51 protein-coding genes (1 of these 51 running past the window's edge) are annotated in these 57671 nt (G+C 30.6%); 27 read left to right on the top strand and 24 right to left on the bottom strand.

Going from position 1 to position 57671, the window contains the following annotated elements:
- From JEY78_RS00255 to JEY78_RS00235, 5 genes are all read right to left on the bottom strand, one after another.
- Positions 1–890: the 5' portion of a GH3 auxin-responsive promoter family protein gene (locus tag JEY78_RS00255; RefSeq protein WP_291845892.1), read on the bottom strand. It extends 607 nt beyond the left edge of the window; only the first 890 of its 1497 coding nucleotides appear in the window; the start codon lies at positions 888–890; its stop codon lies off the left edge, out of view.
- Positions 891–893: 3 nt separating this feature from the next.
- The gene (locus JEY78_RS00250; protein WP_291845891.1) at positions 894–1763 is read right to left on the bottom strand and encodes a M23 family metallopeptidase; all 870 of its coding nucleotides are present in this window, start codon (positions 1761–1763) and stop codon (positions 894–896) included.
- Between the two features lie 84 nt (positions 1764–1847).
- The gene (nadD, locus tag JEY78_RS00245) at positions 1848–2429 is read right to left on the bottom strand and encodes a nicotinate (nicotinamide) nucleotide adenylyltransferase (RefSeq protein ID WP_291845889.1); all 582 of its coding nucleotides are present in this window, start codon (positions 2427–2429) and stop codon (positions 1848–1850) included.
- On the bottom strand, positions 2430–3002 hold the full coding sequence (gmk, locus tag JEY78_RS00240; RefSeq protein ID WP_291845887.1) for a guanylate kinase: 573 nt from the start codon (positions 3000–3002) through the stop codon (positions 2430–2432). It lies immediately after the preceding gene.
- A gap of 11 nt (positions 3003–3013) precedes the next feature.
- Entirely contained in the window at positions 3014–3871 is an 858-nt protein-coding gene (locus tag JEY78_RS00235) for a YicC/YloC family endoribonuclease (protein ID WP_291845885.1), read from the bottom strand.
- Positions 3872–4002: 131 nt separating this feature from the next.
- Between JEY78_RS00235 and JEY78_RS00230 the strand changes: the two genes are divergently transcribed.
- Together JEY78_RS00230 and upp are read left to right on the top strand one after the other, a co-directional pair.
- Positions 4003–5031, top strand: a complete 1029-nt coding sequence (locus JEY78_RS00230) for a glycosyltransferase family 9 protein (protein WP_291845884.1) — start codon at positions 4003–4005, stop codon at positions 5029–5031.
- A gap of 64 nt (positions 5032–5095) precedes the next feature.
- Entirely contained in the window at positions 5096–5746 is a 651-nt protein-coding gene (gene upp / locus JEY78_RS00225) for a uracil phosphoribosyltransferase (RefSeq protein WP_291845882.1), read from the top strand.
- On the opposite strand, the gene JEY78_RS00220 is transcribed toward upp, so the two are convergent.
- Positions 5741–6664, bottom strand: a complete 924-nt coding sequence (locus JEY78_RS00220) for a DUF6427 family protein (protein ID WP_291845881.1) — start codon at positions 6662–6664, stop codon at positions 5741–5743. The genes upp and JEY78_RS00220 overlap by 6 nt on opposite strands.
- 40 nt (positions 6665–6704) lie before the next feature.
- On the opposite strand from JEY78_RS00220, the gene JEY78_RS00215 reads away from it, so the two are divergent.
- The 13 genes from JEY78_RS00215 (at position 6705) to JEY78_RS00155 (ending at position 21081) form a co-directional block, all read left to right on the top strand.
- The gene (locus JEY78_RS00215) at positions 6705–6902 is read left to right on the top strand and encodes a uracil phosphoribosyltransferase (protein WP_291845880.1); all 198 of its coding nucleotides are present in this window, start codon (positions 6705–6707) and stop codon (positions 6900–6902) included.
- A gap of 49 nt (positions 6903–6951) precedes the next feature.
- The gene (trmB, locus tag JEY78_RS00210) at positions 6952–7623 is read left to right on the top strand and encodes a tRNA (guanosine(46)-N7)-methyltransferase TrmB (RefSeq protein WP_291845879.1); all 672 of its coding nucleotides are present in this window, start codon (positions 6952–6954) and stop codon (positions 7621–7623) included.
- A 3-nt stretch (positions 7624–7626) separates the two neighbouring features.
- Positions 7627–8241, top strand: coding sequence for a LysE family transporter (locus tag JEY78_RS00205; RefSeq protein ID WP_291845878.1), 615 nt, complete (start codon positions 7627–7629; stop codon positions 8239–8241).
- Positions 8238–8576, top strand: coding sequence for an MGMT family protein (locus JEY78_RS00200; protein ID WP_291845876.1), 339 nt, complete (start codon positions 8238–8240; stop codon positions 8574–8576). Before JEY78_RS00205 ends, JEY78_RS00200 begins: the two co-directional genes overlap by 4 nt.
- Before the next feature lie 106 nt (positions 8577–8682).
- On the top strand, positions 8683–9807 hold the full coding sequence (locus JEY78_RS00195; protein ID WP_291845875.1) for an Mrp/NBP35 family ATP-binding protein: 1125 nt from the start codon (positions 8683–8685) through the stop codon (positions 9805–9807).
- 7 nt (positions 9808–9814) lie between these two features.
- Complete coding sequence (locus JEY78_RS00190; RefSeq protein ID WP_291845874.1) at positions 9815–10063, top strand: NifU family protein; 249 nt, start codon at positions 9815–9817, stop codon at positions 10061–10063.
- Positions 10064–10356: 293 nt separating this feature from the next.
- Entirely contained in the window at positions 10357–11517 is a 1161-nt protein-coding gene (locus JEY78_RS00185; protein ID WP_291845873.1) for a homogentisate 1,2-dioxygenase, read from the top strand.
- 11 nt (positions 11518–11528) lie between these two features.
- Positions 11529–12686, top strand: coding sequence for a 4-hydroxyphenylpyruvate dioxygenase (gene hppD / locus JEY78_RS00180; RefSeq protein WP_291845871.1), 1158 nt, complete (start codon positions 11529–11531; stop codon positions 12684–12686).
- Positions 12687–12803: 117 nt separating this feature from the next.
- Entirely contained in the window at positions 12804–13601 is a 798-nt protein-coding gene (locus JEY78_RS00175; protein ID WP_291845870.1) for a DUF3108 domain-containing protein, read from the top strand.
- A gap of 59 nt (positions 13602–13660) precedes the next feature.
- The gene (locus JEY78_RS00170; protein ID WP_291845869.1) at positions 13661–14923 is read left to right on the top strand and encodes a peptidoglycan DD-metalloendopeptidase family protein; all 1263 of its coding nucleotides are present in this window, start codon (positions 13661–13663) and stop codon (positions 14921–14923) included.
- Between the two features lie 3 nt (positions 14924–14926).
- On the top strand, positions 14927–16504 hold the full coding sequence (gene pgi, locus JEY78_RS00165; protein ID WP_291845868.1) for a glucose-6-phosphate isomerase: 1578 nt from the start codon (positions 14927–14929) through the stop codon (positions 16502–16504).
- A 211-nt stretch (positions 16505–16715) separates the two neighbouring features.
- Positions 16716–19244, top strand: a complete 2529-nt coding sequence (locus JEY78_RS00160) for a TonB-dependent receptor (protein ID WP_291845867.1) — start codon at positions 16716–16718, stop codon at positions 19242–19244.
- A gap of 19 nt (positions 19245–19263) precedes the next feature.
- Complete coding sequence (locus JEY78_RS00155) at positions 19264–21081, top strand: hypothetical protein (protein ID WP_291845865.1); 1818 nt, start codon at positions 19264–19266, stop codon at positions 21079–21081.
- A 660-nt stretch (positions 21082–21741) separates the two neighbouring features.
- Here JEY78_RS00155 and JEY78_RS00150 read toward each other — a convergent pair.
- Positions 21742–24855: an endonuclease gene (locus tag JEY78_RS00150; protein ID WP_291845863.1), complete on the bottom strand. Its 3114-nt coding sequence runs from the start codon at positions 24853–24855 to the stop codon at positions 21742–21744.
- A 186-nt stretch (positions 24856–25041) separates the two neighbouring features.
- Here JEY78_RS00150 and JEY78_RS00145 point away from each other — a divergent pair, with 186 nt between their 5' ends.
- The 3 genes from JEY78_RS00145 to JEY78_RS00135 all read left to right on the top strand — a co-directional run bounded on the left by JEY78_RS00145 (position 25042) and on the right by JEY78_RS00135 (position 27390).
- A complete protein-coding gene (locus tag JEY78_RS00145; RefSeq protein WP_291845861.1) occupies positions 25042–25476 on the top strand; it encodes a hypothetical protein in 435 nt (144 codons plus the stop codon).
- Between the two features lie 160 nt (positions 25477–25636).
- A complete protein-coding gene (locus JEY78_RS00140; RefSeq protein WP_291845859.1) occupies positions 25637–26368 on the top strand; it encodes a 1-acyl-sn-glycerol-3-phosphate acyltransferase in 732 nt (243 codons plus the stop codon).
- A 26-nt stretch (positions 26369–26394) separates the two neighbouring features.
- Entirely contained in the window at positions 26395–27390 is a 996-nt protein-coding gene (locus JEY78_RS00135) for an acyl-ACP desaturase (protein ID WP_291845856.1), read from the top strand.
- A 135-nt stretch (positions 27391–27525) separates the two neighbouring features.
- Here JEY78_RS00135 and JEY78_RS00130 read toward each other — a convergent pair whose 3' ends face one another.
- The 8 genes from JEY78_RS00130 to JEY78_RS00095 form a co-directional block, all read right to left on the bottom strand.
- Positions 27526–28305, bottom strand: coding sequence for an amidohydrolase (locus tag JEY78_RS00130; protein ID WP_291845854.1), 780 nt, complete (start codon positions 28303–28305; stop codon positions 27526–27528).
- Positions 28306–28313: 8 nt separating this feature from the next.
- The gene (locus JEY78_RS00125) at positions 28314–28790 is read right to left on the bottom strand and encodes a hypothetical protein (RefSeq protein ID WP_291845851.1); all 477 of its coding nucleotides are present in this window, start codon (positions 28788–28790) and stop codon (positions 28314–28316) included.
- Positions 28791–28824: 34 nt separating this feature from the next.
- On the bottom strand, positions 28825–29982 hold the full coding sequence (locus JEY78_RS00120) for a methionine aminotransferase (protein WP_291845849.1): 1158 nt from the start codon (positions 29980–29982) through the stop codon (positions 28825–28827).
- Between the two features lie 26 nt (positions 29983–30008).
- On the bottom strand, positions 30009–30230 hold the full coding sequence (locus tag JEY78_RS00115; protein WP_291845847.1) for a helix-turn-helix transcriptional regulator: 222 nt from the start codon (positions 30228–30230) through the stop codon (positions 30009–30011).
- A gap of 2 nt (positions 30231–30232) precedes the next feature.
- Complete coding sequence (locus tag JEY78_RS00110; RefSeq protein ID WP_291845844.1) at positions 30233–30739, bottom strand: DUF2975 domain-containing protein; 507 nt, start codon at positions 30737–30739, stop codon at positions 30233–30235.
- A 132-nt stretch (positions 30740–30871) separates the two neighbouring features.
- Positions 30872–31615, bottom strand: coding sequence for a succinate dehydrogenase/fumarate reductase iron-sulfur subunit (locus JEY78_RS00105; protein WP_291845842.1), 744 nt, complete (start codon positions 31613–31615; stop codon positions 30872–30874).
- A gap of 9 nt (positions 31616–31624) precedes the next feature.
- Positions 31625–33628 carry a fumarate reductase/succinate dehydrogenase flavoprotein subunit gene (locus tag JEY78_RS00100; protein WP_291845840.1) on the bottom strand — a complete coding sequence of 668 codons (2004 nt, stop codon included), beginning with the start codon at positions 33626–33628 and terminating at the stop codon, positions 31625–31627.
- A 12-nt stretch (positions 33629–33640) separates the two neighbouring features.
- Positions 33641–34300, bottom strand: coding sequence for a succinate dehydrogenase cytochrome b subunit (locus tag JEY78_RS00095; RefSeq protein WP_291845837.1), 660 nt, complete (start codon positions 34298–34300; stop codon positions 33641–33643).
- A 167-nt stretch (positions 34301–34467) separates the two neighbouring features.
- On the opposite strand from JEY78_RS00095, the gene JEY78_RS00090 reads away from it, so the two are divergent.
- Positions 34468–37719 (top strand): hypothetical protein, encoded by a 3252-nt coding sequence (locus JEY78_RS00090; RefSeq protein ID WP_291845836.1) that lies wholly within the window; start codon positions 34468–34470, stop codon positions 37717–37719.
- A 72-nt stretch (positions 37720–37791) separates the two neighbouring features.
- Here JEY78_RS00090 and JEY78_RS00085 read toward each other — a convergent pair whose 3' ends face one another.
- From JEY78_RS00085 to JEY78_RS00065, 5 genes are all read right to left on the bottom strand, one after another.
- Positions 37792–40560 carry a sialidase family protein gene (locus tag JEY78_RS00085; RefSeq protein ID WP_291845834.1) on the bottom strand — a complete coding sequence of 923 codons (2769 nt, stop codon included), beginning with the start codon at positions 40558–40560 and terminating at the stop codon, positions 37792–37794.
- Positions 40561–40633: 73 nt separating this feature from the next.
- Complete coding sequence (locus tag JEY78_RS00080) at positions 40634–41521, bottom strand: universal stress protein (RefSeq protein WP_291845832.1); 888 nt, start codon at positions 41519–41521, stop codon at positions 40634–40636.
- A gap of 56 nt (positions 41522–41577) precedes the next feature.
- Positions 41578–42633 carry a response regulator gene (locus tag JEY78_RS00075; protein ID WP_291845830.1) on the bottom strand — a complete coding sequence of 352 codons (1056 nt, stop codon included), beginning with the start codon at positions 42631–42633 and terminating at the stop codon, positions 41578–41580.
- On the bottom strand, positions 42630–43856 hold the full coding sequence (locus JEY78_RS00070) for a PAS domain-containing sensor histidine kinase (protein WP_291846386.1): 1227 nt from the start codon (positions 43854–43856) through the stop codon (positions 42630–42632). The genes JEY78_RS00075 and JEY78_RS00070 overlap by 4 nt, the downstream gene beginning before the upstream one ends.
- A 94-nt stretch (positions 43857–43950) precedes the next feature.
- On the bottom strand, positions 43951–44805 hold the full coding sequence (locus tag JEY78_RS00065; protein ID WP_291845829.1) for a ChaN family lipoprotein: 855 nt from the start codon (positions 44803–44805) through the stop codon (positions 43951–43953).
- Positions 44806–44945: 140 nt separating this feature from the next.
- On the opposite strand from JEY78_RS00065, the gene JEY78_RS00060 reads away from it, so the two are divergent.
- Entirely contained in the window at positions 44946–46238 is a 1293-nt protein-coding gene (locus tag JEY78_RS00060) for an aminopeptidase P family protein (RefSeq protein WP_291845828.1), read from the top strand.
- A gap of 77 nt (positions 46239–46315) precedes the next feature.
- Here the strand turns inward: JEY78_RS00060 and JEY78_RS00055 are convergent, their stop codons facing one another.
- A complete protein-coding gene (locus JEY78_RS00055; protein WP_291845827.1) occupies positions 46316–47638 on the bottom strand; it encodes an aspartate kinase in 1323 nt (440 codons plus the stop codon).
- Between the two features lie 104 nt (positions 47639–47742).
- Between JEY78_RS00055 and JEY78_RS00050 the strand changes: the two genes are divergently transcribed.
- Both JEY78_RS00050 and JEY78_RS00045 read left to right on the top strand, forming a co-directional pair.
- Positions 47743–48399 carry a hypothetical protein gene (locus tag JEY78_RS00050; RefSeq protein ID WP_291845826.1) on the top strand — a complete coding sequence of 219 codons (657 nt, stop codon included), beginning with the start codon at positions 47743–47745 and terminating at the stop codon, positions 48397–48399.
- 21 nt (positions 48400–48420) lie between these two features.
- Positions 48421–49200 carry an alpha/beta fold hydrolase gene (locus JEY78_RS00045; RefSeq protein ID WP_291845825.1) on the top strand — a complete coding sequence of 260 codons (780 nt, stop codon included), beginning with the start codon at positions 48421–48423 and terminating at the stop codon, positions 49198–49200.
- A 1-nt stretch (position 49201) separates the two neighbouring features.
- Here the strand turns inward: JEY78_RS00045 and JEY78_RS00040 are convergent, their stop codons facing one another.
- The 3 genes from JEY78_RS00040 to JEY78_RS00030 form a co-directional block, all read right to left on the bottom strand.
- Positions 49202–49999 carry an outer membrane beta-barrel protein gene (locus JEY78_RS00040; protein ID WP_291845824.1) on the bottom strand — a complete coding sequence of 266 codons (798 nt, stop codon included), beginning with the start codon at positions 49997–49999 and terminating at the stop codon, positions 49202–49204.
- 70 nt (positions 50000–50069) lie between these two features.
- The gene (gene thiL / locus JEY78_RS00035; RefSeq protein WP_291845823.1) at positions 50070–51119 is read right to left on the bottom strand and encodes a thiamine-phosphate kinase; all 1050 of its coding nucleotides are present in this window, start codon (positions 51117–51119) and stop codon (positions 50070–50072) included.
- 41 nt (positions 51120–51160) lie between these two features.
- Complete coding sequence (locus JEY78_RS00030; RefSeq protein WP_291845822.1) at positions 51161–52783, bottom strand: M14 family metallopeptidase; 1623 nt, start codon at positions 52781–52783, stop codon at positions 51161–51163.
- 224 nt (positions 52784–53007) lie between these two features.
- On the opposite strand from JEY78_RS00030, the gene JEY78_RS00025 reads away from it, so the two are divergent.
- The 5 genes from JEY78_RS00025 (at position 53008) to sufD (ending at position 57483) form a co-directional block, all read left to right on the top strand.
- Positions 53008–53337 (top strand): iron-sulfur cluster assembly accessory protein, encoded by a 330-nt coding sequence (locus JEY78_RS00025; RefSeq protein WP_291846384.1) that lies wholly within the window; start codon positions 53008–53010, stop codon positions 53335–53337.
- Between the two features lie 138 nt (positions 53338–53475).
- Positions 53476–54924 carry a Fe-S cluster assembly protein SufB gene (sufB, locus tag JEY78_RS00020; RefSeq protein ID WP_291845821.1) on the top strand — a complete coding sequence of 483 codons (1449 nt, stop codon included), beginning with the start codon at positions 53476–53478 and terminating at the stop codon, positions 54922–54924.
- Between the two features lies 1 nt (position 54925).
- Positions 54926–55414, top strand: a complete 489-nt coding sequence (locus JEY78_RS00015; RefSeq protein WP_291845819.1) for a flavodoxin family protein — start codon at positions 54926–54928, stop codon at positions 55412–55414.
- A gap of 1 nt (position 55415) precedes the next feature.
- On the top strand, positions 55416–56153 hold the full coding sequence (gene sufC / locus JEY78_RS00010; protein WP_291845817.1) for a Fe-S cluster assembly ATPase SufC: 738 nt from the start codon (positions 55416–55418) through the stop codon (positions 56151–56153).
- Between the two features lie 7 nt (positions 56154–56160).
- Positions 56161–57483, top strand: a complete 1323-nt coding sequence (sufD, locus tag JEY78_RS00005) for a Fe-S cluster assembly protein SufD (protein ID WP_291845816.1) — start codon at positions 56161–56163, stop codon at positions 57481–57483.
- Positions 57484–57671 lie beyond the last annotated feature (188 nt).

Here is a 57671-nt window from a genome sequence, read left to right as displayed (position 1 = left end):
ATTCCGTTGTTAATTGCCAACAACATTCCTTCTTCTGTTTGAGAATCCTGGTAGGCAATAAATCCTTCAGAAGCTGGGTATAATTCAATAGCATCCACTTTTCTTCCAATTAAATTTTCAAATTTATTTCTGTATGGTTCATAGTTTACGCCTCCATACACAAACAAATTAAAGTTTGGAAAAACTTCACCAACTTTTTTACCTGTTCGGGCCACAATTCGTTCAAAATACATTTGTACCCAAGAAGGAATCCCTCCAATTAAGGTCATATTTTCATTAATAGTTTCATCAATTATTGCTTCAACTTTGGTTTCCCAATCTTCAATACAATTGGTTTTCCAACTTGGCAATCTATTTTTAGTTAAATAACTTGGAACATAATGTGCAGAAATTCCTGAAAGACGCCCAATATTAATTCCGTTCTTCTTTTTTAACTCAGGACTTCCTTGTAGGAAAATAACTTTTCCTTCTAAAAAATCGACCTTTTTGGTTTCATTAATATACATTAAAAGTGCATTTTTTGCAGATTCAATGTGTGTTGGCATAGATTCTTTAGTCAGCGGAATATATTTTGTTCCTGAAGTTGTTCCTGAAGTTTTTGCAAAATATAAAGGTTTTCCTTTCCACAAAATATCTTCTTTACCATCAATTACTTTTTCAATATATGGTTTCAGATCTTCATAATCTGCTATTGGAACGTGCTTTTTATAATCATCATATGTTTTAATTTCAGAAAAATGATGATCTTTTCCAAACTCGGTGTTTTTGGCTTGTTTAATTAATTTTTTAAAAACCTTCTGTTGCACTTCAATAGCATTTTTACTTTGCTTATAAACTTTTGATGAAACTTGTTTTGCAAAAGGCTTTGCTAAAATAGATTTAATATTCATTAGTTATTCAAAATCAATATAATAGGTTGGGTTTACTGGATAACCTTCACTCCATAATTCAAAATGTAAATGCGGACCTGTACTTAACTCTCCGGTGCTTCCTGCAGACGCAATTACTTCACCAGATTGCACAAAATCTCCTTGCTCTTTGGTCAGTGATGTGTTGTGTTTATACACGGAAATAAATCCGCTATTATGTTCAATAATTATAACGTGACCAGTAGTTGCAGTCCATTCGGCAAAAATAACAGTTCCATCTGCAATAGCTTTTACTGGCGTGTTGGTTTCAACAGCAATATCTACTGCAAAGTGTTTTGCTTTTGGACTATAGCCATCCGTTAAAGTACCAACAACTGGTGCAAAAAATACAACTTCGGTATCTTTTATGGCTTCATTAAAAAGGCTAAACCTATCTATTCTTTCAATTTCAGACCTAAATTCTAAATCTTGCTCACTTGGAGCTAAATTCATACTGTCCTTATTATATTGAATGGTTTGCATTACAGAATCTCTATCAAACATTACTTCAGAAACTTTACCTGTAAGCAATTCTTTCACTTTTAAAATGTATAAATTATTTACATCTAAAACTTGCTGTAACGAATCTACTTTATACACTAAATGTGTAGCTTCCTTTTTTAATTTAGTAGAAGAAAACCCAGGTATGTATTCCTTTAATCCTGTAAAAGCAATTAAATAAGACGTGCCAACAATTAACAAAATAGAAAACATACCACCAAAAACAAACACATTTAAGCGCGTTAATTTGAACGATAATTTTTCTTCAAAAGTTTCTTCATTTAAAATTACCAAACGGTATTTATTAAATAATTTTTTTCGAAAACGTCCTTTATTTTTAGATTTTTTTGCCATATTTTAATTAAAACAAATATACAACGAAATATCGTTAATTAAATTTCAACAGAAAGTTGAGCGACTGTTAAAACTTCGCTAAAGTTATGCTTTATAAAAGTTCATTTCATCAATATAACTCCACACCTTTTCAGGTAACATTGGTTGTATATTTTTATTGTTTTTAATGGATTTTCTAATAAATGTTGATGAAATTTCTACAATTGGAGCTGCTACTCTGTGCACTTTTGGGTGATTTAAAAATTCACTTTCTGCAGTTCCATCAGAAATTCTAGGATACACGTACAATTCATAATTTTGAAGAATTGTTTCGTAGTTTTTCCATTTATGAAATCCTTTTAAATTGTCTTCTCCCATTATCAAACAAAATTGATGATTGGGATATTTTTCTTCAATATGAATTAAAGTATTTACTGTATAATTAGGCTGCTCTAATTTAAATTCAATATCTGAAGTTTTTAATTTTTGATAGTCATCAACAGCAATATTAGCAATGGCTAACCTGTGATGATTGCTTAACATAGATTTTTTTTGTTTAAATGGACTTTGCGGTGTAATTACAAACCAAACTTCCTCTAAATCGGAAAATTCAGCCATATAATTTGCAATAATTAAATGCCCAATGTGAATGGGATTAAAAGTACCAAAAAACAATCCTACCTTCATTTATTTTATAAAATTTTCAACCAATTTAAACGCTTCTTTTTGGGCTTTTTCCAAATCGTCATTCACTAAAATAACATCAAAATCTTTTGCAAATTTTAGTTCTTTAGAGGCTTTTGCAACGCGTTCTTTTATTTTTTCTTCACTATCGGTTTTTCTTCCTCTTAACCTTTTTTCCATCTCCTCTATTGAAGGTGGTTGTACAAAAATTGCCAATGTTTGTTCAGGGAATTTATTTTTAATATTTAATCCGCCAACAACATCAATATCAAAAATTACGTGCTTCCCTAAATTCCAGATTCTTTCAACTTCCTTTTTTAAAGTTCCGTAATAATTGTTGGTATACACCTCTTCCCATTCAATAAAATCATCATTTTTTATATGCTTTTGAAATGCTGCTGCAGAAATAAAATAGTAATCTTCTCCATGAACTTCAGTTCCTCTACTATCTCTGGAAGTTGCAGAAATTGAAAAATCTAAATCAAGTTCCGGTTGTTGTAATAAATAACGAACAATAGTAGTTTTACCAGAACCCGAAGGTGCTGAAAAAACAATTAATTTTCCTGTTGTATTCAATCCTTTCACTTTTATAAAACGTTTAAACTTTGCTCTTTAATTTTCTCCAATTCATCTTTCATTTGCACCACTAATTTTTGCATATCTGCATAATTAGATTTAGAACCAATGGTATTTATTTCTCTTCCAATTTCTTGGGTTATAAATGCTAATTTTTTTCCGTTAGAATCATTTGTACTTAGTTCTTTTTTAAAGTAATCCAAATGATTTTTTAAACGAACTTTCTCTTCTGTAATATCTAATTTTTCAATATAATAAATCAGCTCTTGTTCAAATCTATTTTCGTCAATTTTAGCTTCTAATTCCGCAATTCCTTTTCTTAATTTTTCTTTCACTAAAACAATTCTTTCTGGATCAATTTCAATTACTTTTTCTAATATATTTTCAATATTTGAAATTCTTAAAATAAAGTCGTTACGCAACACTTCACCTTCATCAGATCGGTATTTATTTATTTTTACAACTGTTTCTGCAATAGCTTCAACAATTTGATGCCATTCAGCCTCATCAACTTCTTCCCGTTCTGTTTTTAAAGAATCTGGTAATCGAACCGCCATTTTCAACAATTCAATCTCATTAGAATCAACAATATTTCTAAGCTGATTCATATATTCTTTCACCACATTTTCATTTATTTTTGATGACCCCTCTCCTCCATTTCCTTCAATAAAAATAGAGAAATCAATTTTTCCTCTTTCTAAATCACTTGCTAAATTTTTTCTGATATCTAATTCCTTTTCTCTATAATATGATGGAATTCTAACATTTAAATCTAAATTTTTACTGTTTAACGATTTTAACTCTATCGTAATTTTTTTGGTAGGTAATTGTAACACGGTTTTACCGTATCCGGTCATTGATTGTATCATGTAAAATTGATTATTTGAGCAAATTTAAGCAATTTCTAAAAAGTGACGGTTTTTTAATTTACTTAACCTGTTTTTTAAAATTTTAGTTGCAAAAACATTTGCTTATTTTTGTTGAACTAAATTAACCTATTTTGACAAAAAAAACACATTTATTAGTAATTAGATTATCTGCAATGGGCGATGTTGCAATGACAGTTCCAGTGTTAAGAGCATTTACTAAACAACACCCAACGGTAAAAATTACAGTGCTATCAAAACCATTTTTAAAACCTTTATTTGACACACTAGATAATGTTACTTTTTTTGCTGCAGATGTCAATGGAAAACACAAAGGATTTTTTGGAATTTACCAACTTTTTAAGGATCTTAAATTATTAAATGTTGATGCCGTTGCAGATTTACACAACGTTTTACGTTCTAAAATTTTACGAACTTTTTTTAAACTATCATTTAAAAAGATTGCATTTATCAATAAAGGAAGAGCAGAAAAAAGAGCTTTAACTGCTACTAAAAATAAAGTTTTTAAACAACTTAAAACAACCCATGAACGTTATGCGGATGTTTTTAGAAATTTAGGATTTTCATTAGATATTTCTAACCCAACCTTTCCTGAAAAATTAGATTTAACTTCAGAAATAATTAAAATTACTGGAGAAAAAACTGCAACATGGATTGGCATTGCCCCATTTGCGCAATATGCTTCAAAAATGTATCCAATAGATTTAATGGAACAGGTAATTTCTGAAGTATCAAAGCAAGAAAATATTAAAATTCTATTGTTTGGTGGTGGACAAAAAGAAGTTGAAATTTTAGAAAATATAGCTTCAAAATATTCAAACACTATAAATGTAGCGGGTAAAATAAAGTTAGATCAAGAATTAATTTTAATTTCTAATCTAGATAAAATGCTGAGTATGGATTCTGGAAACGCACATTTTTCGGCAATGTTTGGTGTAAAAACGTATACTATTTGGGGAATTACACATCCGTTTACAGGTTTTGCACCCTTTAATCAACCTCTTGAAAATGCCATTTTACCAGATTTAAAAAAATACCCAAACATACCATGTTCAATTTATGGAAATAAAGTTTGTGAAGGGTATGAAGATGTGATGAGAAGTATTTTACCTCAAAAAATAGCAAAAAAAATCATTGAATAAAATAACCAATGTAACTACCTAATTTTATAATTATAATAGTTATTTTTGTGAAAATTTTATAAATATGCTTGTCAATATCCTTGATTCAAAAAAATCTATATTAAATAAATTCATTTCTGAAATTAGAAATATTAACATCCAAAAAGATTCCTTAAGATTTAGAAGAAATATTGAGCGTATTGGTGAAATTTTGGCGTATGAAATTAGCCAATCTTTAAGCTACGAAAAAAACACTGTTGCTACTCAACTAGGAACAAAAATAATGGAAACTCATAAAAAAGACATTGTTTTATGTTCTATTTTAAGAGCTGGATTACCATTACATACAGGCTTATTAAATTATTTTGATGATGCAGAAAATGCTTTTATTTCCGCATACAGAAATCATACTAGTGAAACCGAATTTGAAATTAAAGTTGAATATTTTGCTTCGCCAAGTTTAGATGGTAAAACTTTAATTTTGGCGGACCCTATGTTAGCTACAGGACGATCTTTAATCAGCGTTTTTGAAGGATTAAAAAACCATGGAACTCCAAAAGAAATTCATGTTGCTTGTGTTATTGGTTCAAATGAAGGTATTGAATATATTAAACAGCATCTTCCAAAAGAAACTAAATTATGGATTGCCACTGTTGATGAAAAATTAAACAGTCACGGTTACATTGTGCCTGGTTTAGGTGATGCAGGAGACTTAGCTTTTGGTGGAAAATTATAAAAAATAAACACTTATTGATATTGCAAAAAATAAATACAAAATCAGATTTTTAAAATTTGATGATTGACTTTTTTGTAGAAAGTTTGCAATTATTATAGCGCTTGGAAAAAGAAGAAAAAACAGTTCCGATCCATTTTTTAAAGGCGCTATAAAAACTACCAAAATAGCCACTAATAATTGGTTAATTAATATATTCCACGACATTCTTAAATTATTACTCACCAGTACAATTTTTGGGCTTACCACCACTAAAGACCACAAGGTTATTGTGATTAAAAATGTAATTGGCATTAAAAGTTTTAATTGATTATAGGACGTAAAATCTAGCCCAATATTCAAATTAAATAAGTCATAAAAGGCAGCCTCTTTATCAAAATAAAAGGCATACGTAAAATATAAAAACAAAGGCGTTATTAAACCTATTAAAGGAATTATAAAATTTTTGAAATATACTTTTTGATAAATAGTAATTGCAATGAACAATAAAAAAATAAACAAAATACTATGTGGGTAAATTATGGTTGCAATTCCAATCCAAAAGCCTGCGTCAAATAATTTTGCACCAATATTAATTCCCGATTTTATGCTGTATACTTTTCTATAGCTTAAAATCAATATTAAATTTGAAAAAATAATTTTATTAGTAAACATTGTTTCAGAAAACGCGCCTAACAAAAGCACAATTAACAATAATCCATATAAATTATCTAATGTTAAATTGTTCTTTTTTAATATAAAATTTATCACAATTAGCATGATAATAAAGCAACTAAAAAAGACCAACCTTTGAATAAAATAAAGTATTGAAAGCTGTTCTGGCGCTTTCATAATTGAAGCGACAGCATAATATAAAAACAACAATATTACTAAGTTAAAAATATTAACCGGCTTACTTTTACTAAAAAAATTTGCTATCATTACTATATTTTATACTTTTGCCTGTAAATATAATTAAGATATGATTGCAAACAATATTTTTAAGGCGATTGGTGATTTTTTTACAAACGTTTTATTTTCTCCATATAACTCGCTAAGATCTATGGATAATTGGTGGTTACAAAGTACCATAAGCTGGATATTTATTGTAATTGCTTTTGTCGCATTTCTATATTGGATGGGCGAAATAAGAAAATACAAAAAAGCAGGAAACGAATAAAAACCTTCGTTATAAACGCTCTTTCTTTTTAACAAAACCCAAAAAAACTGTGGGAAGCAAAAATAAATTGAAAAGATTTCGTGAAAACGAAACATTTCCAAATGTAATTCAACCAACTCGAGAAGAGGTTATTGATGGCTTTCCCCTAAAAGGAAATTGGCATACTCATTTTAATAATAACAATCCAATTATTTTAGAACTAGGTTGTGGAAAAGGAGAATATACCATTGCCTTAGCTAGAAAAAACCCAACTATTAACTATATTGGAATTGATATTAAAGGTGCGCGCTTTTGGCGAGGAGCAAAAACTGCACTTGAAGAAAATTTAACAAACGTAGCTTTTATTAGAACTCAAATTGAATTGATTGATTTGTTGTTCAACAAAAATGAAGTTACTGAAATTTGGATTACTTTTCCAGATCCACAAATAAAATTTACCAGAACCAAACATAGGTTAACAAACCAAGAGTTTTTAAAGAAGTATCATCATATCTTAAAATCAGATGGTATTGTAAATTTAAAAACTGATAGTGAATTTATGCACGGTTATACGTTAGGTTTATTGCACGGCGAAGGTCATGAAATACTATATGCTCATCATGATATTTACAAAAATTTTCATTCGCCTCAAGAAGTAATTTCAACACAAACTTTTTACGAAAGTCAATATTTAGAAAAAGAAAAACCCATTACATATATTCAATTTAGACTAAATTATTAATCCATGGTGCTACAATTTATTTTAGGTTTTCTTGCCTCGTTTGTAGCAGCAACACCTCCTGGATTACTAAATTTAACTTCGTTAAAAATAAGTTTAGAAAAAGGTAAGGAAAAAAGTTACAACTTTGCTTTTGGTGTTTCAATCATCATATTTTTTCAAACCTATTTTTCTTTAATTTTCACCAATTACATTCATAGTAAATCTAATATAGAATCTTCTTTGCAATCTATTGGTGTTGTATTATTTTCATTGCTATCTATTTACTTTCTTTATAAAGGTATTAAAGAGAAAAAAACTCAAAAAATTAAAAAATCTAAAATTAAAAATAGTTTTACGCTTGGTTTAATTTTAGCTTCTTTAAATCTTTTAGCAATTCCATATTATTGCAGCGTGGGAGCGGCTTTAAAATCATACGGATATTTAGATTTTTCACAAATTAGCATCTTAATATTTGTTGTAGGATCTAGTGTAGGCACGTTTGCGCTGTTAAGTATTTACAACAATTCAGCTAAAATTATTCAAAAGAAAATTGGACTACTTGCCAGAAATTTAAATATTTTTTTAGGTATTATTACAGGTATCATTGCTCTTATTGCATTAATTAAAAGAATCAATTGAAAGAATCATCCAATTTTTTCGAAAAAGTTTATGAAGTAGCTGTACAAATTCCCTTTGGAAGAGTTACTAGTTATGGGGCAATTGCAAAATACTTAGGCGCAGCTCGTTCTGCCAGAATGGTTGGTTGGGCAATGAACGCATCACACAATAATAATGATATTCCAGCACACAGAGTTGTCAACAGAAAAGGCTTACTAACAGGTAAACATCATTTTGACGGTACAAATTTAATGCAGCAATTACTTGAAAGCGAAGGAATTATAATTAAAGATTTTCAAATTCAAAATTTTGAGTCCGTTTTTTGGGACCCTTCAAAAGAGTTGCCAATACCTTAATTTAACTAAAACTGTAACAACTTCTATATTTCTTTTTATATAGCCTCTTTCAATATTCAATGGAACTCTGTATCTTTGTTGTTTAGAATGATTTTATATAAACAACATGGCATATAGCAAAAAAGATATAACAAAAGCCCTTGAAACCATTACAGCACCTGGCGAAGGCAAAAGTTTAATTGAAAGCGGCGCAATAAAAAACATAGTAACTTTTGACAAAGAAATTATTGTTGATGTAACTATTGCAAACCCTTCATTACAAGCAAAAAAGAAAATTGAAGTTGAAATAATGAAAGTATTACATCAAGAAATAGATGTAAAAGCAGACGTTAAAGTAAACGTAACTTCTGATACTAAAAATGAAGAGTTTAAACCAGAAAAGCCAAAAGTTCCAGGAATTCAAAATATAATTGCAATTGCTTCAGGTAAAGGTGGTGTAGGAAAATCTACCATTACTTCAAACATGGCAATTTCATTACAAAAAATGGGATTTAAAGTTGGTATTTTAGATGCTGACGTTTACGGACCTTCCATACATTTAATGTTTGATGTTGCAAATGCAAGACCTTTATCTATTGAAATTGATGGTCGTTCAAAAATGCAACCTGTTGAAAGTTACGGTGTAAAAATATTATCACTTGGCTTTTTTACAGATGCTAACCAAGCAGTAATTTGGCGTGGCGCTATGGCTTCAAAAGCATTAAATCAAATGATTTTTGATGCGCATTGGGGCGATTTAGATTTTCTTTTAATTGATTTACCTCCGGGAACTGGTGATATTCACTTATCAATAGTACAATCTGTCCCTGTAACTGGAGCTGTAATTGTTAGTACTCCACAAAATATTGCGTTGGCAGATGCTAAAAAAGGAGTTGCCATGTTTAAACAAGAAACTATCAATGTTCCTGTTTTAGGTATTGTTGAAAATATGAGTTATTTTACACCTGCAGAACTTCCAAACAATAAATATTATATATTTGGAAAAGATGGTGCAAAAAATTTAGCTGAAGATATAGATACCGCATTTTTAGGTGAAGTGCCTTTAGTACAAAGTATTAGAGAAGCTGGTGATGTTGGACATCCAATTGCATTACAAGATAACACACCTTTAGAAATTGCTTTTGCAGAAATTACTAAAAACACCTTATCTGAATTAGTAAAAAGAAATACAGAATTACCACCAACAGAAATAGTTAGAATTACAACTATGAGTGGTTGTAGTACAAAATAATTTATTTATGGGAACAGAAGAATTAAGACTAAATATAGAAAATGCTTTACAAGAAATTCGCCCTTACTTAGAAGCTGATGGAGGAAATATTTCATTAGTTGATATTACTGACGACATTGTAAGTGTTCAATTAGAAGGCGCTTGTTTAGGATGTTCTGTAAATCAAATGACACTTAAAAACGGAGTTGAGGCAACTATAAAAAGGCACGCACCTCAAATTAAAAGAGTTATTGAAATTAATGGTATTACTTTTTAATTTTCAATGAAAATAATTAAAAAAGAGCGACTTAAGTCGCTCTTTTTTGTTTCTATTGCTACCAAAAAAAGTATATATTTGTAATAATGATAGCAATTTATACTGAATTATTAGCACATCTTAAATTCTTAATTAAAAGAAACCCTGAATGATTTCAGTAGTTTAAAGATATCTGTATGTGTGAAATTAATGCGTATCTTTAATAATTACAATCCAAACCTTCACTCCTAGTTGGATTTTTTTTAAGCTAACTTCTCCCTTTCGGGAATACTAATAACTAAAAATTTCAATTTATGCCTAGATATTACTCATTAGGTAAAATACCACCTAAAAGACATACAACATTTGAAAAACCAACCGGTGGTTTGTATCAAGAAGAATTATTTGGTACGGCCGGATTTGTTGGTATGTCATCTTTAATTTATCATATTCATCCACCAACAGTAGTTTCAGAAATAAAACAACTAAAAAATGTAACTCCAAAAATTGCTGTTGAAAAAAATATGAAAGCGCTAAGCTTTAAAGGATTTTCTTTACAACCAGTAAAAGATTATTTAGAAAGTAGAAAAACACTTTTTGTAAATACCGATTTACATATTGGATTAGCTGCTCCCAAAGAATTTTCAAAAGAATATTTTTACAAAAATGCAGATGCAGATGAAATGCTTTTTGTTCACATTGGTTCAGGAATTTTAAAAACAATGTATGGAAATATTCCATTTGAATATGGCGATTATTTAATAATTCCAAAAGGAACCATTTATCAAATTGATTTTAATTCTGAAGAAAACCGATTATTGTATGTGGAATCATTTAGTCCAATTGTAACACCAAAACGTTACCGCAATAATTTTGGACAATTATTAGAACATTCACCATTTTGTGAACGCGATTTTAAGCTGCCTTCTAATTTAAAAACCTATGATGAAAAAGGAAATTTTAAAATTTTAATTAAAAAACAAGGTGTTCTATGGGAATATCTGTACGAAAATCATCCTTTTGATGTTGTTGGTTGGGATGGATTTAATTACCCATATGCATTTTCAATTCACAATTTTGAACCCATTACTGGAAGAATTCATATGCCACCACCAATTCATCAAACATGGGAAGCTGCTGGTTTTGTAGTTTGTTCCTTTGTTCCAAGAATGTATGATTATCACCCAAAATCAATTCCTGCACCTTACCATCATAGCAATATAGATTCTGAAGAAATTTTATATTATGTTGATGGAGATTTTATGAGCAGAAATAATATTGAAAAAGGTCAAATTACCTTGCATCCCGGTGGAATACCGCATGGACCTCATCCCGGAGCAATTGAAAGAAGTGTAGGGAAAAAAACTACAGAAGAATTAGCAGTTATGATTGACCCTTTTAAACCCGTAATGATTACAGAAGAAGCCTTAAAGTTAGAGGTAGATGATTATTATAAATCTTGGTTAACCCATTAAATTAAAGAAAAATGTCAGATTTAAAAAATAAACAAAATTTCAACTACGGTTTAGAAAAAATATTTTCAGAAGCCGAAGATTTTTTACCTTTATTAGGTACTGATTATGTAGAATTATATGTTGGAAATGCAAAACAAGCAGCTCATTATTACAAAACTGCTTTTGGTTTTCAATCATTAGCATACGCCGGATTAGAAACTGGCTTAACAGACAGAACTAGCTATGTACTAATTCAAGATAAAATTAGATTGGTTTTAACAACTCCCATGCCAAATGCAAAAAATAAAGAACTTTTTGAGCATATATCAACACATGGAGATGGCGTGAAAGTTGTAGCGCTTTGGGTTGAAGATGCCACAAAAGCTTGGGAAGAAACTACAAAAAGAGGTGCAAAATCTTATTTACAGCCAACAAAAGAAAGTGATGAAAATGGGGAAGTAATCCGTTCAGGAATTCATACATATGGTGATACTGTTCACATTTTTGTGGAACGTAAAAATTACAATGGTGTTTTTCTTCCAAAATTTGAAAAATGGGAATCAACCCACAACCCAACAAATGTTGGTTTAAGATATATTGATCATATGGTTGGAAATGTAGGTTGGAACGAAATGAATGTTTGGGCAAAATTTTATAATGAAATTATGGGTTTTGCCAATCTTATTACTTTTGATGATAAGGATATTTCAACCCAATACACTGCGCTAATGAGCAAAGTAATGACCAATGGAAATGGGCGTGTGAAATTTCCAATAAATGAACCCGCAGAAGGCATAAAAAAATCTCAAATTGAAGAATATTTAGATTTTTATAAGGGTGCTGGAATTCAACATATAGCAGTGGCAACCAATAACATTTTAGAAACGGTAAAAGAAATGACAAAACGCGGGGTTGAGTTTTTATATGTTCCTGGTTCCTATTATGACACGGTAATGGATAGAGTTGGTGAAATTGATGAAGATTTAGCGGAATTAAAGGAGTTAGGAATTTTAGTAGATAGAGATGATGAAGGCTATTTATTACAAATTTTTACAAAACCTGTCACTGACAGACCTACGCTATTTTTTGAAATAATTCAACGAAAAGGAGCACAATCTTTTGGAAAAGGAAATTTTAAAGCCTTATTTGAATCCATAGAAGCAGAGCAAGAACGCCGAGGAACCCTTTAAAAAACAATACAATAACTCATTAATTAATAAAAGCTTAACAACAATTGTTAAGCTTTTAGTTACTTTTGGAACAGTTCTTGTATTTTTACTATTAATTATGAACTATTCAACTACTAAATGAAAAAATTAATACTACTAATTACACTATTTATTACAACCATTTCCTTTGGGCAATCGGTCAGAAATTTAATTCCAGAAAAGAAAAGTGCTTTTCAGAGTGGTGAATGGTTAAAATTTAGAATGAGCTACAGTAATTTTTTAAATGCTGGCTATTCCACTATTGAAGTACGAGGAGCAAGCAATAAGGGAAAAGAAGCATTTCACATTTTAGGAAAAGGAAAATCTACCGGTTTGGTAAGTTTGTTTTTTAAAGTAGAAGATGATTATCAAACTTTTATGTATAAAGAATCTTTAAAACCATACCGATTTATTAGAAAAATAAATGAAGGAGGTTACACCAAAGATCAAGAAATATTTTTTGACCACGACACAAAATTAGCAACTGTAAATAACTACAAACATAAAACAATTGAAAAGCACCCAATAAGCAGTGACATTCAAGACATGTTGTCAGCCTTATATTTTTTAAGAAATCAGGATATTTCAAATTTAAAAAAAGGTGACAATATAGAGCTACAAATGTTTATGGATGATGAAATAACAGTTTTTAAATTGCAATTTTTAGAAAAAGAGATTATTAAAACAAAATTTGGAAAAGTAAAAGCTATAGCTTTCAGACCATTAGTGCAAACGGGTCGCGTTTTTAAGGAACAGGAAAGTGTAACAGTATGGGTAAGTGACGATGCTAATAAAGTTCCACTTCTAATAAAAGCCAATTTAGCGGTAGGTTCTTTACGAGCCGATTTAGATGCTTTTAAAGGTTTAGCCAACCCTTTTAACATTATTTTTAAATAATTTAATTGTATTTTCGCGTTTTATTTTTTATCCTATTATAAAATTTTAAAACCAGTCAATTGAAAAAATTTATTACCCTAATTTCCCTCGTACTTATCATTGCTTGTAAAAATGACAATCAACAGGCTAGCATTATTACTCCTGAACCAAAAATCATTCACGAATTTGGTTTTACGTTAAATAATTTTAAAGTAATTAATGACACCATAAAATCTGGAGAAATTTTTAGTGATATTTTATTAAAAAATCATGTTGAATACGCTCGAATTTTAGAGATTGTAAACAAAGTGCGCGACACATTTAATGTGCGTGGTATGAAAGCCGGAAAGCCTTACACAATTTTAGCAAAAAAAGATTCTACAGAACAAGCTCAGGTTTTTATTTACCAAGATTCAAAAGTGAATTATACCGTTATAGATTTTAGAGACTCTATTCCGGTGGCTCATAATAAATCTAAACCCATTAGAACTGAAATTAAAACAGCTTCGGGTATTATTACAAGTAATTTATCAAACGCTATGGATGAACAAGGCTTAAACTTATACTTAGCCTATGATTTATCGGATATTTACGCTTGGACTATTGACTTTTTTAGACTTCAAAAGAATGATAAATTCAAAATAATTTACGAACAACATTATATTAACGATACTATTCCTGTTGGTATTGGAAAAATAAAAGGCGCCTATTTTGAACATGTTGGAAAACCCTTTTACGCCTTTAAATTTACCACAGATTCTATAAAAAATATTTCTGACTATTACGATTATGAAGCTAATAATTTAAGAAGACAATTTTTAAAAGCGCCTTTAGAATTTAAGCGAATTACCTCTCGTTTTAATTTAAACAGAAGAATTGCTTTTTATGGAAATAAAGTAAGACCACATAAAGGAACTGATTTTGCAGGACCAGTTGGCACTCCAATTATGAGCACTGCAAACGGAACTGTTATAGAATCCCAATACAAAGGTGGTAATGGAAATTATGTAAAAGTGAAGCATAATGGCACCTATACAACTCAGTATTTACATATGAGTAAAAGAGCTGTAAAAGTTGGTCAGCATGTAAGACAAGGAGATGTTATTGGTTATGTTGGTATGACGGGGAATACTTCGGGACCTCACGTTTGTTATCGTTTTTGGAAAAATGGAGTTCAAGTAGATCCTTTAAGAGAAAAATTACCAACTTCAGAACCACTTAAAAAAGAATTAAAACCATCATACTTTAAACATATTGACCCTTTAAAAAATAAGTTAGATTCAATAAATTATCCGAAAACAACAAAAACAACTTCAACAAAAGAAGAAGATTTAAATACATAGATTATGACCATGAAGAACGTAAATCCAACAGAAACACAAGCTTGGAAAAAGTTGACAGCGCATTATAATGCAACTCATAGTACACAATTAAAATCGTTATTTAATAATGATAGCGATAGAAAAAACAAGTTCACCATTAATTTTAATGAATTTGAATTTGACTATTCTAAAAATAGAATTACAGAAGAAACTTTAGGTTATTTACTAGAATTAGCGAACGAAGTAGATTTAAAAGGTGCCATGGATGCCTATTTTTCTGGTGAAAAAATTAATAAAACTGAAGGAAGAGCCGTATTGCATACAGCATTAAGAAATCAGTTAAACAATGAAATTTTTACCGATGGCGTTAATATTATGCCTGATGTAAAAGCTGCTTTAAGTAAAATGGAAGCATTTACTAATAAAGTGGTTTCAGGTGAATGGAAAGGGTATACCAACAAATCTATAACCGATGTTGTGAACATTGGAATTGGAGGTTCAGATTTAGGACCAGACATGGTTGTTGAATCGTTAAAATATTACAAAAACCATTTAAATGTACATTTTGTTTCTAATATTGATGGAGACCATGTGCAAGAAGTTATAAAAAACTTAAATCCAGAAACTACCTTATTTGTCATTGTTTCAAAAACATTTACAACACAAGAAACACTTACAAATGCCACTACTATAAAAAACTGGTTTTTAAAATCGGCTTCAACAAACGATGTGCCTAAACACTTTGTGGCGGTTTCAACCAATTTAAAAAATGTAAGTGAATTTGGAATTGCAACTGACAACATATTTCCAATGTGGGATTGGGTTGGAGGTCGTTTTTCTTTATGGAGTACCGTAGGATTATCTATCAGTTTAGCTGTAGGGTTTGAAAACTTCCACAACTTATTAATTGGTGCTTTTGAAATGGATGAACATTTTAAAAACACACCTTTTGAAAAAAACGCTCCAATAATTTTAAGCCTTATCGGAATTTGGTATACAAATTTCTTTCATTCAGAATCTGAAGTTATTTTACCATATTCACAATATTTAAGTAAACTAGCACCATACTTACAACAAGCAATTATGGAAAGCAATGGTAAAAGTGTGGATAGAAATGGAAACAGGGTAAACTACCAAACAGGAAATATTATTTGGGGAGCTCCAGGTTCAAACTCTCAACATGCATTTATGCAATTATTACATCAAGGAACAAAATTAATTCCTGCAGATTTTATTGGTTTTAAAGAATCGTTATATGGAAATAAAGACCATCACAACAAATTAATGGCTAATTTTTATGCGCAAACCCAAGCTTTAGCAGAAGGTAAAACCAAAGAAGAAGCACATTTAGATTTAAAAACTGCCGGTAAAATGGATGAAATTGCAACTTTATTACCTTATAAAGTGTTTGAAGGAAACAAACCGAGCACTTCAATTCTTATTGATAAATTAACACCAAAAACTCTAGGAGGTTTAATTTCTTTCTATGAACACAAAATTTTTGTACAAGGAATCATCTGGAATATATATAGTTACGATCAGTTTGGTGTAGAACTTGGAAAAGAATTAGCAAATAAATACCTAAAAACAAGCAACTTATAACAATTCATAAAATTTCTCATTGAGTTTTTAACAATTTCTTACCATTTCATTAAGATTTGTTAATATTTATTTGACTGATTTTCAATTGCAATTAGTGATTTTTGTATATTTAGAACTTCTTAATTAATTGTTAAAATTTAACAATTAATTAAAAACTGAATCAACAATTTTTTGCACTTTTGCAACACATTAATTCAAATCAAATTACACAATGAGAAATTTTAAAAATTGGCTTGTGATGGTTATGTTGTTTTCAACAGCTGTCATTTTTGCACAAACCAAACTTACAGGTAAAGTAGTTGATGAAACAAATCAACCATTGCCAGGTGCTTCAGTAATCCTAAAAGGGGCTACTTCTGGAGCTTCAACAGATTTTGATGGAAATTTTACATTTGAAACAAGCGTTTCAAACGGAACCATTCTAGTTTCATTCGTTGGATATGAAACTAAATCATTTACTTTTACTAAAAGCACAAACTTTGGAACAATTGGACTAAAGCCTTCTGCTGAATCATTAGAAGAAATTGTAATTACTGCCACTTCTTTTGCAATTGAAAGAAAAACACCAGTTGCCGTATCAACTATTAAAGCAGATGTTATTGAAAACAAATTAGGTTCTCAAGAATTTCCTGAAATTTTAAAATCAACACCAGGTGTTTATGCTACTAAATCAGGTGGTGGATTTGGTGATGGTAGATTAAATTTAAGAGGTTTTAACTCGGAAAACGTTGCGGTTATGATTAACGGTGTCCCTGTTAATGACATGGAAAACGGTAGAGTATACTGGAGTAACTGGGCTGGTTTAGCAGATGTTACTAGTGCAATGCAGGTACAAAGAGGTTTAGGTGCTTCTAAAGTTGCTGTACCTTCAATTGGTGGTACTATAAACATTTTATCTAAAACTACGGATGCTGAAAAAGGTGGAAATATTATTTCAGGAGTAGGAAGTGATGGCTATCAAAAATACGGAGCTACTGTATCAACTGGATTACTTGATAATGGATTAGCAGTTACAGTTTCTGCATCTAAAACAAAAGGTGATGGTTATGTTGACGGAACTCAATTTGAAGGTTACAACTATTTTGTAAACGTTTCTAAACAATTAAACGATAACCATAAATTATCATTCACTTCTTTTGGCGCTCCTCAAACACATGGGCAAAGACAAAATAGAAGTACTATTGAAACTTACAGAAATGCTGAAAGTGGAAATAAATTTAGCCCAGACTGGGGTATTAAAAATGGACAAATTGTGAGTACTGAAGATAACTTCTACCACAAATCACAATCTTCTTTAAACCATTATTGGACAATCAGTGACAAATCTGATATATCAACATCACTATATGCTTCTTGGGGTACAGGAGGTGGAGGTGGAATTGCTGGTGACTATGGCTTATTTAATGTAAGATTAGGTGGTGACGACCAACCAATAGATTTAGATAATATTGTTGATATTAACAGAGCAAACGGTGCATTAGGATCAGTTTCTTGGTTAAGAGCTTCTAGAAATGACCATACTTGGTTTGGAATGTTATCAACTTTTAAAACAGAATTAAATGAAAATTTAGACTTTATTGCTGGAGTTGATTTAAGGACTTATACTGGAAGTCACTTTACAGAGGTAACTGACTTATTAGGTGGTGCTTATGTGGCCGACAACAGTGATATTAATAACCCAAACAGAACACTTAAAGTAGGTGATAAATACAGTTACAACAATGATGGTAATGTTGGATGGCAAGGGTTATTTACTCAATTAGAGTACTCTAAAGACGATTTATCAGCATTTATCTCAGTTGCTGCTTCAAACACATCTTACCAAAGAGTAGATTACTTTTTATATTTAGATAGTGATCCGTTAAAAGAAACTGATACTTATAATTTTGCAGGATACAGTGTGAAAGGTGGTGCTAACTATAATCTAAATGAACAACATAACGTATTTGCAAATATTGGATACTTTGAAAAAGCTCCTGGATTTAGTGCGGTTTTCCCTAACAATGATAACGTTCGTATTAATGATAAAGCTGAAAATCAAAAAATATTTAGTGCTGAATTAGGTTACGGATTTAGAGGTGAAAAATTTGCTGCCAATGTAAACATATACAGAACACAATGGAATGACAGAACTTTTACACGAACACTGTATAATAGTGGAGTCACTTATTTCGCAAACTTATTAGGTGTAAATGCATTACATCAAGGTGTTGAATTAGATTTTAATTATAGACCTTCTGACAAATTAACAGTAACAGGTATGTTATCATTAGGAAATTGGGAATGGGATAATAATGTAGAAAATGTTCAAGTATATGATGAAGATCAAAACCCAATTGGAAATCCATATAACCTATACATTGAAGGTTTAAAAGTTTCTGATGCTGCTCAAACAACTGCGGCTTTAGGTTTAGATTATGAATTAATGCCAAAAACTCACTTTACTGTTGATTATAACTATTTTGCTGATTTATATGCTGACTATAATCCTGACAGTAGAACAACTCCTGGAACACCACAACCTTGGAAAGTACCTGCTTATGGTACTTTTGATGCAAGTGTTAGATATGGGTTTAAAATTGGAGATTTAGACACAACACTTACAGGAAGAATGAACAACGTTTTTGATACTGAATATGTTGCTGATGCATTAGATGGTATAAATAACAATGCTCAAACCGCATTGGTATGGTACGGATTTGGAAGAACATTCAACATCAGTGCAAAAATTAAATTTTAATTAAAAAATAATTTAGACAATGAAAAAATTTATTTATTTAATAATGGGATTAAGCTTGCTAATTACAAGTTGTAACCCGATGGATGATATCCATGCTGATATTGATGCCCAAGATAATCCTATTGTAGGTGATGCAGTAATTACATTGAGTGATGAAGATTATGATGCTTTAGATTTATCTTATGGAAGTTTTAGCACATTAGACGACGCTAAAAATATGCTTCCAGATTATTTATCAAGTTTATACCCAGTTTGGGGAAAAGGATCTTCAGTTTTAGTAAATTATAAATTATACTTAGGTAGCGCTTTTAAAGTAAGTAGCTACAGCTTAAAACAAGCTGATTATACTTTAAGTGGAAGTAATTTATTAGGCTTTAAATTTGATGCTAATCCTGCAAATTACCTTGGAGGAATTATAAATTCAAATATTAGTAGCCCTAAAGAAGGTGATATAGCTGTTGCTCAATATTACCAATTTACAGGTGATGCTTATTCAATAACTCCAACTGTTTCTTTAGAAGAAAATTTTGATTATGGCGCTACTGCTGGTGATTTATTAACTATAGGTGCAGGTGCTTGGGCAAGTCATTCAGGTACTGCAAATCAATTACAGTATACTACTTCAAATTTATCTATGGCAAATTACCCATCATCAAATGTTGGTGGCTCAATTCAAATTTCAAGTGCTGGTTCAGAAGATGTAAACAGTGCATTACCTGCAACACTAAGTTCAGGTACTGTATATTATAGTGCATTAGTAAATTTAAGCTCCGTAGGGTCAGGAACTTATTTTATGCATTTTATGGATGATACATTTGGATATGCTGCTAGATTGGGAGCTAAAGATGATGGCTCTGGTAAAATTTCATTTGGAATTGGAGCAAGTTCAACACCTTCAGATTATAGCACTACTTCATATGAATTAAATACAACCTATTTAATTGTTGCTTCTTATAATACTGCTAATGGAACAGCTAATTTATATGTTTTAGATGCTGCTGCAACTTCAGAGCCTGCATCGCCTGTGGTAAGCAATGTTGGAAATCCTGGATTAACAGTTCAAAAAATTGCTGTTAGACAAGGTGGAGGTGGTCCTTCTGCAACTATTGATGGAATACGTGTAGCAAATACTTGGTCTGCTATTATGAGTAATGCTGTATTATCAGATGTAATAATTGGAGATAAAGAAGCTAAGGAATCTGTATATACATATGCAAGTGGAGTTTGGTCTTTACCATCAAAGGTGTACGTTTTAACAACTGATGACTATAACTCTATGGGTACAGCATCTGGTCAACCTGGTAGATATGATAACTTTGACAGCTCAATGGGTACAGATACTTATATCACTAAATTTTTAAGTATAAAATATCCTTATGCTAAAGATGGAGATGAATTAAAAGTTATTTATAAATATTATTCTGGTGGTGCACAAACTAGAGGGAATTTATATACAGTAGTAGATGGTAAGTGGACGGCTTACCAATCTACTCAAGAAACCTCTTTACAATTTGCAAACGATGGTGTAACTTGGGTTCCTGATAATACTATTAAATATGAGTTCTTAAAAGCTGACTACGATTATATAGTAGCCACATTTGAAAATACTGATGGTTATGCAACCGCAGTTGGCAATCTAAAAAATTACGGAAACATAAGTACATTTAACTGGACTGTGCCTCAAATTGATGCTGCTATAAATGCAGTTTTAATGAACAGATACCCAGGAATGGAAGAAGGTCAAAAATTTGGTGTTACAATTTATGTTTATGATGGAACATCTCATAACACAACAATTAACTATATCCTTCAAGGAGGAACTTATGTTAGAAGTTAATAACATTTTAAGTGCCTAACTTTAGGTTTCATTAAAAATATTTTAAAAATCTCCAAGAGTTCAAAAGCTTTTGGAGATTTTTTTATCTATAACCTTTAGCTTATAAAACCCTCAGTAAGTAGTCGTCTATTTTGGTTACAATCTTCTTGTTGAAGCTTAATTTAACACCATATTTAACTGTTTATATCAAAAAAATAATTTCAATTACATATTTTTTCTAAATCATATTCCATTTGCTATTAACTACCAGTATTGCTTCACTTTTCTAAAAACCTAAACATACTAAATAATATATTTTCAATCCTCTAAAAGTGATTTATTTTCTAGTATTAACCTATGTTTCAGCTTTTTTCAAGCTCACAAATTTCCGAATAACAATCTCCTATTGTTACTAAATTTTGTTCAGCCATTTTTTATTGGCTTTATAATGTATTTTAGATCTCTTTTGTTACAATTTTTATACTAATATCAACTATCCTAGCAATTTTTTAATTCACTTATTAAATCGCTTTATTTCCTTAGCAACTTTTAAAATTCAATAAAGAAGCATAAAAAACATCCAGATGTTATAATATTAACATCTGGATGTTCTGCACTAAACATCTAGATGTTTAGAATTAACTGCTTCACAAATTAAAAACAGTGCTTTATAAATTTCACCTATTCCTTTATTAATTTTAAGATGAACGGTTGTTGGTTTTTCATAATTTTTACCATATAAATTCCTACTGGATGTTCTTCAATATTTAATTGAATCTTACCATTTTGAACTTTATGCATATTTGATGAAACCAATTGCGATTGCATATTGAATACTTCAACAAGCACTTCATCATTTACATCAGAAATAATAACTTCAACATGTCCTTTTGTTGGATTTGGATAAGCATAAATACCATCCAAAACATCAATTCTTTTTGAAACAACTCCTTCACAAGATATTGCAGTTTTTAACTCAACAAAATCGCCTTGCTTAATATCATTAATTAAAATCTCAAAATCAGTTGTACTTACCACTTCATTATTATTTACAAATACCTTAAATGGTGGAGTTCCTGCTTCAACATTAAATGAGATTGATTTTGAAGAAACGCTTGTTTTTGCAGAAACCGTAGTGCCTGCATCTATTTTAACAATAAAACATTGTTCATATCCTTCACCTGCTACAGAAATACAAACATCGTATGTTTTTGGAACTAAATTAGAAACTACTAAATTATTATTTGAAAAACTATAGGAAGTTCCATCAATTAAAGCTACATAACTATGTGTTGCATTAGCCGTAATTTTTATTTGTCCGTTATTTTTATTTGGACATGTTTCACTAATTGTTTCAAAAGCAAAGTTATTAGATGCCAATGTAAAGCAACCATTTCCATCAACTGTTATTCCAACTGCAGTGTTTGGACATTTATCTTTATCGTTTTTCACTCCATCATTATCGTCATCTAATTGGCTTGCTCCACAACCTGTTGCGTTTACATTTTCTCCTACTGGTGTATTTGCGCAAGTATCTAAATTATTCATTATACCATCATTATCATCATCTAACTGACTTTGTCCGCAACCAGTAGCATTAACCGCTTCTCCTGTTGGTGTATTTGCACATTCATCTAAACTATTTTGAACACCATCATTATCATCATCTAATTGACCATTTGAACAACCATTGGCGTCAACAGCTTCTCCTGTTGGAGTATTTGGACACGTATCAATATTGTTCATTACGCCATCATTATCATCATCTAATTGGCTTGCTCCGCAACCATCACTATCTACTTGTTCACCATTTGGTGTGTTTTGGCAACTATCTTCACTATTAATTACACCATCATTATCGTCATCTAATTGACCATTTGAACAACCATTTGCATCAACAGTTTCTCCTGCTGGTGTATTTGCACAAGCATCAACATTATTCTTTACACCATCATTATCATCATCTAATTGGCTTTGTGCACAACCTGTAGCGTTCACTGCATCTCCTATTGGTGTGTTTGCACATTCATCTAAACTATTTTGAACACCATCATTATCATCATCTAATTGACCATTTGAACAACCATTGGCATCTACAGATTCACCTGTTGGGGTATTTGGACATAAATCATCTACATTTAAAACACCATCATTATCAGTATCTTCATTTTCATTTTCAGCTGTAATTTTAAAACTATCTACTGTCCAACGCGTTGGAACGCCATTTGAATAATATTTAAAGGCAAAATAAGCAGATCCAGTTATTGAACTAATATTAACATTAGAAAATTTAAAAATTTCTTCTGTACTGCTGGTGTTTGATTTAATTGGAATGGTAATATTTGGAACTACTTCCCACGCAAAATCAGCAGGATTTCCAGCACCAGGATAATCCGTAGAATATACTAATTCTAATGGAGAACTTCCATACGCTGCATCGGTATAAAAACTAAGTTTCTCTCCAGTATTTGCATCAAAATCAATAGGAGTTGTTGTAATTAACCAGTCTTTACTTGCAACCTCTTCTTGATAGCCATTTATTCCGTATGAACCAGAGTTATTTTCACCAAATTGTGCTTCACAAGCCCAATTTTTAGTACTTGCTTCGTTGTATGGTACAAATTTAGTATCAGCACAATTATTAAAATTCTCTTCAAATAAAATTGTTGGGCCAACTTGTGTTGTAAAATTATAGGAAGCGCTAAATTCAGATTGATTATTAGCGGCATCTCTTGCTTTTAGGGTTATGTGATATGTAGTACTCGGACTTAAATTAAGAACGTTAACAGAAGTTGTAGGTGAAGATTTTAAATAATCTCCATTTACATATACTAAATAATCATAAACACCAACATTATCTGTAGAAGCTGTCCATGTAATTGTTGCACTTGTATCTGTAATATTAGAAGCAACTATATTTGTTGGTACAGACGGAGCAACAGAATCTGAAGATCCACCCATATTCCATTTATCTTCTGCAGCTAAACCGCCCCAAATTACTGTTGCTAAATAAGGGTTGTCAACAAAAGGATTTCTATTTCCTTGTATACCCTCTAAAATATTATTTCTATTTTCTTCAAAAGTTGAAACAGGGTCTTCCACATTCCATTTTAAAAATAAATCAATCATATTAGTATCAGAAGCTAACGTTGTTCCAAACCCTACATTAATTGGTAGACATTTTGTTTCAGATACTTTAGAACCATCACCATTGTAACGTGTATACATATACATTACTATTCTGGCTATATCTCCTTTCCATTCATCTCCAGGATACCAACCTCCATTAGTAGAAATAATTCTAGAATCTCCACTACCATCCGTAAATTTATTATTACTTCTTGTTGAATTTCTATCTTGATCTGCTGGTCTCAAATTATGAACATCTGTTCCAGGACCAGGTTCATCTGTCCCAAATGCTGGAATTGCCAATGATTTTGCAAAAACATGTTCTCTATTCCATTTTCCAGCGATATATGAAGAACCGGCTTGGTCTAATTTTGAACGGCTTCTATCCGTAGAAAAATTTCCATCAGTATTATCATAACCATAAATAAGCAATACGTTTGCAGCATTGTCTGGATCTTCATCACCACTTTTACACGCATCCCAAACATCCACGGGTGATCCTGTATAAGGAATTCCGGTATGAGTAGCTACTAATTTTGCAGATAATACTAAAAAAAGATCATTCCCTGTGTTTGATAAATCAACATCATTATAATAAGATTGAACTTGGCTATAAAAGGGAACTGTAAATAAAAACAGAAATAAATATTGTAAAATTTTTTTCACTTTAAAATAGATTTAATTAATTTTTGCTGATTTTTTATCACACAAAAAATATTTATACAAACTTATTATATATTTAGAGAACATTATAATTTTGTGTACAATAATATGTGTATGCTGCGTAGTTAAATTAATAAAGTAATTAAATTTTGCTACTTTTGTTCCCAACTAAAAAAAAACAGAACTATTATGACTAAAATGATACACTCTTATTGGGCTTATATTGTGCTAATTTTATTAATTTTCGCCATTGTAAATGCCGTTATGGGTTTAAATTCTAAAAAAGAATTTACTGCAAAAGATTTAAAAATCTCCTTATTTGCTTTAATAACATCTCACATTCAATTAGTTATTGGATTTATTGCCTATTATACTTCCGATTATTATTTGACAATGAGAAGTGCTGGAATGGGTGAAGTAATGAAAAATAGCGATTTAAGAAAAGTGTTAGTTGAACACCCTTTGGTTGGAATAATTGCAATTACTTTAATTACCATTGGTTTTTCTAAACATAAAAAGAAAACAATAGCTGCTGATAAATTTAAAACAATCGCAGTTTTTTATGGAATTGCATTACTTTTAATTTTAAGTAGAATCCCGTGGTCTCAATGGTTTTCTAACTAATAAATATAAAATATGAGGCTGTTTAATAGGACTTAAAAACCGTCAATCTGAACTTGATTTGGGTTCATATAGTTATTGACTATCAGAAAATGAAAATCTGAATCAAGTTTAGAATCACGAAAATTTAATTTTTTGAACAGCCTCGATATTTTTTACAATTATGAAAAAAACAGTATCATACATACTTTCAATTATTTTCTATTTTTTCTATGGAATTTTATTGTTAGTTTTTCATGCAATGCAATGGATAGGATTTACCTTTGGAAAATATAAAGGACACAAAATTGCGGTTGATATAATGAACTGCTCATTTACCTATCTTTTACTTTTATTAGGTAACAGAATTAAATTTATAAACAAATTTGAAATCCCTAAAAATGTTCCTTTAATAATAGTATCAAACCACCAAAGTATGCATGATATTTCTCCTATGTCTTGCTATTTAAAAAACTACCACCCAAAATTTATTTCTAAAATTGAACTAGGAAAAGGATTCCCAAGTATCTCTTATAATCTTAGGCACGGAGGCTCTGTATTAATTGATAGAAAAGACCCAAGGCAATCTTTATCAGCTATAAAAGAATTTGCACAATATATTGAAAAAAACAAGTATGCTGCAGTTATATACCCTGAAGGAACACGAAGTAAAGATGGTGTTCCAAAACGATTTTCTGAAAATGGTTTAAAAATGTTGACCAAATTTGCACCTTCTGCCTATGTGATTCCTGTAACTATCAATAACTGTTGGAAAGTAAATAAACACGGTATGTTTCCACTTGGAATTGGTATAAATGTAACTTTTGAATTTCATGAAGCTATTAAAGCAGATAGTATGGAATTCGAGAAACTTTTTGAAAAAGTTGAAACTACTATTAAAAATTCCGTAGTTTAGCGTCCTACTAAACTAAAGATCAAAACATGTCGGCACACAATATCAGGTTAGAAGTTATGCTAACCCTAGAAAAGAATATAGATACTTTTGTAGAAAAGTTTTTAATTACTCCAGAAAAAATTTGGCAACCAACAGATTTTTTACCAAACTCACAAAGCAGTACTTTTTTAGATGAAGTAAAGGAAATTCAAGAATTATCTAAAGAAATGCACAACGATTTTTGGGTTGTTTTAGTTGGCGATACTATTACGGAAGAAGCCTTACCAACCTATGAATCTTGGTTGTTAGATATTGAAGGAATTACACAACGATCTCCAGAAGGAGGTGATAATGGCTGGGCAAAATGGATTCGTGCTTGGACAGGTGAAGAAAACAGACACGGAGATGTATTAAATAAATACTTATACCTTTCTGGAAGAGTAAATATGCGAGAAGTTGAAATTACCACCCAACATTTAATTGCAGATGGTTTTGATATTGGTACTGCGCGCGATCCTTATAAAAACTTTGTGTATACCAGTTTTCAGGAATTAGCAACCTATATTTCTCATAATAACGTAGCAAAAATTGCCCGTAAAAATGGCCATAAAATGTTGGCTAAAATGTCTAAAATTATTGCTGGAGATGAAATGCGTCACCATTTGGCGTATACGGAGTTTGTAAAACAAATTTTTCAACACGATCCAAGTGAAATGATGTTGGCTTTTCAACATATGATGAAGCACAAAATTGTAATGCCTGCTATGCATTTAAGACATTCTAATGAAGCAAAAGGAAGTCTTTTTGATCAATTTTCAGTAGTTGCACAACGTGCTGGAGTATATACCGGTTTTGATTATGTAGATATTATTAAAAAACTAAATGCCAGCTGGGAAATAGATAAAATTACTGGTTTAAATTCTGAAGCAGAAAAAGCCAGAGATTATTTAATGAAACTTCCTGACAGAATGTACAGAATTACAGAAAGAATTGTGGTTCCAAAAACAAATTATGATTTTAAATGGATGAATCCATTAGTATAACAAAAAAGCTATCTGAATAGTAAAATATTCGTCAACCTTAACTTGATTCAGGTTCTCATAATTATTAAATATAAATATGGTGAGATTCTGAATCAAGTTCAGAATGACGGTTTTCAATTCTTTTCAAATAGCTTTTTATAATATTTTGAAGGTATCTTTATCCTTTAAAAAATTTAGTTTAATACGAGTTGCTGTAATATGTGTTTTATCTATTGTAATTGATACTACATCTTCTCGGTTAGGCAAAGCATTAATTAACTGTTCTCCCAAACAATTATAGACTGCAGAATGACCGTTATATTCCAATCTACCTGCATCAACTCCTACTCTATTCACACCAATAGAATAGCAAATATTTTCAATAGCTCTGGCACTTAATAATATATCCCAAGCACTAATTCTTGGTTTTGGCCAATTGGCAACATACAATAATATATCATACTCATCTACATTTCTAGACCAAACAGGAAAACGCAAATCATAGCAAACTAACGGACAAATTTTCCATCCTTTATAGTTTATTATTATTTTATTTTCACCAGCAGTATATACCTTTTCTTCGCCGGCTAATGTAAATAAATGCCTTTTGTTGTAGTAATTAATTTCTCCAGAAGGATGTACAAATAAAAACCTATTGTAAAACTTTCCTTCCTCCTCAATAATAGCACTTCCAGCAATTGCTGCATTCCGTTTTTTGGCCGTTTCAACCATCCATGCAATTGTATTTCCTTCCATAGATTCCGCAATGTCTTTTGGCTTCATACTAAAACCTGTAGTAAACATTTCTGGCAGAATAATTAAATCTGCTTCTTCACTAATTGCATTAATTTTTTTAGAATAATTTATTAAATTTTCGGCATTTTTTTGCCAAATAATATCCGACTGTATTAATACAATGTTTAAAAATCTATTCATAAAAATAATTATAATCTATTTTTTAATTTTTCAATATTAGCTTTTAAACTTGCTAATTTTTTTTGCCATTTAATTTCATCTTCAGGTGATAACTTTCCTTTAAATTGTAATTTTTGATACTTTTTTAGCTCCTTTTCATATTTACTTTGAGCATCTTCATACTTTTTTTTAGCAGTTTCAGCTTTTTTTATTTTTTTTTCGGCAGCTTTTTGTTTTTTCTCAGCTTTTCTTTGTGCTTTCTCTGCTTTCTTTTGAGCCCTTTCCGTTTCTTTTAATTTTTTTTCTGCTAATATTTGTTGACTTAAAGCATTTTTAATACCTGCCTGCTCCTCATAACTTAAAGTATTGGTAATGTCAATCTTATCCATAAATATTGAATTCCCTTTCACTAAATAAGTAACTCCTCCATAATCTACCTTTTGCGCAAAACCTATTGATACCGCAAAAACAAAAAGAGTTGTAATCACTAATTTTAACGTTTTCATGATTTATTTTTTTTCGTTCTAATAAATTTACAAATTAAATTGAACATAAAATAGCCGCAGCTTGTTTTAAAGTTTCATCTGTTTTTGCAAAACAAAAACGCAAAACTTTTGTGTCTAGTTTATTTTCATTAAAAACAGAGATAGGAATTGCAGCTATTTTTTTCTCCTTAGTTAATCTAATGGCAAAATCATAATCGTTCTCAGTAGTAATATTTTTGAAATTCAGCAATTGAAAATACGTGCCTTTTGAAGGTGTAAATTTAAAACGAGCATCTTGTATTAAACTCAAAAACAAATCTCTCTTTTGCTGATAAAAGCCACTTAATTCTAAATAATTATTGGGTGATTTTAAGTATTCAGCTAAGGCAACTTGTGTTGGATGATTTACACTAAATACATTAAATTGATGCACTTTTCTGAATTCAGCCATTAATTCTTTTGGAGCTATACAATAACCTACTTTCCAACCTGTATTATGAAATGTTTTTCCAAAAGAGGCTGTAATAAAAGCTCTTTCAGCCAACGCAGGAAATAATGCAGCCGTTTGATGTTGCTCTCCATCAAAAATAATATGTTCATATACCTCATCACTTAATAGTACAATGTTAGTGTTGCTAAGCAATGCTTCTAACTGCAACATATCCTCTCTTGTTAAAATTCTTCCTGATGGATTATGAGGCGTGTTAATGATAATCATTTTAGTTTTATCCGAAATCAACCCTTTTACCAATTGCCAATCAATTTTAAAATCTTCTGGATTTAATTGAACAGCAATTGTTTTGCCTCCAAAAAGTTCTATGGTTGGTTCATAACAATCATATGCTGGCTTAAAAATGATGACTTCATCATTCTTTTGTACTGTTGCGGAAATTGCAGTAAATATAGCTTGGGTAGCTCCTGCTGTAATAGTAATTTCTGTTTCAGGATGATAAGAAACGCCGTATAAAAGTTCCATTTTTTGGCCAATAGCCTTACGCAAATATAAAATTCCTGGCATTGGAGCATATTGGTTTTTACCATTTACCATAGCTTTATTCACCATTCCTATTAGTTTTGAATCACTTTTAAAATTTGGAAAGCCCTGCGATAAGTTTAATGCATTTTGTTCCATAGCTAACGCGCTCATTACTGAAAAAATAGACGTTGGAACTTTAGGTAATTTAGAATTAAATGGATATTTATATGTGGGCATTTTGTTGAATTTAGTTTCTAAATTTACTAAATACCAGCGGATTCATCAGAGGAAAACGCTAAAATATCTGCAGGTTGACAATCTAACTCTTTACAAATGGCTTCTAACGTAGAAAACCGAATAGCTTTAGCTTTCCCAGATTTTAAAATAGATAAGTTTGCGGGTGTAATGCCAATTTTTTCAGCCAAATCTTTACTGCTCATTTTACGAGTTGCAAGCATTACATCTAGATTTACAATTATTGACATACTTAAATAGTTAGTTCGTTTTCATCCTTCAAATTTTTAGATATTTTAAATATTTCACTTAAAATAATAAAGAAAAATCCGAAACATAGCATTATTAGAAACGAGTTAAAACCAATTTCTAAACCAATTTTTTTTGAATATATGGAAGTATACAAAAATGATGATCCACCATAAAATATTGAAGAAATAATTAACAAATATCCTATTTTATTGAAATTTACTATCACTATATCATCAAATATTTTTAATTTTTGAAAACAACGAAGTACCTTTTTAAATAAGTAAATACAATAAATTAGTAATAAGTAAACCACCAACATTACTCCTAAAACTAATTTTGTTACAACGCTTGTATGAATAACTTCTAACCCATTTATTTTAATATTATACATACTAATATCATCACTTAAAAAAATAAAAACGAACAAAAATAAAATGAGCGGAACTGAGAACATTGCAAGAATCCACATAATATCCACTATTGCCTTTAAAATATTTAACTTTTTCATAGATTTAGAATTTATGAATACAAATATATTAAATACTTACTGTTAAACGATAATTAATTATTATATAAAAATAAAAAAACCTATTTCATTGCTGAAATAGGTTTTCATAATTGAATTTATCTATTTTTAAAACTATATAATACTAGCCTTTAAATATTCACGGTTCATACGAGCAATATTCTCTAATGAAATTCCTTTTGGACATTCAACTTCACAAGCTCCAGTATTGGTACAGTTACCAAAACCTTCTTCATCCATTTGTTTTACCATATTTCTAACACGGTCTGCAGCCTCAATTTTACCTTGAGGCAATAATGCAAACTGAGATACTTTAGCAGAAACAAATAACATTGCACTTGAGTTTTTACAACTTGCAACACACGCTCCACAACCAATACAAGCAGCAGCATCCATAGATAAATCTGCATTTAGTTTAGAGATTGGGATAGCATTTGCGTCTTGTGTATTTCCTGATGTATTTACAGAAATATATCCACCAGCTTGTTGAATACGTTCAAAAGCCATACGGTCTACAATTAAATCTTTAATTACAGGGAATGCTTTTGCTCTCCAAGGCTCAATGTAAATAGTGTCACCATCTTTGAAAGTTCTCATATGTAACTGACATGTAGTAATACCTCTGTCTGGTCCGTGAGGTTCACCATTGATATGTAATGAACACATTCCACAAATACCTTCTCTACAATCGTGATCAAATGCAATTGGCACTTCATCTTTTGCAACCAATTGTTCATTCAACACGTCCATCATTTCTAAAAATGACATATGCTCTGAAATATCGGTAACTTTATATTCGACCATTTGACCTTTATCTTGAGGTCCTTTTTGTCTCCAAATTTTTAACGTTAAATTCATAATGTCTTTTTATTTATATGAACGAGTTTTTAATTCGATATCTTTAAATTCTAATTGTTCTTTATGTAAAATAGCTTCGCTAGGTTTTCCTGTATATTCCCAAGCAGCAACATACGCAAAGTTAACGTCATCACGTTTTGCTTCACCATCTTCAGTTACGTGTTCTTCTCGGAAGTGACCTCCACAAGATTCTTCACGGTGTAAAGCATCTTTTGCAAATAATTCTCCTAATTCTAAGAAATCAGCAACTCTTCCAGCTTTTTCTAATTCAGGATTTAATTCATTTAAACTTCCAGGAACTTTTACATTTTTCCAGAAATCTTCACGAATATCTTGAATTTCTTTAATAGCTTCTTTTAATCCTTTTTCATTACGAGCCATTCCTACTTTATTCCACATTACTAAACCTAGTTTTTTATGGAAATAATCTACAGAATGAGTTCCTTTATTATTAACAAAGAATTCTAATTGATCTTTAACAGATTTTTCAACTTCATCAAATTCAGGTGAATTAGTTGGTATTTTTCCTGTTCTAATATCATCAGCTAAATAATCGCCAATAGTATAAGGTAATACAAAATAACCATCTGCTAACCCTTGCATTAAAGCAGAAGCTCCCAATCTGTTTGCTCCGTGATCAGAGAAGTTAGCCTCACCAATACAGTATAAACCAGGAACGGTTGTCATTAAGTTATAATCAACCCAAACACCACCCATTGTATAGTGTGTTGCAGGATAAATCATCATAGGTGTTTTGTATGGATTTTCATCTATAATTTTCTCATACATTTGGAATAAGTTTCCGTATTTTTCTTCAATAACAGCTTCACCTAATTTAATAACTTCTTCTTTTGAAGGATTATGAAGTCCTTGAATTTTAGCTTTTGTACTTCCATAACGATGAATGGCCGCGGCAAAATCTAAATACACAGCTTCACCAGTTGCATTCACACCATGACCTGCGTCACAACGCTCTTTAGCTGCTCTTGAAGCAACATCTCTAGGAACTAAGTTTCCATAAGCAGGATATCTTCTTTCTAAGAAATAATCTCTATCTTCTTCAGCAATTGCTGTAGGTTTTAATTTTCCTTGTTGAATTGCTTTTGCATCTTCAATTTTCTTAGGAACCCAAATTCTACCATCATTACGCAATGATTCTGACATTAACGTTAATTTAGATTGGTAATCTCCAGAACGAGGAATACACGTTGGGTGAATTTGTGTAAAACAAGGATTTGCGAAATACGCTCCTTTTTTATGAATTTTCCAAGCTGCAGTTGCATTAGAACCCATGGCATTTGTTGATAAGAAATAAACATTTCCATATCCACCAGTTGCAATAACCACAGCGTGAGCAGAATGACGCTCAATTTCACCTGTAATTAAATCACGTGCTATAATACCTCTTGCTTTTCCATCAATTTTTACAACGTCTAACATTTCATGACGATTAAACATTTCAATCTTTCCACGAGCAATTTGACGGTTCATTGCAGAATAACATCCTAATAATAATTGTTGTCCCGTTTGTCCTTTTGCATAAAAAGTTCTTGAAACTAATACACCACCAAAAGAACGGTTATCTAACAACCCACCATAATCACGTGCAAAAGGAACTCCTTGCGCTACACATTGGTCTATAATTGCTCCAGAAACCTCAGCTAAACGATGCACGTTTGCTTCACGTGAACGGTAATCTCCACCTTTTACAGTGTCATAAAATAAACGATAGTTAGAATCTCCATCGCCCATATAATTTTTTGCTGCATTGATTCCTCCTTGAGCTGCAATTGAATGTGCTCTACGTGGAGAATCTTGGTAAGCAAATGCTTTTACGTTATATCCTAACTCAGCTAAAGTAGCAGCGGCAGAACCTCCTGCTAATCCTGTTCCAACAACAATAATATCTATATTACGTTTGTTTGCAGGGTTTACTAAGTCAATGTGATCTTTGTATAATGTCCATTTATCTTTTATTGGACCTTCTGGTACTCTTGAATTTAAAGTAGTCATATTCTCTTAAGATTAATGGTTAAAATAATGACACAATGCGATAATAATAAAACCTAATGGAATAACTATTGAATAAATAGTTCCAAAGTTTTTTACACATTTTGTGTATTTGTTGTTAAACCCAATTGATTGGAATGCTGATTGAAAACCGTGCAATAAATGCAATGCTAATAATATAAAGGCAATTACATAGGCGCCAACTCTTAATGGGTTGGTGAATTTGTGCTGCAATTCCGCAAAATACCTTGTAGGGTCTTCTGGTAAAAACTCAATGTATTTGTGGTTCATTTCAGGAAACCAGAAATCAATAAAATGCAATACAATAAAAGCCAGAATTGCCATGCCGCTGATTGCCATATTTCTTGACATCCAAGAAGCACTAGCTGCGCCGTTATATTTAACATATTTTACGTTTCTTGATTTCTTATTCTTTAACTCTAAAACAAACCCCATTACAAAATGAAATACAACTCCAAAAATTAAAATAGGTTGCATTGCAAACTGTATTAATGGATTTGTTCCCATAAAGTGTGAAGCTTGGTTAAAAACCTCTTCACTAAATAATGAAGTTAAATTTACTGCTAAATGAATAATCAAGAAAAAAATTAAGAAAAGTGCTGACAACGCCATGGCTACTTTTCTTGCGATTGATGAAGATAAAAATCCGCTCATTTTTTATATAATTTTTTTAAAGCATCAAAGATACCATTTCCTTTTTTTTCTTAAAAGAGAAATTCACCTTTAAAGCCTATTTAGAATGATTATAAAAATAACAAATTATTTATAATTAGCTTAATTTATTTAAATTAGTCTGCTAAACCATTCTACTCTAATTTTTTATGAAAAAACTAACTTCCTTTTTATTATTTATTTCAATTTGTATCAATGCGCAACAATTTGATGTAGAAAAATTCAAAAATATAAAACCACGTTCTATTGGCCCTGCAGGAATGAGCGGAAGAATAACAGCTATAGATGTAGTTACTAAAAATCCAGAAATTATATATGCCGGTTCAGCCTCTGGTGGTGTATGGAAATCTGAAAGTGGTGGAATAGCCTGGGAACCTATTTTTGATAAACAATTAGCATTATCAATAGGCGCTATTGCAATTCAACAAAGCAATCCAGATGTAATTTGGGTTGGAACAGGCGAAGGAAACCCTAGAAATAGTTTAACGGGTGGGTATGGTTTGTATAAAAGTTTAGATGCTGGAAAAACTTGGCAAGTGGTTGGTTTGGAAAAAACCAGAAATATTCATAGAATAATTATTGATAAAGACAATCCTAATACTGTTTACGTAGCAGCCATTGGTTCACCTTGGGGAGCACATGCAGAACGTGGCGTTTATAAAACTACGGACGGAGGAAAAACTTGGACAAAATCCTTATTTGTGAATGATAACACTGGTTGCGCCGATTTGGTGGTAGATCCTTCAAACCCAAATAAACTTATTGCCGCAATGTGGGAACATGAACGTAAACCGTGGACATTTAATTCTGGAGGCGAAGGTTCTGGATTATATATAACTTATAATGGTGGTGAAAATTGGAAAAAGCTAACTGATAAAGAGGGTTTACCCGAAGGAAATTTAGGAAGAATTGGATTAGCAATTGCTCCAAGTAATTCAAAAATTGTATATGCTTTAATTGAAGCTAAAAAAAATGGATTGTACAAATCTGAAGATGGAGGAATTAATTGGAAGTTGGTGAATGATAAATCTAGCGGAAGAGGATCGGACGGTATTGGAAACAGACCTTTTTATTATTCGGATCTTGCTGTAGATCCTTTAAATGAAAATAGAATTTATACTGTTTTCACATATATAAACGTAAGTGAAGATGGCGGAAAATCTTTTAACCAGTTAATGCCTGCTTATGGAACTTCTGTTGGTGTTCATCCAGACCATCACGCATGGTGGATTCATCCAACCAATCCAAATTTTATGATTGATGGAAATGATGGTGGTTTAAATATTACGCACGATAGAGGAAAAACCTGGCGTTTTGTGGAAAATTTACCCGTTGGACAATTTTATCATATAAATGTAGATAATGATTTTCCGTATAATGTGTATGGTGGTTTACAAGATAATGGTTCTTGGGCAGGACCGGCCTATGTTTTAAAAGATCAAGGAATTCGCAATTCTTATTGGCAAGAAATTCAATTTGGCGATGGTTTTGATGTGGTTCCAGACCCAAAAGATTCAAGGTTTGGCTATTCTATGTCTCAACAAGGTTCTGTAACCAGATATGATAAAGTTACAGGGAATTCTAAAATGATTCGTCCAACACATCCAAATCCGGCTATTAAACTTCGTTTTAACTGGAATTCAGCAATCGCCATGAATCCAACAGATAACGAAACCATTTATTTTGGAAGTCAGTTTGTGCATAAATCAACAGATAAAGGATTTACTTGGGAAATTATTTCTCCAGATTTAACAACCAATAATCCTGAAAAACAAAAACAACACGAAAGCGGCGGCATTACAATGGATGCCACAGGAGCGGAAAATCATTGTACCATTTTAGCAATTGAACCAAGTACTTTTGATGAAAATATATTGTGGGCAGGAACGGACGATGGAAATATACAACTAACCTTAAATGGAGGAAAAACATGGGAAAACGTTTCAAAAAACATAAAAAATATGCCAAAAGAAGCTTGGATTGCGCAAATTAGAGCATCAAAATACAACAAAGCAGAAGCATATGTTATTGTAAATAATTATCGTCAATTCGATTTTAATCCGTATTTATATAGAACTCGCGATTTTGGAAAAACTTGGGAAAATTTATTAGATGGAAAAGATGAAACTTTTGGTTATACATTAGCAATTGTTCAAGATATTGAACAACCGAACCTGTTGTTTTTAGGAACAGAATATGGATTGCATATAAGTATTGACGAAGGAAAAACCTGGACAAAATGGAATGTTAATTTCCCCAATGTTTCTACAATGGATTTGGCAATTCAACCTCGTGAACATGATTTAGTAATTGGTACTTTTGGAAGAGCAATTTATGTGTTAGATGACATTAGACCTATAAGAGCCATTGCAAAAGAAGGAAAACAATTGTTAGATAAAAAATTACATTTATTTACACCTCCAACAGCGTTTATTGCAGAAATACAACAACCTTCAGGCACACGTTTTGGTGCTAATGCCATTTTTAATGGAGAAAATAAAAATGGCGGCGCTATGATAACTTATAGTATTAACAACCCTGAAAGTAAAAAAACTGAAACAGTTTCTGACAAAAAGAATAAAAAATCGAGCGAGGATATTGGTAAAAAAGGTATTAAAGGTGAAAAACCAGCAGTTAAATTTGATACTATTTTCTTTGAAGTTTATAATGACAAAAATGAGCTAATACGAAGTATAAAAAACAAAGCACCCGAAGAAAATGGACTGCATAGAATATATTGGCAGTTAGAGGAAAAAGGCACAAGAGGTCCTTCAAGAAAAAAAATGTCGGAAAAAGCTTCAGAACCAGGTGGTATAAAAGTTTTACCAGGAAATTACACCATAAAACTTCATTTTGGCAATGAAACTGTTTCAGAAAAAATTGAAGTTGTTTACGACCCTAGAATTGACATTTCTTTTGAAGTTTTAAAAAGCAAGTACAATTTATTAAAAGCATTAGAGAATAAAATTGGAATTACAGGGGATGCTAGTCAACGTTTAATTGCTTCAAAAGAAATTGTTGAAGATTATCAGAAAAGAATTAAAGAACTAAAAACCGATAAATTTGAAGATGTACTTAAGAATCACAAAGCTATTATTACTAAAATTGATGGCTTATTAGATGATTTATTAGGAAAAGAAGATGAACGACAAGGAATTACAGATACGGAATTTCCAAGTACTATTTCCTATTTATACACTGCAAGAGGTTATATAAATTCTTTACAACAATTACCAGGAATTACAGAAACTACCTTAATTAAGAATGCAGATTCAAAAGTGCTAGAAGTAATTTCAAAAATTAATGAATTTTATAAAACCGATTGGATTTCTTATAAGGACTCTGTGAAAGATTTAAAACTATCTCCTTTTACTGATTTGGAAGAATTGAAATACGAATAAAGAGAAAGGCTCAACTTAATACGCTGAGCCTTTTGTTTTTTAAGGTTAAAATTAATGAGGCGTTTTTACATTTTACTTAATCTCAAAAGTTTGTTTTTCTTTACCAATTTTTACAATATATTTTCCTTTTGGTAAATAATAAACATCATTTTTAGCTTTTTTATATGTCGCTTCTTTTTTTGTTAATGCAATAATTGCCTTTTTATCAACCACTGATAAATCATACTTAATATAATTAAACCCTTTTAATGCTTTTACATCTAATTGGTTTAGCTCAACATCATCTTCATTACTAATTATTATTTTATAATTTCCTTCATTGGCAGCATAAAAAGGAATAATTATATCTGGCAAATTAACATCGTACCATTGCCCCCAAGAACTTCCCCAGCGCATTGAATAACGAATTGTAGGAATTTCAAAAATGGCCAAATTTTTATCTTTTACTTTATTAAATTGCTGTAATGGCGCAATGTTTGTTTTGTAAACAGAGCGCCCATGAGTTCCAACAACTAAATCTTTTGCTTCTTTTTGAATTGCCAAATCATGGACCGCAACTTTAGGAATTCCATTGGAGAAAACTTGCCAGTTTATACCTTTATCAAACGTTACATAAAGTCCATTATCAGTTCCTACATACAATATATTTTCATCTTCAGGATCTTCTTTTACCACATTAATTGGATAATTTGGTAAATTATTATTGATACTTTCCCAAGTTTTTCCCATATTCTCACTTACAAAAATATAGGGTTTAAAATCGTCACTTCTATAACCGTTTAAAGTTACATACACTCTTTCTTTTTCGTGTTGAGAGGCAATAACTCTAGAAACCCATAAATTTTGTGGTAAATTATCTGAAATTCTGACCCAGCTTCCTCCTCCGTTTATAGTTACATTTACAAAACCATCATCACTTCCAACATAAATAAAACCAAATTGAAACTGGCTTTCCGAAATTGAAGTTAATGTCCCATAAGGAACATTTCCTTTCTTACCGCCAGTTGTTAAATCTTCAGAAATAACATCAAAAGTTTCACCTTTATCCATAGAACGCAATAATTTATTGGCACCCATATATAAAATATCTTGATTGTGAAGCGATAATAAAATAGGCGTTTGCCAATTATATCTGTACGGAGAATCTCCTAATTCGTGTTTTGGATGAATATTAATTCTATCATTGGTTTTTAAGTTTACACGGTAATAATACCCAAATTGACTTCCGGCATAAATAACATTATGATCTCTATTATCTATTTGAACCTGCATTCCATCACCTCCTCCAATACTTTTGTAAGGATATTCGCCACTAGCTTCCCAACGATTTGAAGCTTCATAATTGCTTGGCCCATACCAAACACCATTATCTTGTAAACCTCCATAAACATTGTATGGTTTTTCATTATCAACATTTATAGAATAAAACTGCCCAACGGCAGGTTGGTTGTTTTTCGCCCAATTTTCTCCATCGTCATAAGTTATGTTAATTCCTCCATCATTTCCATTAATTAAATGACCTTCTAATTTTGGATTCACCCAAATAGATTGATGATCAGAATGCACATTTTCTTTACTGATAGAAGTAAATGTTTTCCCACCATTATCAGATTTTAATAATGGCACACCACCAATATATACTTTATTTTCATTTGAAGTATTTACTGCAATTGTTCCAAAATAATAACCGTATGAACTATAAACATCATCTAAATATTTATCATGTGTTTTACTCCATGTTTTTCCACCATCAATAGATTTGTATAATTCTGCGCCAATAACTTCAGAATTTAATAATACAAAATTTGCATCTTCTAAATAAGTAACTAAATCACTTGGATTAATTTTACCTTTTTTTAAGGATGCCTTTACAGATTCGGCGGTGTATTTTGAATCGAAATCATTTTCTTTTAAGTATAAATTCAAACTTTTATTCTCTAATTTTAAAAAATCTGATACACTCATGTTTCTTAAAGCGTCTTTTTGCAATCCTTCAGATGCTTTCTTTTTTTCTTCAGGTCTCATAAACTGATTGTCTAACAGTGCATAAACAATAGCATCATTAAAAGAAGCTAAACCTATACGTCCAATTCCGCTTCCTATTGGAAAACCACTTCCTTCAACAGTTACTTTATTCCAAGTTAAACCAGCGTCCGTACTTTTATAAATAGCTGAATTTTCTCCATCTCCATCAAAATTCCAAGATTTTCTATTACGTTCCCAAGTTGCAGCATATAAAATGTTGGCGTTTGTTGGTGAAACGCTTATATCAATTACACCTGTCTCTTCATTTATAAACAATACGTTGCTCCAAGTTTTTCCACCATCGGAAGTTTTATAAATTCCACGTTCACTATTTGATGAATATAAATTACCAATTACTCCAACCAACACTTCATTTGGATTGTTTTTATTAATGACAATTCTTCCAATATGCTGTGAATTTTCAAGACCAACATTCTCCCATGTTTTCCCTTTATCGGTACTTTTTAACACACCAATTCCAGCATAAGAAGATCGAGAAGAATTACTTTCGCCAGTACCAATCCAAATTGTTCCGTTATCCCAATCTACTGCAATATCGCCCATGTTTTGAGTTGGAGCATTTTCCGTAACCGACACAAATGATGTTCCGTTGTTATTTGTATACCACAAACCTCCTGAAGCATATGCTGCATAAAATTCGGTTGGTTTATTTGGATTTACATCTACATCAACTATTCTACCACTCATTATTGAAGGGCCAATATTTACAAATGGCACATTTTTCACTAAAGAAGTTTGAGCATTTATTCCTATAACAAGTAATAAAAACACATATAAAAAGTATTGCTTTTTCATTATAAAAGTTTGATTTAAGTACTTAATTTCAACTTTTATAAATATACAATTATTTAAAAAATAGAAAATGTAATTAATGTAAAATTAAAAATGGTGTTTTAGTGTAGTATTTTATTGAATTTATTTTTGGTCTAAACAAAATTTGTTCAAATAAATTTAAATTTTTAGCCGCCATTATTACAATATCTGTTGTAAATTCATCAATTACTTTTTGAATAGAAATCTCTAAGTTTTTATTTATTTCAGAGTGAAATGTATGTGTGCAATTAATAAAATAGTCATGCAGCGTTTCTTTATTCCAAAGTTGCTCTTTATCAAGAACTTCACTGTTTTTTGCCACATAAACAAATCTAAATGTAGATTTTTTATAGTCCAATAAATTATTAATATTCTGAAGTAATTTAGCTTCATAAAAATACGTATAATCTGTTGGGAAAGCTATTTCATTTAGCCCAACAAAACGTGCTTCTTTTGGCACTACTAATGTGGAGCATTTTACTTTAGTAATAATATCTTCCGAAATTGAGCCAATATTCATTTTCCCTTGTGTGGAAAGTCCATTAGTCCCAAGAATAATTAACTCTATTTTATGTAATTTAATTTGATTTTTTACCGCGCTTATTAAATTACTTTTAACGGAAATTGTAGTAAATGTATGCGCGCCTTTTAAAGGTGAAAGATTTATTTTTTTTATTAAGTTGTTAAATTCCTTTTTTGAATCCTTTACTTTCTTTACTGTTGCCAAAACTCCATTATCTATACCAACTTGTTCAAATTCATCTTCTTGAATATCTGAGGCGTTTAAAAAATAAAAATTATAGGCTTTATTTTGAAAAAGTGCCAAAGAATACTCAATAGAATTCCATGAATTTGAAGAAAAATCGGTTAAAATTAGAATGTTTCTCATCGCTTTTATTAATACAACAAAACTAAATAAAGGTGTATTAATAATAAATGACATAAATCAGTGATTTGTTGTAACATTAATTATGTTACATAAAAAAACTTGTTGAAACGCTAATTAATTGACTCTAAAGCATCCAAGTCAACAATTCTAATGTTTCTTCCTTCAATTTCTATAATTCCTTCTTTTTTTAAATCGGTTAAAGTTCTAATTAAACTTTCTGTGGCAATTCCTGCAACTCCGGCTAAATCTCGACGAGAAATATTAATAGTATCTGAAGGTTTCCGTGTCATTTTTTGTGCAAATTTTAATATGGTATTGGCGGTTTTTCTGCGCATAGATCCGTAAGCCATTTGCAACAATTGCTCTTTTACCTCAATTAAATTATCATTTATAAGCTGAAATATTTCCAATGATAATTTATAATTGTTTTCTATTATTTTTTGAATGGTATTTTTGGTAACATATATTAATTCAGCTTTTTCCATAGCTGTAGTAGTTTCAAAATAATGTGCGTTTTCTAGAATTGAAGAAAATCCAAAAAGATCATCATCTTTATAAACATTAATAATTAGTTCTTTTCCAAATTCGTCAATTTTTGAGCTTTTCACAGAACCTTTGTACACTAAAAAAATAGTATTACAAAATTCACCTTCTCTGTAAATTACCTCTCCTTTTTTTAAAACTTTAGAAATACCAAAATCACAAAAGTAATTTTTCAAATCATCTATGTTTTCTATATTTTTAAATTCGGAGGTTTCATTAGAGATTTCAACACGGATTTCTTCTTCTTGTAATAAAGCAGCTTTTGCAAGCCTGCTTTCAATGGCGCTTATTAATAATTCATCATTTACTGGCTTTGTTAAATAATCATCTGCACCCAAATCCATTCCTTTTCTAACATCTTTCACTTCGGTTTTGGCTGACATGAAAATAAATGGAATACGCTTTGTTTTTTCATCTTCAGACAGAATCTTAAGAACATCGTACCCATCTAATTCTGGCATCATAATATCGCACACTATTAAATCTGGCATTAGAATTTGGGCTAATTCTGCACCACGTTTTCCATTGGCTGCAGTTTCTACTTTATAATTCTCCAATTCTAAAATTTCAGCAGTTGTTTCCCTTAAAACCGTATCGTCTTCAATAATTAATATCGTTTTCATTCTTCTATAATAATTGGTAATTTTACAATAAATGTTGTTCCCTCATCTTCAATACTTTGAAATAATATTGAACCATTTAAACTTTCTAAATGTCCTTTTATAATATTTAACCCAATACCAGTTCCTTGGTTTGTTAAAGCATTTTCAGCTCTAAAATAACGTTCAAAAATATGTTTTTGGTCTTTTAATGGAATTCCAATACCGCTATCTTTAATTTCAAAAACAAGCCCATCAATATTTGACGTAATATTAAAATCTATAATAGTGTTTTCTGGGGAATATTTAATAGCGTTGTTTAGCAAGTTCCCTAAAACTAAATCGAGTATTTTTTCATCGTTATATATACTAATGTCGTCAATGTTTTTTGGGTAATTTATATGTTGCCCATTTTTCAACATCATATTTGCATTGTATATAACCTCATTTACTACTTTACTTAATTTAAAATGTGAGAATTTGTATTTTACTTTTCCAGATTCCAACCTTTCAACAGATAAAAAGTCATTTAAAATCCCATCTAAATACTGTACTTTATTTTTAATTGTTTGCAAGTGTTTATCTCTTTTATCTTGGGTTTCAGTGGTTAAATATCTACCTATTAACACTGCGGAATTTAAAATTCCACTTAAAGGTGTTTTAAATTCATGAGAAACTAATGATAAAAATTTTGTTTTTAGCTCATTTAATTCCTTTTCTTTTTTAAGTGCATTTCTTAATTCTAGCTCTGCCCTTACTCTTTTATCAATTTCACTTTTTAAGCTTGCAACCGTTTTATGAAGTTCATTTGTTCTTTTAGAAACCTTATTTTCTAATTGGGTATTTAATTCAATAATTTTATCTTCCGCATTTTTTCTTTCTGTAATATCAATAATTATAGACATTACATAGGTTTTATCTTGAACTTTAAAAGGATTTAAACCAACCTCAACTGGAAAATTATTTCCGTTTTTTTTAACACCAAATAACAACCTATTTTTTCCCATTTGTCTTTTTGACTCTTTACTTGCATAAAAATCATTAAAATGGTCACCATGAACGTGATGGTGTTTTGTGGGAATTAAAATATTTAAGTGTTGATTTACAATCTCATTTTTTTCATATCCAAACATTTCTTCCGCAGCCGAATTTGTAGCAACAATAGTCTGATTTTCATTGACTACTACTACACCTTCAGAAACTGCTTCAAATAGAATATTAAAAATGAATTCGTCCTCTTGAAACAAATTTGGCAATTCAAAATTATTTTAGTTATTAGTAAGTTCGAAATTACAAAAAAAAATGGAGCTCTAATTACATACTGCTCAAATTTTTATAAATCTAATACGTTTTAGTCATAGTTTCTGGAACAACAATAATAAAATCAGCCTTTAACTTATTTTCTTTATTGAATTTTTCCACTTCTTGTTGTTCAACAATACTCACAGTAACAATCTTTGTTGTGCTGCTTTTTTGCTTTAAATACCAATTAATTCCTTCATAGTCATCGGAATGATAAGAACCATTATAATGTAAAAACAAGTTATTTTTATCGTTATTTTTTAAAATAAAATAAGCCATTGTAGCATCTTTAATTGCTTGTGCTTTTGGTAAATTATCACCACCATGACCGCCCATCATCGCTTTCATTTTTACATAGCCCGGTAAATTGGCATCATATTTTATTGGTAGCGGAGCCATCCAAGATTTTTGTTCCACAGAAAGTGTATCTAACGCTTCAAAACCACCTTTATAAACTAAACTAGCGTAAGATCTTGGAATATTGGTTGCAATAAATTTAATGTTATTTGCTTTGGCAAAATCTACCAAAGGTTTATAATCTGTTTTATAATTATTCCACAATCTTGCCAACGTATCTAAACCTTTTTCATCAATTTCTCCTGCTAAATAATTATTTATTACTAACTGGTTATCAGCCTCAAACATTTCGGCACCTAATGTTAATTTGCGTACTTTATTTAAATCTTGTGTAGCTTCTAATTGTAACCAATGCACAATTGGATTATTATGGTGTTCGCCAAATAAAACAATATCTGATTTAGACATTGTTCTAATCATTTTTTTATATGACACCTTACTTCCTTTCGCATTATACAATTTGTATGCAGGTTTGCTTTGAGAAAAAATTAGTGTTGAAAATAATACGATTGCAATAGATAGTATTAGTTTTTGCATAAATAAAATTGATTTATTGAGGGTTGGTTTTCAACAAATTTATAACTTTGTTATAAATAATCCAATAAAATCTTTTTTTTGAAAAAAGCATGTGGCTTTTTAAAAATCAACTAAGAATTTTATCATAAAAATACTTCAACATGAAATATCTTCCATTAAGCAATCAGCTATTTATTAAAAACAGAGCGAAATTTATGGCTCAAATGAAACCAAAATCACTAGCGGTTTTTAACTCAAACGATCTTTTTACAACTGGAGCTGACAGTACGCTTCCGTTTGAGCAAAGTAGCGATTTGTTTTATTTAAGTGGTGCAGATCAAGAAGAAAGTATTTTGTTGCTTTTTCCAGATGCCATTGAAGAAAAGCATCGCGAAATTTTGTTTTTAACTGAAACCAACAAACATATTGAAATTTGGTATGGCGCAAAATATTCTAAAAAAGAAGCAACAGAAGTTTCTGGAATAAAAACAATCTATTGGCTTTCAGAATTTAAAAAAATATTTTTTGAATTAATGACGGAAGCTGAAACTATATACTTTAATACGAATGAACATTACAGACAATCGGTAGAAATTGAAACCCGTGAAGACCGTTTTATAAAACAATGTAAAAATGATTTTCCTGCGCATAAATGGGAAAAAAGCAACCAAATTTTACAAGTTTTAAGAGGCGTTAAAGAAACCGAAGAAATTGACATTATGCAAACTGCTTGCGAAATTACAAACAAAGGTTTTAGAAGAATATTACCTTTTGTAAAACCTGGCATTATGGAGTATGAAATTGAAGCTGAATTTATGCACGAATTTTTAAGAAACCGATCAAGAGGTTTTGCGTACACACCAATTATTGCATCTGGTTACAGCGCTTGTGTATTACATTATATTGAAAACAATAAAGAATGTAAGGATGGCGATATGTTATTACTTGATGTAGGTGCTGAATACGCAAATTACTCTAGCGATATGACTAGAACAATTCCTGTAAATGGAAAATTTTCAGACCGTCAAAAAGCTATTTATAATGCTGTTTTAAGAGTAAAAAATGAAGCTACAAAAATGTTAGTTCCTGGTGCTTTTTGGGCAGAATACCAACAAGAAGTTGGGAAAATTATGACTTCAGAATTGTTAGGTTTAGGTTTGTTAGACAAAGTAGATGTTCAAAATGAAGATCCTAATTGGCCAGCATATAAAAAATATTTTATGCACGGAACTTCTCACCATATGGGATTAGATACACACGATTATGGTGCTTTAAAAAAACCAATAGAAGCTGGAATGGTATTTACCGTTGAACCTGGAATTTATATTCCTGAAGAAAATATGGGAATAAGAATTGAAGATGATGTTGTTGTTCAAAAAAATGGAGCCCCATTTAATTTAATGAGAAATATCCCAATTGAAGTTGATGAAATTGAAGATTTAATGAATAGTTAATTTTAAATAAAAAATAAAAAACCTCGAAATAAAAATTTCGAGGTTTTTTATTTAACCAATAAATTTATCATAGTAATTTATGAGGTTGCAAAATCAAAAACGTAATTGTTTAGACGTCTAAGTGCTGTAATTTTATCGTCTGTATTTACTAATAAAGATATATTATTATTACTACCTCCATAAGAAATCATTCGTACAGAAATATCTTGCAATACCTGAAATAACCTATGTGTTTCGTGATGTTGTACAACCGAATGCCCAACTAAACATATAATAGTTTGATTTTGGTCAATTTCAACCATTGAAAACTTTTCTAATTCTTCTGCAATGTCGGCTAAATTCCGATCATTATCTATAGTTAATGATACTGCAATTTCCGAAGTTGTAATCATATCAATAGAAGTTTCATATTTTTCAAAAACTTCAAAAACTTTTTTCAAAAATCCGTGTGCTAGTAACATTCTAGCCGATTTAATTTTAATTGCTGTAATATTATCTTTTGCTGCAATTGCTTTAATTCCTTCACCAACAAAATCACTAGCAATTAAAGTTCCATAACACTCCGGATCCATTGTGTTTTTTAAACGAACAGGAATATTTGCTTCACGCGCTGGCATTACTGTTTGCGGATGTAAAATTTTTGCGCCAAAATAAGCTAACTCAGCGGCTTCATCAAAAGATAAATTAGAAATTGCATGTGTATTTTCAACAAATCTAGGGTCGTTATTATGCATCCCATCAATATCTGTCCAAATTTGAACCTCATCAGCTCCTATAACTGCACCAATAATTGTAGCCGTATAATCGCTTCCTCCACGCTGTAAATTTGCAACATTTCCAAAAGCATCTAAACAAATAAAACCTTGAGTAATATAAATATCTGCAGGTAATGCTTCATTAATAATACGTTGTAAATTTTGCTTAATATAAAATTCATCAGGTTCATTAGCCTTATCAATTCTCATAAATTCTAATGCTGGCAATAAACGTGCATTTACACCTTCTTGATTTAAGTATTTAGTAAATATGAATGTTGAAAGCAACTCTCCTTGTGCAACAATTTTATTGTACACCAATATGGAGTGCTTTTCAGAAGTAATTCCTCTTAAAAAATCAAATATTTTATCAATATAGTTTCCAACTTCTTGCTTCACTGATGAAGATTCAAGCAAATCATCAATAACAACATTGTACTTATTATATAACGTTTCAATATTTTGCAAAGCTTGCGCTACCGCTCCTTTTTTTATAAGGTCAGAAATTTCAACCAACGCATTTGTAGTGCCAGACATTGCTGATAATACAACAATTTTTTTATCATTATCCGTAATTAATTCTTTAACACGCATCATGTTATCTATTGAACCTACGGAAGTTCCTCCAAACTTTAAAACTTTCATTTTTCTTAATTTTTAATACGCAAATGTAAATTGTTTTCTTACTATAATGTGTTTATTTAAAAATTATAAACTAATTTTGCACAAACTGTTAACTATTTAACAAAATGAAAACAATAGCCACTTGTGTAGAAGAAATTTTAGTTTCACAACCTTTTTTAGAAGACGCATTAACACGAAACATTTTAAACTTTAGCGCTTTATCGGAAGAATTAAGAGAGCCTATTACTAAAATGCTAAAAAAACCAGTAAAAGCTGGTGCTATCATGATGGCTTTAAGACGTTACAGTCCACCAAAAGAGATGGCTAATAAAGTGAAGCTAAACAAAGTGCTCCAAAACTTAGGTGATATTACGGTTCGTTCAGATATTTCTGACTATACATTTAAAAACTCGCCAAGTTTAATTCATAGCCATTTAAAAATGTTGCAAGTAATTAAGGAAGATCCTCATATTTTCTACACGTTTACACGTGGTGTTCACGAAAGCAATGTGTTAATTACCAACACATTAAAAGCGCATATGGAAGACAGCTACAAAGATGAAGTTTGCATATCAATGCAAGATCATTTATCTGCTATTACTATTGGTTTACCCAAAGAAAATACAAAAATTGCAGGTTTATATTATCAATTTTTTAAACGTTTGGCTTGGGAAGGAATTTCTTTATACGAAGTAGTTTCAACTACCAACGAGTTTACAATTTTAGTTGAAGATGAAGTTGTGGACACTGCTTTTTCTGCTGTAAAAAGTTTAAAGAATTAAAATGACTTAAATTCTTGCAAAATGACTATTCTACACAAAAATACACCCATTTATTTTACCTCAACAGGAAAAGGAAAAGCCATTGTTTTATTACACGGTTTTTTAGAAAACAGCACCATGTGGAATGAAATTTTACCTGAAATTTATAAAAGGTATAGAATTATTTGTATTGATTTATTAGGTCACGGACAATCAGAAAGTCACGGTTATATTCATACTATGGAAGAACAAGCTGAAATGGTTAAAACTGTTTTAGACTTTTTAAAATTGAGAAAATATATTATAGTTGGCCACAGCATGGGCGGTTATATTGCATTAGCTTTTGCCAAATTATATGAAAAAAATGTGAGAGGTTTGTGCTTAATGAATTCTACTGCACTTCCAGACACAGATGAGAAAAAAATAAACCGAGACAGAGGAATTTCAGCCGTAAAACAAAATCATAAAACATTTGTTAGAATTGCAATTCCAATGCTTTTTTCAGAAAAAAACAGAACTATTTTTACTTCGGAAATTAGTACTGTAACAAACGAAGCTTTAAAACTTTCTCCTCAAGGAATTATTGCTGCTTTAGAAGGCATGAAAATAAGAGAAGACCTCACTTCTATTTATGAAAGTGCTAAATTCCCTATTCAAATGATTATTGGAAAACAAGATCCTGCATTGGACTATAATTCATTAATTCAACAAACTAAAAACACAAATGTTCAAGTTATAGAATTTCCTGATGGACATATGAGTCATATTGAAAATAAAGAAGATTTAATAGCGACTTTTCTGATTTTTTTAAAAAAGATTTAATTTAAAAAATATATTCTAATCCGTAAACAATCCCGTCCACTTTTTCACCTCCTAATTCAACATTTTGATAGCCCGAATAAATAGCCGTTTTTTTAAAATGGTATTTTAGGTGAATTTTAAATTCATCAATGCTAGTACTATTTATAAAACTTTGCTTGTAAGATGAATACAAACTTATTGGTTTAATTGGGAATATTTCTGCTCCAATCGTATAAGAAAAACCCCAAGTATTTACTTCATTTCCAACATGAGCAACTCCTAATCCCCACCAAATAGAAATATTTTTCTCTCTAACTCTATAGTATTTCAACAGTAAAGATGTGATATTTAAATAATCTTTCCCTTGTAAAGTGCTTTCGGAAAAATTTAAATAAGAGGCTTCAATTCCTAGAATCGGCATCACTTTATAATTTGCATTCAGTTCAACACCTTTTACTCCTTTGTTAAAATATTGACTTGCTCCTATTTTAAATTGACTGTTTTTAGAGTAATCTAAATCTACTTTTAAATATTCTCCGGTTGAATCGTAAAAATAAGGATAAGGTGTTAACGCTCTATAATCTGAACTGCCCAATAGTGTTCCGTAAAATGCATAAAAACCAACTTCAGCAAAAACATCTACAAAAAAATTATTATGACCGCTACTTAATCTCCCCGATCTAACTGTCCTATTTCTTTCTGAAGATTTTTCTGAGCTGGATGATTCTTTAGATAAATCTTCTTTCGCTTTTTCAAGCCTACCTTGAGAAAATAGAGTAAAAGGAATTATAAATAACGCAATAAACAATAGGTTTTTCATATGCTTTATAATTTACAAACAAGCATCAATTATAATGCCTAAGCATTATTAAAAAACAAAAATAGTTGCTTTAATCATTTTTTAAAGCATTCCAGCCTTGGGCAGTTAATTTTATTTGTTGACCAGCTCTGGTAACTAAATTTGCGCCAACACTTTCATCGGTCATATGACCAATAACGGTTAAATGTGGATTTCCTTTAATTTTTAAAAAATCTTCTTGAGAAATAGTAAACAACAACTCGTAATCTTCACCACCGCTTAATGCAATAGTTGTACTGTTTAAATCAAACTCTTCGCAGGTTGAAATTACCTGCTGATCTAACGGTATTTTTTCTTCATATAAATTACAACCCACTTTAGATTGCGTACAAATGTGTAAAATTTCAGAAGAAAGTCCATCAGAAATATCAATCATTGATGTAGGTTTTACACCTAATTCACTTAATAATTTCACAATATCTTTTCTGGCTTCCGGCTTTAATTGTCTTTCAATTAAATAGGAATAATTGGTTAAATCTGGCTGAGAATTTGGATTTACTTCAAACACTCTTTTTTCTCTTTCCAACACTTGCAATCCTAAATACGCAGCACCAATATCACCTGTAACAACTAATAAATCATTTGGTTTTGCGGTATTTCTATACACAACATCTTCTTTCTTCACTTCACCAATTGCCGTTATACTTATTAACAAACCTTTGGTTGAAGTTGATGTATCGCCACCAACCAAATCAATATTATACGTTTTGCAAGCTGTATAAATTCCATCATACAATTCTTCCAAAGCTTCTAACGGAAATCGATTGGAAACCGCAATAGAAACAGTAATTTGTGTTGCGTTACCATTCATTGCATACACATCCGATAAATTTACAACCACTGCTTTGTATCCTAAATGTTTTAACGGCATATAACTTAAATCAAAATGTACGCCTTCAATCAATAAATCTGTAGTTACTAAAATTTGATTTTCTTTATTCTCAATTACTGCAGCATCATCTCCAACTCCTTTTATTGTTGATGAATTTTGAACTTTAAAATTTTGAGTTAAATGGTTTATTAATCCGAATTCTCCTAATTCCGATAAACTAGTACGCGATTGGTTTTTATCTTCTATCATTTTGCAAAGATATAGCAATTCTTAAAATGAAACGAATACAATTACTTTTTGAAATATTTAAACACTGGAAACTCTACTTTTTTGGAATTTACCTTTTTAGATGCTAAATAATTATCGAAAAAATTCCAAGTTAACAATCCGTCATCAGATTGTGGTTCTAACATGTAAAATATTAGGTTTGTTAAAGGTTGAGCCATATCAACATAAAAATCACCTTTTTTAAATGTTGTACTTTTTGAAATAAATTTTCCTTCCACATTTGTCATAAAATGACCTTCAAACTCACGATCAGATTTTTTTAACGAATCAATCAAAAACACTTCGCCTTTTACAGTTTTATTTTTTTGAAGTTCTTCTACTTTAACTCCTTGCTTTTTTAAATGAGCAACAATCGCTTCCATAGATTTCGGTAAAAAATATCCACTTGGTAATTTGCTTTCAATAGTTGCTTCAAACTTGGCGTAATTTTTAACTGAAGGCACTTCTATAATATTTCCTGAACGCACATATTGTTGTTTTCCGTCTTCATCTATAAAAGGAATATAATTATAGGTTCTGTAGTTTTTAATTTCATTATTTAATGCCACCATTTTAAACCGAACCCCTTTGGTTGTTTTTCCTGCATTCTTTTTTACATTTTCAATGGCGTTTTTTTCAGCTTCAGCATTAATTTCAATAATTTTTTGGGCATTTTTATTGGTAAATTCTAAAATCTCAGTTACAAAAGCATAAGTTCCATTCATTCGTCTATAAAAACGATCGTGTGCAAAAGCCTCACTTAAAATTCCTATTTTATTTCGCAACCCCATTAAATTTACAATATACCTGGGATGATGATTATACGTGTAAATTGCTTTTGGCGGCCAACTTTCTTGTAGATAATAATACCCATAATGTCCCATTTTCACATGGTAATTTTCATCTACAGCTTTGGTAATTTCTGGCAACATAGTATTCCAAGTATAATTGTAAGTTTCAACTCCTCCTGCAGAATGATAACTTGGCGCATAGGTAATTCCGTATCCGTGCCAAGTTCCATTGGTGGTGTGTAAATCCACCAACATTTCTGGATTCCATTTTACCAACACATTGGCAATTAAACTCTCGGTTTCCAACGCTTCCATTTTTATGCCATCTCTGTTTAAATCCAATCCTTGGCTATTTTCCCGTATTCCAACTTCAATTGGGCTATCTTCTTGAGAAGGTCTTCGCCCTTTTTCCATTTTATCATTAGAATCGGTATTATAAATGGGTGCAAAAAGCAAAATCTGATTTTGAAGTAAATGTTGTTTATCTCCCAATAAAATATCGCGTATTAATTGTTGTAACACTTCTTTGCCTTCTACTTCACCGGCGTGAATATTGCCCTGAACATAAAATACCGGTTTTCCGCTTAATTTTGCTTCTTCTGGATTTGAAATTTTTGGATTTGCCATTACAACTAAAGGTATCTCTTTTCCTTCCAAACTTTTCCCCATAAATTCAATATGAATGAAATCAGATTTTTTCTGAATTTCATTTATGAAACTCATAACTTCAGCATAGGTTGAAGTCTTTTCGTAATTGCTTTTTTCAGGAATTGTTAATAAATTATGATCAATTACATGTTGGCTAGTTATTTGAAAACTGATAAAAAATAGGGAGAGATAGATTAATTTCTTCATTTTAAATTTGGGCTGAATTTTTAATTGATAAAAATAACTAAAATTAACTTTGAAATGATTTCAATTAAAAAAAGAACTAAATTTTAAATAAAAACTTCAATTCTAAGATAGTAACTATTGATATTTCCAATTACATCATCAATATTATTCATATTAAAATACTATTATAAATGAATATTTGTACCTATATTTGCACTTATTTAGAATTAATCTATTTAAGCAATATGATAAAAGTTTCAGAAATAGCAAAAAAGAAAGTTGTAGAATTGATGCAAGAAGACGGCTTTAATCCTGAGGTTGACTTTGTAAGAGTTGGCGTTAAAAGCGGTGGTTGCTCTGGGCTTTCGTATGAACTAAAGTTTGACAAAGAAAACCAAGAAGGCGATAAAGTATTTGAAGATAATGGTGTAAAAATTATTATAGACAAAAAAAGCTTTTTGTATTTAGTAGGTACAACTTTAGAATATTCGGGCGGTTTAAATGGTACCGGATTTGTGTTTAACAATCCAAACGCACAAAGAACGTGCGGTTGTGGAGAAAGTTTTTCCCTATAAAAGCATTAAAAAATTGAAAAGTTTAATTTATAAATTAAACATATCTCTTAACTATTTTTTAAATTTATCAACTATTACAAACAATAATTTCAATTCATAATTTCAATAACTGATTTAATGAATTAGCAACTAATTATAATGAGCAAATTTACTGAAGACGATTTAAAAAAAGAACTCGAAACCAAAGAGTACGAATACGGCTTTTATACTGATATAGAAGCTGATAAATTCCCCATTGGTTTAAGTGAAGAAGTTGTTATTGCCATTTCTAAAAAGAAAAACGAACCTGAATGGATGACATTATGGCGTTTAGAAGCTTTCAAAATTTGGAAGGAAATGGAAGAACCAGACTGGGCAAATGTAAACTATGAAAAACCAGATTTTCAAGCAATAAGTTACTATTCTGCTCCTGTTCAAAAGAAAAAATTAGATAGTTTAGATGAAGTAGATCCTGAACTATTAAAAACTTTCGCAAAACTTGGAATATCAATAGATGAACAAAAACGTTTATCTAATGTAGCTGTAGATATTGTAATAGATTCCGTTTCTGTTGCAACAACTTTCAAAAAAACATTGAATGAAAAAGGCATCATTTTTATGCCAATTTCCGAAGCCATACAAGAACATCCAGAATTAGTAAAAAAATATTTAGGAACCATTGTTCCTAAAACCGATAATTTTTATGCAGCTTTAAACTCCGCTGTTTTTTCTGATGGATCCTTTTGTTACATTCCTAAAGGCGTAACGTGCCCAATGGAATTATCCACTTACTTTAGAATTAACGAAGGTGGAACCGGACAATTTGAACGCACATTGGTAATTGCGGATCAAGGAAGTTATGTAAGTTATTTAGAAGGCTGTACAGCTCCTGCGCGTGATGAAAATCAATTACACGCCGCAGTAGTAGAATTAATTGCTTTAGATGATGCTGAAATAAAATATTCAACAGTTCAAAACTGGTTTCCTGGAGATAAAGAAGGAAAAGGTGGTGTTTACAATTTTGTTACAAAACGTGGTTTGTGCGAAAAAAACGCAAAAATTTCTTGGACACAAGTAGAAACTGGAAGTGCTGTAACTTGGAAATATCCAAGTTGTGTATTAAAAGGTGATAACTCGGTAGGTGAATTTTATTCCATTGCCGTAACAAATAATTATCAACAAGCTGATACTGGAACAAAAATGATTCACTTAGGAAATAATACCAAAAGTACCATTATTTCTAAAGGAATTTCAGCGGGACATTCACAAAACTCGTACAGAGGATTAGTACAAATTGGAGCTCGTGCAAATAACGCTCGTAACTTTTCACAATGTGATTCTTTGCTAATGGGAAATAAATGTGGTGCACACACATTTCCATATATTGAAGCAAAAAATAAAACCGCTCAAATAGAACACGAAGCAACCACTAGTAAAATTGGTGAAGATCAGTTGTTTTATTGCAATCAAAGAGGTATTGACACTGAAAAAGCAATTGCATTAATTGTTAATGGTTTTAGCAAAGAAGTATTAAATAAATTACCGATGGAATTTGCGGTTGAAGCTCAAAAATTATTGGAAATTAGTTTAGAAGGAAGCGTTGGATAATATGGAAAATAAAAAAGTAATTATACAAGGATCTTCCAGAAGCAATGGAAACACATCAAACTCCATTGCCATAATTTCAGAAAAATATAACATTGATGTAATTGATTTGAATGATTACACGTTCTCATATTACGATTATGAAAGTAAAAATTTGAACGATGATTTTTTACCTTTAATTACTTCAATTATTGAAAAATATGATACGCTAATTTTTGCCACACCAGTATATTGGTACAATATGAGCGGAATTATGAAAGTCTTTTTTGATAGATTTTCAGATTTAATTAGAGTAGAAAAAGAAACAGGAAGAAAATTAAGAGGTAAAAACATGTTTGTCATTTCAAATTCACATGATGACAAAATAGACGCCAATTTTTACATCCCATTTCAAAAATCGGCAGCTTATTTAGGTATGAATTATACTGGAGAATTACATGTAAATGCTGATAAAAATAAAGAATTTAAGAATATAGAATTAACACAACTATAAAATGTTAAGTATAAAAAATTTACACGCCAACATAAATGACAAGGAGATTTTAAAAGGTATAAATCTTGAAATAAAAGCTGGAGAAGTACACGCTATTATGGGACCTAATGGTTCTGGTAAAAGTACGCTTTCTGCAGTAATTGCTGGAAAAGAAGAATATGAAGTTACAGAAGGATCTGTATTTTTAAATGGCGAAGATTTAGCTGATTTAGCTCCTGAAGAAAGAGCACATAAAGGGGTGTTTTTATCGTTTCAATATCCTGTAGAAATTCCAGGAGTTACCGTTACCAACTTTATAAAAACGGCTATTAATGAAACTAGAAAAGGACAAGGGTTAGAAGAATTTCCAGCAAAGGAAATGTTGAAGTTAATTAGAGAAAAAGCCGATTTATTAGAAATTGATAGAAAATTCTTATCGCGATCTTTAAATGAAGGATTTTCCGGTGGTGAGAAAAAACGTAACGAAATTTTTCAAATGGCAATGTTAGAGCCAAAATTAGCCATTTTAGATGAGACTGATTCTGGGCTAGATATTGACGCTCTAAAAGTAGTTGCCAATGGCGTTAACAAACTAAAAAGCAGTGATAATGCCGTATTGGTAATTACCCACTACCAACGTTTGTTAGATTATATTGTTCCGGACTTTGTACACGTTTTATATAATGGAAAAATTGTAAAATCTGGTGGTAAGGAATTAGCTTTAGAATTAGAAGCAAAAGGTTACGACTGGTTGAAATAATAAAACTATGGATTTAAAAGAAAAATTAGTTTCTTCATTTTTAGCTTTTGAAAATAAAGGAATTCTTGATCTCGACTCAAGTGTTCATTCTATTAGAACAAAAGCTATTCAAAATTTTGAAAAAGAAGGGTTTCCTTCTAAAAAAGATGAAGAATGGAAATACACCAGTTTAAAACCATTACTAAAACACGATTTTAGTTTATTTTCTACCAATGAAAAATCAATTGGTTTTAAAAACATTGAAAATTATTTAATAAATGATATTGAGTCCTATACGTTAATATTTATTGATGGAGTTTTTAGTTCGTTTTTATCGGATACTACGCACGATGATTGTGATGTATGTGTGCTTTCATCAGCATTAAATCGTCCTAAATATAAAATGATTGTTGATAATTATTTTAATACAATTGCTAAAAACAACAATAGTTTATCAGAATTAAATACAGCATTTACAAAAGAAGGGGCTTTTATTAATATTCCAAAAAATACTATTGTTCCAAAACCTATACAAATTTTAAATTTTTCAACTGGTAGCGAAAAAGAAATTTTATTGCAACCAAGAAATTTAGTTGTTGTTGGTGAAAATTCTCACGTTCAAATAATTGAGCGTCATCAAAATTTATCCAAAAACACAACGCTAACAAACTCTGTTACTGAAATTTTTGTTCATAAAAGAGCCATTGTAGATTATTACAAAATTCAAAATGACACCGAAAATTCATCATTGATTGATAGTACTTTTGTTTCTCAAAAACAACAAAGTGTAGCTTCGGTTCACACCTATTCATTTGGGGGAAAACTCACCAGAAATAATCTAGAATTTTACCATGAAGGCGAACATATCACTTCTAATTTAAATGGTATTTCTATTTTAAACGGAAAGCAACATGTAGATAATCATACGTTGGTAAACCACAAGTTTCCAAATTGTGAAAGCCACGAATTATATAAAGGTATTTACGCAGATAAATCTGTAGGCGTATTTAACGGGAAGGTTATTGTGCAACAAGAAGCTCAGAAAACAAATGCTTTTCAGCAAAATAACAATATTTTAATTGATGATGGCGCAAGCATTAATGCCAAACCTCAGTTAGAAATTTTTGCAGATGATGTAAAATGCTCACACGGTTGTACCATTGGACAATTAGATGAAAGCGCTTTATTTTATATGCAATCTAGAGGAATTCCTAAAAAAGAAGCAAAAGCATTATTGCTATTTGCTTTTGGAAATGATGTAGTTAACAAAATAAAAATTCCACAGTTAAAAACTAGAATAACTAAATTAATTGCTAAAAATTTAGGCGTTAATTTAGGGTTTGAACTTTAACCTAATATTGAGTCGTCCTAAAATAGGTTGACGATTATAAAAAAAATTAATGAAAACCTGTGAAGATATCTTCACAGGTTTTTTGATGCATAAAGTTAGGTGTTTTCATAATAAGACTCAAATGCGGTCTTTTGTTATTATAAGTGTTAATTGATTCTTTTACTAATTGTTTTAATTCCTTACCATTA

The organism is Lutibacter sp., assembly GCF_016342705.1.
Lineage (GTDB): Bacteria > Bacteroidota > Bacteroidia > Flavobacteriales > Flavobacteriaceae > Lutibacter.
Note: the sequence above shows the minus strand (reverse complement) of the source record. Positions and strands in the feature narration are given on the sequence as shown.

Bases quoted from the DNA above. Each gene is read 5' to 3' on its own strand.
- JEY78_RS00250 (WP_291845891.1), bottom strand. From the start codon at position 1,763: ATGGCAAAAAAATCTAAAAATAAAGGACGTTTTCGAAAAAAATTATTT.
- nadD (WP_291845889.1), bottom strand. From the start codon at position 2,429: ATGAAGGTAGGATTGTTTTTTGGTACTTTTAATCCCATTCACATTGGG.
- JEY78_RS00235 (WP_291845885.1), bottom strand. From the start codon at position 3,871: ATGATACAATCAATGACCGGATACGGTAAAACCGTGTTACAATTACCT.
- upp (WP_291845882.1), top strand. From the start codon at position 5,096: ATGCTTGTCAATATCCTTGATTCAAAAAAATCTATATTAAATAAATTC.
- JEY78_RS00220 (WP_291845881.1), bottom strand. From the start codon at position 6,664: ATGATAGCAAATTTTTTTAGTAAAAGTAAGCCGGTTAATATTTTTAAC.
- JEY78_RS00215 (WP_291845880.1), top strand. From the start codon at position 6,705: ATGATTGCAAACAATATTTTTAAGGCGATTGGTGATTTTTTTACAAAC.
- JEY78_RS00205 (WP_291845878.1), top strand. From the start codon at position 7,627: ATGGTGCTACAATTTATTTTAGGTTTTCTTGCCTCGTTTGTAGCAGCA.
- JEY78_RS00195 (WP_291845875.1), top strand. From the start codon at position 8,683: ATGGCATATAGCAAAAAAGATATAACAAAAGCCCTTGAAACCATTACA.
- JEY78_RS00190 (WP_291845874.1), top strand. From the start codon at position 9,815: ATGGGAACAGAAGAATTAAGACTAAATATAGAAAATGCTTTACAAGAA.
- JEY78_RS00185 (WP_291845873.1), top strand. From the start codon at position 10,357: ATGCCTAGATATTACTCATTAGGTAAAATACCACCTAAAAGACATACA.
- hppD (WP_291845871.1), top strand. From the start codon at position 11,529: ATGTCAGATTTAAAAAATAAACAAAATTTCAACTACGGTTTAGAAAAA.
- JEY78_RS00175 (WP_291845870.1), top strand. From the start codon at position 12,804: ATGAAAAAATTAATACTACTAATTACACTATTTATTACAACCATTTCC.
- pgi (WP_291845868.1), top strand. From the start codon at position 14,927: ATGACCATGAAGAACGTAAATCCAACAGAAACACAAGCTTGGAAAAAG.
- JEY78_RS00160 (WP_291845867.1), top strand. From the start codon at position 16,716: ATGAGAAATTTTAAAAATTGGCTTGTGATGGTTATGTTGTTTTCAACA.
- JEY78_RS00155 (WP_291845865.1), top strand. From the start codon at position 19,264: ATGAAAAAATTTATTTATTTAATAATGGGATTAAGCTTGCTAATTACA.
- JEY78_RS00145 (WP_291845861.1), top strand. From the start codon at position 25,042: ATGACTAAAATGATACACTCTTATTGGGCTTATATTGTGCTAATTTTA.
- JEY78_RS00140 (WP_291845859.1), top strand. From the start codon at position 25,637: ATGAAAAAAACAGTATCATACATACTTTCAATTATTTTCTATTTTTTC.
- JEY78_RS00135 (WP_291845856.1), top strand. From the start codon at position 26,395: ATGTCGGCACACAATATCAGGTTAGAAGTTATGCTAACCCTAGAAAAG.
- JEY78_RS00130 (WP_291845854.1), bottom strand. From the start codon at position 28,305: ATGAATAGATTTTTAAACATTGTATTAATACAGTCGGATATTATTTGG.
- JEY78_RS00125 (WP_291845851.1), bottom strand. From the start codon at position 28,790: ATGAAAACGTTAAAATTAGTGATTACAACTCTTTTTGTTTTTGCGGTA.
- JEY78_RS00120 (WP_291845849.1), bottom strand. From the start codon at position 29,982: ATGCCCACATATAAATATCCATTTAATTCTAAATTACCTAAAGTTCCA.
- JEY78_RS00115 (WP_291845847.1), bottom strand. From the start codon at position 30,230: ATGTCAATAATTGTAAATCTAGATGTAATGCTTGCAACTCGTAAAATG.
- JEY78_RS00110 (WP_291845844.1), bottom strand. From the start codon at position 30,739: ATGAAAAAGTTAAATATTTTAAAGGCAATAGTGGATATTATGTGGATT.
- JEY78_RS00105 (WP_291845842.1), bottom strand. From the start codon at position 31,615: ATGAATTTAACGTTAAAAATTTGGAGACAAAAAGGACCTCAAGATAAA.
- JEY78_RS00100 (WP_291845840.1), bottom strand. From the start codon at position 33,628: ATGACTACTTTAAATTCAAGAGTACCAGAAGGTCCAATAAAAGATAAA.
- JEY78_RS00095 (WP_291845837.1), bottom strand. From the start codon at position 34,300: ATGAGCGGATTTTTATCTTCATCAATCGCAAGAAAAGTAGCCATGGCG.
- JEY78_RS00090 (WP_291845836.1), top strand. From the start codon at position 34,468: ATGAAAAAACTAACTTCCTTTTTATTATTTATTTCAATTTGTATCAAT.
- JEY78_RS00085 (WP_291845834.1), bottom strand. From the start codon at position 40,560: ATGAAAAAGCAATACTTTTTATATGTGTTTTTATTACTTGTTATAGGA.
- JEY78_RS00080 (WP_291845832.1), bottom strand. From the start codon at position 41,521: ATGTCATTTATTATTAATACACCTTTATTTAGTTTTGTTGTATTAATA.
- JEY78_RS00075 (WP_291845830.1), bottom strand. From the start codon at position 42,633: ATGAAAACGATATTAATTATTGAAGACGATACGGTTTTAAGGGAAACA.
- JEY78_RS00065 (WP_291845829.1), bottom strand. From the start codon at position 44,805: ATGCAAAAACTAATACTATCTATTGCAATCGTATTATTTTCAACACTA.
- JEY78_RS00060 (WP_291845828.1), top strand. From the start codon at position 44,946: ATGAAATATCTTCCATTAAGCAATCAGCTATTTATTAAAAACAGAGCG.
- JEY78_RS00055 (WP_291845827.1), bottom strand. From the start codon at position 47,638: ATGAAAGTTTTAAAGTTTGGAGGAACTTCCGTAGGTTCAATAGATAAC.
- JEY78_RS00050 (WP_291845826.1), top strand. From the start codon at position 47,743: ATGAAAACAATAGCCACTTGTGTAGAAGAAATTTTAGTTTCACAACCT.
- JEY78_RS00045 (WP_291845825.1), top strand. From the start codon at position 48,421: ATGACTATTCTACACAAAAATACACCCATTTATTTTACCTCAACAGGA.
- JEY78_RS00040 (WP_291845824.1), bottom strand. From the start codon at position 49,999: ATGAAAAACCTATTGTTTATTGCGTTATTTATAATTCCTTTTACTCTA.
- thiL (WP_291845823.1), bottom strand. From the start codon at position 51,119: ATGATAGAAGATAAAAACCAATCGCGTACTAGTTTATCGGAATTAGGA.
- JEY78_RS00030 (WP_291845822.1), bottom strand. From the start codon at position 52,783: ATGAAGAAATTAATCTATCTCTCCCTATTTTTTATCAGTTTTCAAATA.
- JEY78_RS00025 (WP_291846384.1), top strand. From the start codon at position 53,008: ATGATAAAAGTTTCAGAAATAGCAAAAAAGAAAGTTGTAGAATTGATG.
- sufB (WP_291845821.1), top strand. From the start codon at position 53,476: ATGAGCAAATTTACTGAAGACGATTTAAAAAAAGAACTCGAAACCAAA.
- JEY78_RS00015 (WP_291845819.1), top strand. From the start codon at position 54,926: ATGGAAAATAAAAAAGTAATTATACAAGGATCTTCCAGAAGCAATGGA.
- sufC (WP_291845817.1), top strand. From the start codon at position 55,416: ATGTTAAGTATAAAAAATTTACACGCCAACATAAATGACAAGGAGATT.
- sufD (WP_291845816.1), top strand. From the start codon at position 56,161: ATGGATTTAAAAGAAAAATTAGTTTCTTCATTTTTAGCTTTTGAAAAT.